Annotated in this window: 54 protein-coding genes and 1 tRNA gene (2 of these 55 running past the window's edge); 24 read left to right on the top strand and 31 right to left on the bottom strand. The window is 66.5% G+C overall.

What is annotated here, in order from left to right; genetic code table 11:
• A protein-coding gene (mpl, locus tag WS89_RS16145; protein WP_059500938.1) for a UDP-N-acetylmuramate:L-alanyl-gamma-D-glutamyl-meso-diaminopimelate ligase crosses the window boundary here: on the bottom strand, nucleotides 1-164 show its beginning. 1,222 nt of this gene lie to the left of the window's left edge; only the first 164 of its 1,386 coding nucleotides appear in the window; it begins with the start codon at nucleotides 162-164; its stop codon lies off the left edge, out of view.
• 245 nt (nucleotides 165-409) lie between these two features.
• Between mpl and WS89_RS16150 the strand changes: the two genes are divergently transcribed.
• The 10 genes from WS89_RS16150 (at nucleotide 410) to WS89_RS16195 (ending at nucleotide 8,669) form a co-directional block, all read left to right on the top strand.
• Nucleotides 410-1,054, top strand: a complete 645-nt coding sequence (locus WS89_RS16150) for a hypothetical protein (protein ID WP_059791984.1) — start codon at nucleotides 410-412, stop codon at nucleotides 1,052-1,054.
• Between the two features lie 7 nt (nucleotides 1,055-1,061).
• Nucleotides 1,062-1,613, top strand: a complete 552-nt coding sequence (locus WS89_RS16155) for a TlpA family protein disulfide reductase (RefSeq protein WP_059791894.1) — start codon at nucleotides 1,062-1,064, stop codon at nucleotides 1,611-1,613.
• Between the two features lie 194 nt (nucleotides 1,614-1,807).
• Nucleotides 1,808-2,260, top strand: a complete 453-nt coding sequence (gene aroQ, locus WS89_RS16160) for a type II 3-dehydroquinate dehydratase (RefSeq protein ID WP_027783493.1) — start codon at nucleotides 1,808-1,810, stop codon at nucleotides 2,258-2,260.
• A 66-nt stretch (nucleotides 2,261-2,326) separates the two neighbouring features.
• On the top strand, nucleotides 2,327-2,803 hold the full coding sequence (gene accB / locus WS89_RS16165) for an acetyl-CoA carboxylase biotin carboxyl carrier protein (protein ID WP_034206358.1): 477 nt from the start codon (nucleotides 2,327-2,329) through the stop codon (nucleotides 2,801-2,803).
• An 84-nt stretch (nucleotides 2,804-2,887) separates the two neighbouring features.
• Nucleotides 2,888-4,255: an acetyl-CoA carboxylase biotin carboxylase subunit gene (accC, locus tag WS89_RS16170; RefSeq protein ID WP_059500935.1), complete on the top strand. Its 1,368-nt coding sequence runs from the start codon at nucleotides 2,888-2,890 to the stop codon at nucleotides 4,253-4,255.
• 2 nt (nucleotides 4,256-4,257) lie between these two features.
• Nucleotides 4,258-5,160: a 50S ribosomal protein L11 methyltransferase gene (prmA, locus tag WS89_RS16175; RefSeq protein WP_059791896.1), complete on the top strand. Its 903-nt coding sequence runs from the start codon at nucleotides 4,258-4,260 to the stop codon at nucleotides 5,158-5,160.
• A gap of 45 nt (nucleotides 5,161-5,205) precedes the next feature.
• Nucleotides 5,206-6,576: a DUF3426 domain-containing protein gene (locus WS89_RS16180; protein WP_059791898.1), complete on the top strand. Its 1,371-nt coding sequence runs from the start codon at nucleotides 5,206-5,208 to the stop codon at nucleotides 6,574-6,576.
• A 71-nt stretch (nucleotides 6,577-6,647) separates the two neighbouring features.
• Nucleotides 6,648-7,151, top strand: coding sequence for a thiol peroxidase (gene tpx, locus WS89_RS16185; protein ID WP_059500932.1), 504 nt, complete (start codon nucleotides 6,648-6,650; stop codon nucleotides 7,149-7,151).
• An 86-nt stretch (nucleotides 7,152-7,237) separates the two neighbouring features.
• On the top strand, nucleotides 7,238-8,176 hold the full coding sequence (locus WS89_RS16190) for a carbohydrate kinase family protein (RefSeq protein WP_059791900.1): 939 nt from the start codon (nucleotides 7,238-7,240) through the stop codon (nucleotides 8,174-8,176).
• Nucleotides 8,177-8,195: 19 nt separating this feature from the next.
• Complete coding sequence (locus WS89_RS16195) at nucleotides 8,196-8,669, top strand: glycine zipper 2TM domain-containing protein (protein ID WP_059791902.1); 474 nt, start codon at nucleotides 8,196-8,198, stop codon at nucleotides 8,667-8,669.
• Between the two features lie 240 nt (nucleotides 8,670-8,909).
• Here WS89_RS16195 and WS89_RS16200 read toward each other — a convergent pair whose 3' ends face one another.
• The 7 genes from WS89_RS16200 to WS89_RS16230 all read right to left on the bottom strand — a co-directional run bounded on the left by WS89_RS16200 (nucleotide 8,910) and on the right by WS89_RS16230 (nucleotide 16,815).
• The gene (locus tag WS89_RS16200; protein ID WP_034206353.1) at nucleotides 8,910-9,542 is read right to left on the bottom strand and encodes a histone H1-like repetitive region-containing protein; all 633 of its coding nucleotides are present in this window, start codon (nucleotides 9,540-9,542) and stop codon (nucleotides 8,910-8,912) included.
• A gap of 28 nt (nucleotides 9,543-9,570) precedes the next feature.
• The gene (locus WS89_RS32520) at nucleotides 9,571-9,897 is read right to left on the bottom strand and encodes a hypothetical protein (protein WP_082741881.1); all 327 of its coding nucleotides are present in this window, start codon (nucleotides 9,895-9,897) and stop codon (nucleotides 9,571-9,573) included.
• 82 nt (nucleotides 9,898-9,979) lie between these two features.
• Complete coding sequence (locus WS89_RS16205; protein WP_059500930.1) at nucleotides 9,980-11,191, bottom strand: ribonucleotide-diphosphate reductase subunit beta; 1,212 nt, start codon at nucleotides 11,189-11,191, stop codon at nucleotides 9,980-9,982.
• 366 nt (nucleotides 11,192-11,557) lie between these two features.
• A complete protein-coding gene (locus WS89_RS16215; protein WP_059500928.1) occupies nucleotides 11,558-14,560 on the bottom strand; it encodes a ribonucleoside-diphosphate reductase subunit alpha in 3,003 nt (1,000 codons plus the stop codon).
• 452 nt (nucleotides 14,561-15,012) lie between these two features.
• Nucleotides 15,013-15,603 carry a 1,6-anhydro-N-acetylmuramyl-L-alanine amidase AmpD gene (gene ampD / locus WS89_RS16220; RefSeq protein WP_059500927.1) on the bottom strand — a complete coding sequence of 197 codons (591 nt, stop codon included), beginning with the start codon at nucleotides 15,601-15,603 and terminating at the stop codon, nucleotides 15,013-15,015.
• The gene (locus WS89_RS16225; protein WP_059791904.1) at nucleotides 15,600-15,908 is read right to left on the bottom strand and encodes a PP0621 family protein; all 309 of its coding nucleotides are present in this window, start codon (nucleotides 15,906-15,908) and stop codon (nucleotides 15,600-15,602) included. The genes ampD and WS89_RS16225 overlap by 4 nt, the downstream gene beginning before the upstream one ends.
• A 13-nt stretch (nucleotides 15,909-15,921) precedes the next feature.
• Nucleotides 15,922-16,815, bottom strand: a complete 894-nt coding sequence (locus WS89_RS16230) for a cytochrome C assembly family protein (RefSeq protein WP_034206348.1) — start codon at nucleotides 16,813-16,815, stop codon at nucleotides 15,922-15,924.
• A gap of 89 nt (nucleotides 16,816-16,904) precedes the next feature.
• Between WS89_RS16230 and ffh the strand changes: the two genes are divergently transcribed.
• Both ffh and WS89_RS16240 read left to right on the top strand, forming a co-directional pair.
• Nucleotides 16,905-18,272 carry a signal recognition particle protein gene (gene ffh, locus WS89_RS16235; RefSeq protein ID WP_059779123.1) on the top strand — a complete coding sequence of 456 codons (1,368 nt, stop codon included), beginning with the start codon at nucleotides 16,905-16,907 and terminating at the stop codon, nucleotides 18,270-18,272.
• A gap of 94 nt (nucleotides 18,273-18,366) precedes the next feature.
• The gene (locus WS89_RS16240) at nucleotides 18,367-18,918 is read left to right on the top strand and encodes a hypoxanthine-guanine phosphoribosyltransferase (protein WP_059500924.1); all 552 of its coding nucleotides are present in this window, start codon (nucleotides 18,367-18,369) and stop codon (nucleotides 18,916-18,918) included.
• A gap of 84 nt (nucleotides 18,919-19,002) precedes the next feature.
• On the opposite strand, the gene WS89_RS16245 is transcribed toward WS89_RS16240, so the two are convergent.
• Both WS89_RS16245 and WS89_RS16250 read right to left on the bottom strand, forming a co-directional pair.
• Nucleotides 19,003-19,611, bottom strand: a complete 609-nt coding sequence (locus WS89_RS16245; RefSeq protein ID WP_059500923.1) for a MarC family protein — start codon at nucleotides 19,609-19,611, stop codon at nucleotides 19,003-19,005.
• 21 nt (nucleotides 19,612-19,632) lie between these two features.
• Nucleotides 19,633-21,369 carry a proline--tRNA ligase gene (locus WS89_RS16250; RefSeq protein WP_059500922.1) on the bottom strand — a complete coding sequence of 579 codons (1,737 nt, stop codon included), beginning with the start codon at nucleotides 21,367-21,369 and terminating at the stop codon, nucleotides 19,633-19,635.
• A 218-nt stretch (nucleotides 21,370-21,587) separates the two neighbouring features.
• On the opposite strand from WS89_RS16250, the gene WS89_RS16255 reads away from it, so the two are divergent.
• Complete coding sequence (locus WS89_RS16255; protein WP_059500921.1) at nucleotides 21,588-22,232, top strand: RNA pyrophosphohydrolase; 645 nt, start codon at nucleotides 21,588-21,590, stop codon at nucleotides 22,230-22,232.
• 13 nt (nucleotides 22,233-22,245) lie between these two features.
• Entirely contained in the window at nucleotides 22,246-22,854 is a 609-nt protein-coding gene (locus tag WS89_RS16260; RefSeq protein ID WP_059791906.1) for a CNP1-like family protein, read from the top strand.
• 94 nt (nucleotides 22,855-22,948) lie between these two features.
• Here the strand turns inward: WS89_RS16260 and proB are convergent, their stop codons facing one another.
• From proB to rplU, 4 genes are all read right to left on the bottom strand, one after another.
• Nucleotides 22,949-24,067 carry a glutamate 5-kinase gene (gene proB, locus WS89_RS16265; RefSeq protein WP_034206343.1) on the bottom strand — a complete coding sequence of 373 codons (1,119 nt, stop codon included), beginning with the start codon at nucleotides 24,065-24,067 and terminating at the stop codon, nucleotides 22,949-22,951.
• 85 nt (nucleotides 24,068-24,152) lie between these two features.
• A complete protein-coding gene (gene obgE, locus WS89_RS16270; RefSeq protein ID WP_059791908.1) occupies nucleotides 24,153-25,265 on the bottom strand; it encodes a GTPase ObgE in 1,113 nt (370 codons plus the stop codon).
• 186 nt (nucleotides 25,266-25,451) lie between these two features.
• Nucleotides 25,452-25,715: a 50S ribosomal protein L27 gene (gene rpmA / locus WS89_RS16275; RefSeq protein WP_006476999.1), complete on the bottom strand. Its 264-nt coding sequence runs from the start codon at nucleotides 25,713-25,715 to the stop codon at nucleotides 25,452-25,454.
• 24 nt (nucleotides 25,716-25,739) lie between these two features.
• Nucleotides 25,740-26,051 carry a 50S ribosomal protein L21 gene (rplU, locus tag WS89_RS16280; RefSeq protein WP_027783472.1) on the bottom strand — a complete coding sequence of 104 codons (312 nt, stop codon included), beginning with the start codon at nucleotides 26,049-26,051 and terminating at the stop codon, nucleotides 25,740-25,742.
• A gap of 211 nt (nucleotides 26,052-26,262) precedes the next feature.
• On the opposite strand from rplU, the gene WS89_RS16285 reads away from it, so the two are divergent.
• The 9 genes from WS89_RS16285 (at nucleotide 26,263) to WS89_RS16325 (ending at nucleotide 34,212) form a co-directional block, all read left to right on the top strand.
• On the top strand, nucleotides 26,263-27,258 hold the full coding sequence (locus tag WS89_RS16285) for a polyprenyl synthetase family protein (RefSeq protein WP_034206340.1): 996 nt from the start codon (nucleotides 26,263-26,265) through the stop codon (nucleotides 27,256-27,258).
• A gap of 148 nt (nucleotides 27,259-27,406) precedes the next feature.
• Nucleotides 27,407-27,483 (top strand) — tRNA-Pro (locus WS89_RS16290).
• 140 nt (nucleotides 27,484-27,623) lie between these two features.
• Complete coding sequence (locus WS89_RS16295) at nucleotides 27,624-28,916, top strand: HlyC/CorC family transporter (protein WP_059500916.1); 1,293 nt, start codon at nucleotides 27,624-27,626, stop codon at nucleotides 28,914-28,916.
• A 149-nt stretch (nucleotides 28,917-29,065) separates the two neighbouring features.
• Complete coding sequence (locus WS89_RS16300) at nucleotides 29,066-30,343, top strand: GspE/PulE family protein (protein WP_059791910.1); 1,278 nt, start codon at nucleotides 29,066-29,068, stop codon at nucleotides 30,341-30,343.
• 2 nt (nucleotides 30,344-30,345) lie between these two features.
• Complete coding sequence (locus WS89_RS16305; protein WP_059791912.1) at nucleotides 30,346-31,551, top strand: type II secretion system F family protein; 1,206 nt, start codon at nucleotides 30,346-30,348, stop codon at nucleotides 31,549-31,551.
• Nucleotides 31,552-31,596: 45 nt separating this feature from the next.
• Complete coding sequence (locus WS89_RS16310; RefSeq protein ID WP_059791915.1) at nucleotides 31,597-32,508, top strand: prepilin peptidase; 912 nt, start codon at nucleotides 31,597-31,599, stop codon at nucleotides 32,506-32,508.
• 1 nt (nucleotide 32,509) lies between these two features.
• Nucleotides 32,510-33,118, top strand: a complete 609-nt coding sequence (coaE, locus tag WS89_RS16315) for a dephospho-CoA kinase (RefSeq protein ID WP_059500912.1) — start codon at nucleotides 32,510-32,512, stop codon at nucleotides 33,116-33,118.
• 109 nt (nucleotides 33,119-33,227) lie between these two features.
• A complete protein-coding gene (zapD, locus tag WS89_RS16320) occupies nucleotides 33,228-33,983 on the top strand; it encodes a cell division protein ZapD (protein WP_027783465.1) in 756 nt (251 codons plus the stop codon).
• Nucleotides 33,984-34,011: 28 nt separating this feature from the next.
• Nucleotides 34,012-34,212 carry a DNA gyrase inhibitor YacG gene (locus WS89_RS16325; protein ID WP_059500911.1) on the top strand — a complete coding sequence of 67 codons (201 nt, stop codon included), beginning with the start codon at nucleotides 34,012-34,014 and terminating at the stop codon, nucleotides 34,210-34,212.
• A 58-nt stretch (nucleotides 34,213-34,270) separates the two neighbouring features.
• On the opposite strand, the gene WS89_RS16330 is transcribed toward WS89_RS16325, so the two are convergent.
• The 4 genes from WS89_RS16330 to secA form a co-directional block, all read right to left on the bottom strand.
• Entirely contained in the window at nucleotides 34,271-34,714 is a 444-nt protein-coding gene (locus WS89_RS16330; protein ID WP_059791917.1) for an NUDIX domain-containing protein, read from the bottom strand.
• Nucleotides 34,711-35,580: an ATP-binding protein gene (locus WS89_RS16335; RefSeq protein ID WP_034206332.1), complete on the bottom strand. Its 870-nt coding sequence runs from the start codon at nucleotides 35,578-35,580 to the stop codon at nucleotides 34,711-34,713. Before WS89_RS16335 ends, WS89_RS16330 begins: the two co-directional genes overlap by 4 nt.
• 19 nt (nucleotides 35,581-35,599) lie before the next feature.
• Nucleotides 35,600-36,841 (bottom strand): bifunctional glutamate N-acetyltransferase/amino-acid acetyltransferase ArgJ, encoded by a 1,242-nt coding sequence (gene argJ, locus WS89_RS16340; protein ID WP_006496770.1) that lies wholly within the window; start codon nucleotides 36,839-36,841, stop codon nucleotides 35,600-35,602.
• Between the two features lie 144 nt (nucleotides 36,842-36,985).
• Entirely contained in the window at nucleotides 36,986-39,784 is a 2,799-nt protein-coding gene (gene secA, locus WS89_RS16345) for a preprotein translocase subunit SecA (protein WP_059791919.1), read from the bottom strand.
• A 257-nt stretch (nucleotides 39,785-40,041) separates the two neighbouring features.
• On the opposite strand from secA, the gene WS89_RS16350 reads away from it, so the two are divergent.
• On the top strand, nucleotides 40,042-40,518 hold the full coding sequence (locus WS89_RS16350; RefSeq protein ID WP_059791921.1) for a DUF721 domain-containing protein: 477 nt from the start codon (nucleotides 40,042-40,044) through the stop codon (nucleotides 40,516-40,518).
• An 81-nt stretch (nucleotides 40,519-40,599) separates the two neighbouring features.
• On the opposite strand, the gene lpxC is transcribed toward WS89_RS16350, so the two are convergent.
• From lpxC to WS89_RS16415, 13 genes are all read right to left on the bottom strand, one after another.
• Nucleotides 40,600-41,517 carry a UDP-3-O-acyl-N-acetylglucosamine deacetylase gene (lpxC, locus tag WS89_RS16355; protein WP_006487145.1) on the bottom strand — a complete coding sequence of 306 codons (918 nt, stop codon included), beginning with the start codon at nucleotides 41,515-41,517 and terminating at the stop codon, nucleotides 40,600-40,602.
• A gap of 240 nt (nucleotides 41,518-41,757) precedes the next feature.
• On the bottom strand, nucleotides 41,758-42,264 hold the full coding sequence (locus tag WS89_RS16360) for a peroxiredoxin (RefSeq protein ID WP_059500906.1): 507 nt from the start codon (nucleotides 42,262-42,264) through the stop codon (nucleotides 41,758-41,760).
• Between the two features lie 188 nt (nucleotides 42,265-42,452).
• Nucleotides 42,453-43,649, bottom strand: coding sequence for a cell division protein FtsZ (ftsZ, locus tag WS89_RS16365; RefSeq protein WP_006477012.1), 1,197 nt, complete (start codon nucleotides 43,647-43,649; stop codon nucleotides 42,453-42,455).
• Nucleotides 43,650-43,761: 112 nt separating this feature from the next.
• The gene (gene ftsA, locus WS89_RS16370; protein ID WP_059500905.1) at nucleotides 43,762-44,994 is read right to left on the bottom strand and encodes a cell division protein FtsA; all 1,233 of its coding nucleotides are present in this window, start codon (nucleotides 44,992-44,994) and stop codon (nucleotides 43,762-43,764) included.
• 26 nt (nucleotides 44,995-45,020) lie between these two features.
• Nucleotides 45,021-45,773: a cell division protein FtsQ/DivIB gene (locus tag WS89_RS16375; protein ID WP_059500904.1), complete on the bottom strand. Its 753-nt coding sequence runs from the start codon at nucleotides 45,771-45,773 to the stop codon at nucleotides 45,021-45,023.
• Nucleotides 45,774-45,792: 19 nt separating this feature from the next.
• Entirely contained in the window at nucleotides 45,793-46,734 is a 942-nt protein-coding gene (locus WS89_RS16380) for a D-alanine--D-alanine ligase (protein ID WP_059500903.1), read from the bottom strand.
• Between the two features lies 1 nt (nucleotide 46,735).
• Nucleotides 46,736-48,133: a UDP-N-acetylmuramate--L-alanine ligase gene (murC, locus tag WS89_RS16385; RefSeq protein WP_059500902.1), complete on the bottom strand. Its 1,398-nt coding sequence runs from the start codon at nucleotides 48,131-48,133 to the stop codon at nucleotides 46,736-46,738.
• Nucleotides 48,130-49,233: an undecaprenyldiphospho-muramoylpentapeptide beta-N-acetylglucosaminyltransferase gene (gene murG / locus WS89_RS16390; RefSeq protein WP_059500901.1), complete on the bottom strand. Its 1,104-nt coding sequence runs from the start codon at nucleotides 49,231-49,233 to the stop codon at nucleotides 48,130-48,132. Before murG ends, murC begins: the two co-directional genes overlap by 4 nt.
• Nucleotides 49,230-50,513, bottom strand: coding sequence for a putative lipid II flippase FtsW (gene ftsW, locus WS89_RS16395; protein ID WP_059500900.1), 1,284 nt, complete (start codon nucleotides 50,511-50,513; stop codon nucleotides 49,230-49,232). The genes murG and ftsW overlap by 4 nt, the downstream gene beginning before the upstream one ends.
• Complete coding sequence (gene murD, locus WS89_RS16400) at nucleotides 50,510-52,021, bottom strand: UDP-N-acetylmuramoyl-L-alanine--D-glutamate ligase (RefSeq protein ID WP_059791924.1); 1,512 nt, start codon at nucleotides 52,019-52,021, stop codon at nucleotides 50,510-50,512. Before murD ends, ftsW begins: the two co-directional genes overlap by 4 nt.
• A 28-nt stretch (nucleotides 52,022-52,049) precedes the next feature.
• On the bottom strand, nucleotides 52,050-53,219 hold the full coding sequence (gene mraY, locus WS89_RS16405; RefSeq protein ID WP_006477019.1) for a phospho-N-acetylmuramoyl-pentapeptide-transferase: 1,170 nt from the start codon (nucleotides 53,217-53,219) through the stop codon (nucleotides 52,050-52,052).
• A 16-nt stretch (nucleotides 53,220-53,235) separates the two neighbouring features.
• On the bottom strand, nucleotides 53,236-54,642 hold the full coding sequence (locus tag WS89_RS16410; protein WP_059791926.1) for a UDP-N-acetylmuramoyl-tripeptide--D-alanyl-D-alanine ligase: 1,407 nt from the start codon (nucleotides 54,640-54,642) through the stop codon (nucleotides 53,236-53,238).
• A protein-coding gene (locus WS89_RS16415) for a UDP-N-acetylmuramoyl-L-alanyl-D-glutamate--2,6-diaminopimelate ligase (RefSeq protein ID WP_059791928.1) crosses the window boundary here: on the bottom strand, nucleotides 54,639-55,613 show its 3' portion. It continues 564 nt past the right edge of the window; only the last 975 of its 1,539 coding nucleotides appear in the window; its start codon lies off the right edge, out of view; it ends in the stop codon at nucleotides 54,639-54,641. The genes WS89_RS16410 and WS89_RS16415 overlap by 4 nt, the downstream gene beginning before the upstream one ends.

Genomic DNA, 55,613 nt, shown 5'->3' on the forward strand with positions numbered 1-55,613 from the left:
GCGCCGTAACCCTCGGTCAGCGCGATGCCCTGCGCCTCGAGCTGCGTGCTCATCGGCGGATAGACGCCCGCGTCGCAACCCGTCACCGTGTGGCCCGCCTCGCGTGCGAGTACGGCGAGACCGCCCATGAAGGTGCCGCAGATGCCAAGAATGTGGATGTGCATAGATGAATGCTTTCGCGCCGCCGGGCGCCGTCGATTCGGAAAGGATGCGTGTGCGGCGCGCCGGCGAGGCCGTGCGGCCGGCGCCCGGCCAACGACCTGGCCGCGACACAAAGAGCAGTATTGTAACTGACGGCTTGCGATGCCCGGCGGCCCGAACGATGCACGCGAACGGTGCCGGCGCCCTCGGGCGGCGGGCCGCGCACCCGTGCTCGGGCGCCGCGACGATCGAGTATGATTGCCGGATCATGTCTCGCAAACCTCTTGTCGACCCGCGGCGCGTCCGCGAGGAAATCGCCCAGTCAGCCGCCCGCCTGATCGCGGAGGATGGCCAGGACTACGCCGGCGCGAAGCGCAAGGCCGCGCGCCAGTTGCTGGGCGATTCGCGCGTTGCAGGCGAATGGCTGCCGGATAACGACCAGATCGAGGAAGAACTGCGCGAGTACCTCGCGCTGTTCCAGAGCGACACGCAGCCGGACGAACTGCGCCGCCTGCGCGAGATCGCGCTCGACTGGATGCGCCGGCTCGCCGAGTTCCATCCTTATGTGACGGGCGCCGTGCTGAACGGCACCGCGAACGCGCATTCGGATATCCATTTGCAGGCATTCACCGACAACCCGAAGGACGTCGCGATCTACCTGCTGAACCAGAACGTCCAGTACGACGTGTCGGAGACGCGGCATTTCGCGGGCCGCGGCGACGTCGAGACGCTCAGTTTCCTGTGGCGCCCGCGACGCGACATGGACGCGATCGGCATCCATCTCGCGCTCTATGCGAGCGACGATCTGCGCGGCGCGGTGAAGGCCGACGCGCGCGGGCGCGTCGCCCGCGCGGATGCCGCCGCGCTGCGCGCGCTCGTCGACGCGAGCCGGGCCCCTTCCGAACCGGAATGATTCAACGATGATGATGAAACGCATGTTGGCGCTCGCGGTGGTCGCGGCCGCCGCCGTCGCCGGCGGGATTGCCGCCGGCCACTGGTTCCGCGGCACGGCCGACGACGGCGTCGCCGTCGCGGCACCGGCCGCCCACGGCAACCCGGTCGACCAGCTGTGGGCGTCGTCGCTCACCGGCATCGACGGCAAGCCGGCCACGCTGGCCGCGTTCAAGGGCCAGAAAGTCGTCGTCAATTTCTGGGCGTCGTGGTGCGGCCCGTGCGTCGAGGAGATGCCCGAGCTCGTGGCGCTGTCGCATCAGTACAAACAGAAAGGCATCCGTTTCGTCGGGATCGGCGTCGATTCCGAGCAGAACGTGAAGAACTTCCTGCAGAAGGTGAAGGTCGACTATCCGGTCTTCGTCAGCGGCTATGCGGGCGCCGATCTGGCCCGAAATTTCGGAAATACCGCCGGTGCGCTGCCGTTTACCGTCGTCATCGACGAAACCGGCAAGGTGCGCGGGACAAAATTGGGACAAATCCAGCCGGCCGAGCTGAAAAAGACGCTCGACGCGCTGTAATCGGCGCGAATGGCGGCCTGCGCGTTGACGGCGATTTGCAGGTCGATCGCCGCAATTTCGCGTGAATTCGCCGATACTGCGCATCGACACCGGTAATTCTTGCAGGGCCCGCGCGCCCGGCCGTTCGGCAAAACTAGACAAATTTCTCTAAATAGCGCTAAAGTTCGCGCAATTCCGCAGAAATAGAAGCGACCATGACACGATTGCTGGTGCTGCACGGCCCCAACCTGAACCTTCTCGGCACCCGGGAACCGGAGGTGTATGGCCGCGTCACGCTCGCGCAGATCGATCAGGCGCTTGCCGCGCGCGCCCGGGAAGCCGGCGCCGAACTGTCGTCGTTCCAGAGCAACCATGAAGGCGCGCTGGTCGACCGCATCCAGGCCGCGCGGGAGGAACAGACCGATTTCATCCTGATCAATCCGGCCGCGTATACGCATACGAGCGTTGCGATCCGGGACGCGATCGCCGGCGTCGGCATCCCGTTCGTCGAGGTTCACTTGTCGAACGTGCATCGCCGCGAAGCGTTCAGGCACCACTCCTACTTTTCCGACCAGGCCGAAGGCGTGATCTGCGGGCTCGGCTGGAAAGGTTATCTGTACGCGCTCGAGTACGCGCTGGACAAGCTGCAAGGCGCGTCGCGCGGCTGATTTCGCGATCTAGATTCAGCGCCGGCCCCTAACCGGCGCTTTCACGTATTGAAAGGGGAATTCCCGATGGATCTTCGTAAGCTGAAAACTCTGATCGACCTCGTTTCCGAATCCGGCATCTCCGAGCTGGAAGTGACGGAAGGCGAAGGCAAGGTGCGCATCGTCAAGAACGCGCCGCCGGTCTACGTGCAGCCGACGGCTGGGTATGCCCCGCAAGTCAGCGCGCCGGCGCCGTCGGCCGCGCTGCCGACCGATGGTGCAGCGGCGGCGCCGGCAGCCGGCGCCCCGGCCGCACCGGCCGCCCCGCAGGGCCACGTCGTGACGTCGCCGATGGTCGGCACGTTCTATCGCGCGCCGTCGCCGGGCGCCGACCCGTTCGTGCAGGCCGGCGACACGGTCAAGGAAGGCCAGACGATCTGCATCATCGAAGCGATGAAGCTGCTCAACGAGATCGAGTCGGACAAGGCCGGCGTGATCAAGGAAATCCTCGTCGAGAACGGCCAGGCCGTCGAATACGGCCAGCCGCTTTTCGTGATCGGCTAAGCCCGCCGCGCGGCCCTGCCGCCGCGCGCCGCCGATGCTCGCCAGGCGCCGCTCGCGCGCCCCTCGAAGAGACGAATACTCGCTATGTTTGAAAAAATCCTCATTGCCAACCGCGGTGAAATCGCGCTGCGCATCCAGCGCGCGTGCCGCGAACTCGGCGTCAAGACGGTGGTCGTCTACTCGGAAGCCGACAAGGAAGCCAAGTACGTGCGCCTCGCGGACGAAGCCGTCTGTATCGGCCCGGCCCCGTCGAACCTGAGCTACCTGAACATGCCGGCGCTGATCAGCGCCGCGGAAGTGACCGATGCCGAGGCGATCCACCCCGGCTACGGCTTCCTGTCGGAGAACGCCGATTTCGCGGAGCGCGTCGAGCAGTCGGGCTTCACGTTCATCGGCCCGCGTCCGGAAACGATCCGCATGATGGGCGACAAGGTCACCGCGAAGCAGACGATGATCAAGACCGGCGTGCCGTGCGTGCCGGGCTCGGAAGGCGCGTTGCCGGAAGATCCGAAGGAGATCGTCAAGATTGCGCGCGCGATCGGCTATCCGGTCATCATCAAGGCGGCGGGCGGCGGCGGCGGGCGCGGGATGCGCGTCGTGCACACCGAGGCCGCGCTCGTCAACGCGGTCAACATGACCCGCGAGGAAGCCGGCCGTGCGTTCGGCAACCCGCAGGTGTACATGGAGAAGTTCCTCGAGAACCCGCGCCACATCGAGATCCAGGTGCTGTCGGACGCGCACAAGAACGCGATCTGGCTCGGCGAGCGCGACTGCTCGATGCAGCGCCGCCACCAGAAGGTGATCGAGGAAGCGCCGGCGCCCGGCATTCCGCGCCGCCTGATCGACCGCATCGGCGACCGCTGCGCGGACGCGTGCAAGAAGATGGGCTACCTCGGCGCGGGCACCTTCGAATTCCTGTACGAAAACGGCGAGTTCTACTTCATCGAGATGAACACGCGCGTGCAGGTCGAGCACCCGGTATCGGAACTCATCACCGGCGTCGACATCGTGCAGGAACAGATCCGCATCGCAGCCGGCGAGAAGCTCGCGCTGCGCCAGCGCGACATCCAGTTCCGCGGGCATGCGATCGAATGCCGGATCAACGCCGAAGATCCGTTCAAGTTCACGCCGTCGCCTGGCCGGATCACGTCGTGGCATACGCCGGGCGGCCCCGGCGTGCGCGTCGACTCGCACGCCTACAATGGCTATTTCGTGCCGCCGAACTACGATTCGATGATCGGCAAGCTGATCACCTACGGCGCGACGCGCGAGCAGGCGATCCGCCGGATGCGCATCGCGCTGTCGGAAATGGTCGTCGAAGGCATCCAGACCAACATCCCGCTGCATCGCGAGCTGATGATCGACTCGAAGTTCGTCGAAGGCGGCACCAGCATCCATTACCTCGAAAACCGGCTCGCGCAGAAGCAGCAGGTCGCACCGGAAGAAGCGTAAGCATGAGTTATCGCGAACTCGTCGTCGAACTGGCCCGCGAGCATGCGGAGGCCCTGTCCGACGCACTGCTCGAGCTCGGCGCGCTGTCGGTGTCCGTCGAAGATGCCGACGCCGACACGCCCGACGAACAGCCGCTCTTCGGCGAGCCGGGCCTCGTGCCCGATCGCACCGCGTGGCAGCACTCGCGCGTGGTCGCGCTGCTGTCGGCCGACCATGAACCGGCCGTGCTGCTCGCGGCGGCCGCGAACGAAATCGGCATCGCCGAGACACCGGCGTTCGTCGTGCGCGACGTCGAGGAGCAGGACTGGGTTCGACTCACGCAATCGCAGTTCGAGCCGATCCCGATCGGCGAACGGATCTGGGTCGTGCCGTCGTGGCACGATGCGCCCGATCCCGATGCGCTCGTCCTCGAGCTCGACCCCGGCCTCGCGTTCGGCACCGGCAGCCACCCCACCACGCGCCTTTGCATGGAGTGGCTCGAACAGTCGGTGAAGCCCGGCCAGTCGGTGCTCGACTACGGCTGCGGCTCGGGCATCCTCGCGATCCTCGCGAAGAAATGCGGGGCGAACCCCGTGATCGGCATCGACATCGATCCGCAGGCGGTCGAATCGGCGCGCCAGAACAGCGAACGCAACCGGGCGGAAGTCACGTACGGGCTGCCCGATGCATGCCCGGACGGCGAATTCGACATCGTCGTCGCGAACATCCTGTCGAATCCGCTGAAGCTGATGGCATCGATGCTCGCGTCGAAGGTCAAGCCGGGCGGCCGCATCGCGCTGTCGGGCGTGCTCGCGCGCCAGGCGGACGAGGTTGCGGCCGTTTATGCGCGCTACGTCGACATCTCGGTCTGGCGCGAACACGAAGGTTGGGTATGCCTCGCCGGAACCCGCCGCGAAAGCCATTAGAATAGCGCTGTCCTTCACTCTGGCCAGCAGGCCGCCCGGCTCGACATGCTCCTTGCGACGCGCTGCCCTCATTGCGAAACCGTCTTCCGGCTGCAGCAGGAACAGCTCTCGCTGCATCAGGGGCTCGTGCGCTGCGGGCATTGTCACGAAGTCTTCAACGCTTCCGAATCGCTCGTTCCCGAGTACGCGCAGCAGCCCGAACCGGCCTTGACGGAACCGGCTGCCGCGCCGCATGACAGCGACGCACGCCAGCAGGCCGCCCCGGTTCGACTGTTCACCGCCGATGCGCCGGCCGGATTGCCGACCGGCACCGATTACAAGTCGGAAGGCTGGGACATGTGGGCGCCGTGGCTCGACGCCGGCGTCGATCCGTCGCTGCAGCACAGCGCCGAAACCGTGCGCACCGAGCCGCTGATACCGCTCGCGCTCCCGTCCACGGAAGCCGGCGTCGTCCACCTGTCGGGTACGCCCGCGCCGTTCGCAACCTCTCCGGCCGAGCTCGATTCATCGGCTGCCGTCGAGCAACCGGCCGAACCGCATTCGCCGCAAACGCGGCACGAACCGCACGAAACCGAAGCAGCCGGGCCCTCGCCCGTCGAGCGCGACCCGCGCGAGCCCCGCTTCGTCGCCCACCGTCCGTCGGAAACGGAAATCGCCGCCGAACCGGCCGAACCCGTCGGCCACGCGCACTTCGCCGTGCCGAACGACGAACGCGCGCCGCGCGAACCGCGCTTTGCGTTCACGCCCGCACCGGCCGTCGCCGAAGCCGAAGCCGCATCGGAATCCGACACTCTCGCCCGACACGACAAGGCCCCGGCCGCAGCGGCAACCGATGAACCGGCCGTCCAACCGGCCGTCCCGTTCCCCGCCGCACCGACCGACGACGATCGTCCGCACTTCGCCGTCACGCGCGAGACGCGCGCGCCGCAGCGACGCGGAATGCTCGGCGGCTTTTTCGGCGGCCTCGTCGCGGCCGCGCTGGTCGGCCTGCTCGTCGTGCAACTGGCGTGGTGGCAGCGCGAAGCGCTGATGATCTACTGGCCCGTCACGCAGAGCTGGTTCCGGCAGGCCTGTGCGCCGCTCGGCTGCACGGTCGCGCCGCCGCGCGCAATCGACGGGCTGCGGCTCGACGCGACCGACCTGCGCCAGCTCGACGGCCCGCGCAAGCTCGAACTGAAGGTGCCGCTGACGAACCGCTACCGCGTCGCGCTCGCGTACCCGTCGCTCGAACTCACGCTGCTCGACGACACCAATCACGTCACCGTGCGCCGCGTGCTCGCGCCGCGCGACTACGTGCGCCCGGGCACGCCGATCGACGCCGGGCTGCCGCCCGGCACGACGCAGACGATGGTCGTCCGCCTCGACACGAACGGCACGCCCGCCTCGAATTTCCGCGTCCAGATCTTCTATCCGTGACGCGCCGCGGCGCGCTTGCGCGCCCGTCTCAACCCGCGCGCCCGAGCGGCGCGCTATTTCGGAGCACGAACATGAGCAAAGTTACGCTGGGTGGCAACCCGATCGATCTCGCCGGCACGTTCCCGGCCGTCGGTGCGCAAGCCGCCGATTTCAAGCTGGTCGGCAAGGACCTCGCCGACCTGTCGCTCGCCAGCTTCGCGGGCAAGCGCAAGGTGCTGAACATCGTGCCGAGCCTCGACACGCCGACCTGCGCGACGTCGACCCGCAAGTTCAACGAAGCCGCGTCGTCGCTCGACAACACGGTGGTGGTGGTCGTGTCCGCCGACCTGCCGTTCGCCGCCACGCGCTTCTGCACGACCGAAGGCCTCGAGAACGTCGTGACGGCATCGACGTTCCGCACCGGCCGCGCGTTCGCAAACGCGTACGGCGTCGACGTGACGAGCGGCCCGCTGAACGGCCTGACCGCACGCGCGGTGGTCGTGCTCGACGCGCAGGACAAGGTGATCCATGCGGAACTCGTCAGCGAAATCAAGGACGAGCCGAACTACGATGCAGCGCTCGCCGCACTGAAGTAAGCTTTCTTCCGCTTTCCCCCTGCCGCGCCGCGCCCTTCGCGCGGCGTTGTCGCGCAGGGCCTCTCATTTCTACAGGAACGCACACCTTGGCTACGCTGATTTGCGGCTCGATCGCCTACGACTCCATCATGACCTTCGAAGGGCGGTTCCGCGAGCACATCCTGCCCGACCAGGTGCACCTCATCAACCTGAGCTTCCTCGTGCCGACGATGCGCCGCGAATTCGGCGGCTGCGCGGGCAACATCGGGTACGCACTGCACCTGCTCGGCGGCGACGCGCGCATCATGGGCACGATGGGCGCGCTGGATGCGCAGCCGTATCTCGACCGGTTCGACGATCTCGGCCTGCGTCGCGACCACGTTCGCGTGCTGCCCGATACGTACACCGCGCAGGCGATGATCACGACCGATCTCGACAACAACCAGATCGCGGCGTTCCACCCCGGCGCGATGATGCAATCGCACCTGAACCACGCGGGCGACGCGCCGGACATCAAGCTCGCGATCGTCGGCCCGGACGGCTTCGACGGGATGGTGCAGCACGTGGAAGAGCTGGCCCAGGCCGGTGTGCCGTTCGTGTTCGATCCGGGCCAGGGCCTGCCGCTGTTCGACGGTGCGACGCTGCGCCGCAGCATTGAACTTGCGACCTATGTTGCGGTCAACGACTACGAGGCCAAGCTGGTGAGCGACAAGACGGGATGGTCCGAAGATGAAATCGCCAGCCGGGTCGACGCCCTCGTCATCACGCGTGGCGAGCACGGCGCGACCATCCGCCACAAGCAGTGTGCGGAACAGATTCCGGTCGTGCCGGCAGAGCGCATCGCCGATCCGACCGGCTGCGGCGACGCCTTCCGGGGTGGCCTGCTGTACGGCATCGAGCAAGGCTTCGACTGGGCAACCACCGGCCGCCTTGCGAGCCTGATGGGCTCGCTCAAGATCGCCCATCAAGGGCCCCAGACTTACGTACTGACGCGCGCCGAAATCGACGCACGCTTCGAGACTGCATTCGGTTACAGTCTCAAATGAATATTGTGGGAGAGCAAAGATGTTGACGAAAAAAACCCTCACGCTTGCGGCCATGCTGACGGCCACGCTGACCCTCGCCGGCTGCTTCACGGCGCCCGGTTCGGCGGATGTCTATAGCGTCGGCCAGGCGCAGCGCGAACAGACGGTCCGCATGGGCACGATCGAAAGCGTCCGTGCGGTGCGCATTCAGTCCGACGGCGGCGGCAGCGCGATCGGCACGCTCGGCGGCGGCGCGCTCGGCGCGGTCGCGGGCAGCGCGATCGGCGGCGGCAAAGGCTCGATCCTGACGGCGATCGCCGGCGGCCTCGTCGGTGCGGTCGCGGGTAACGCGGTCGGCGAAAACCTCAGCACGGCGAACGGTGTCGAAATCACCGTGCGCCTCGACAACGGCGATCTGCGCTCGATCACGCAGGCGGCAAGCGGCGAAGCGTTCCGCGCCGGCGAGCGCGTGCGCCTGCTGTCGAGCGGCGGCGTCACGCGCGTCACGCACTGACGGGTATCCTCAGCACGCGGCGCAAGCCGCAGTCGAACGCATGTGCGAAGCCGCACATGCGTTTTTTTTCGTCCGCCCGTTCTCGTCCGCGCTCGCGTCGGACAGCCCACCGGCGCCCCATCGGCGACCAGACGGACGAAAAAAATCCCGCCACCTGAGCCAGATGGCGGGATTGATTGAGTAGCGCTACTCAACCCACGGACACCACGTGAGTGTCCGGGTGATGCTGCTCAGCCGCGATTACGGACGGCTGCCGGTCGGGAACGGCCATGCCGCTGCCGGGTTGAGCGCGGTCTTCACGCCCGATGCCGGCGCAACCGATGCGGTCGACGCGGTCGTTGCCGGCGCAGCCTTCTTCACGACGGCCTTCTTCGGTGCAGCAGCCTTCTTTGCCGGTGCGGCGGCCTTCTTCGCAGGGGCAGCCTTCTTGGCGGGCGCGGCCTTCTTCGCGGCAGCCTTCTTCGCCGGCGCGGCCTTCTTCGCGGCAGCCTTCTTCGCCGGCGCGGCCTTCTTCGCAGCAGCCTTCTTCGCCGGTGCGGCCTTCTTCGCAGCAACCTTCTTCACCGCGACTTTCTTCGCTGCAACCTTCTTCGCAGCGGCCTTCTTGGCCGGTGCTGCCTTCTTCGCAGCAACCTTCTTCACCGCGACTTTCTTCGCTGCAACCTTCTTCGTTGCGACCTTCTTGGCTGCGACCTTCTTTGCAGCGGCCTTCTTCGCCGGTGCTGCCTTCTTCGCGGCAACCTTCTTCACCGCGACCTTCTTCGCAGCAACCTTCTTCACTGCGGCCTTCTTCGCCGGAGCAGCGGCCTTCTTCGCAACGGTCTTCTTGGCAGCAACTTTCTTAGCAGCCGGTTTCTTCTTGGCAGTAGCCATGTTGTTCTCCTTCAGGTTCAGATGAGAGTCAGTTCAAACTACACCCTTCGTCAAAACCCGCTTCCCGCGGACGCTGTTCAGGACGTGCGCTTCGAAGCGGGCTATTCATCGGCGTACGCAGATACCGCGCGCTTACGCTAATGAATACGGTATGGCGCGCGTGACCCCATGGCCTCGCGCGCCAAATCAAGTCGGTAGCCGGCGCACCTCGCGCCGCTACCCCTAATCGCTTGATCAAGCGGACCGCCACACGGCCGCCCGCTTTTTCCGGAGGGAAGTTTGCCCATCCCACTGAAGGGTTCGCAAAGTGCCTGTCGTATCGTTGGGCCGTTAAGGCACCGGGCATGCTTTGCATCAGGCGTTCTTGCTCCTAAACCTTGGGCCGGGGCCGAGAGGCCACCGGCTGCTCCATCATGTAACGGGTTCGCTGCTGCGGGTCATTCCCAGGACAGCGCGCCCCCCGTCTGATACTCGATCACACGCGTCTCGAAGAAGTTGCGTTCCTTCTTCAGGTCGATCATCTCGCTCATCCACGGGAACGGGTTCTCCTCGTTCGGGAACAGCGGGTCGAGGCCGATCTGCTGGCAACGGCGGTTGCTGATGAAACGCAGATAGCTCTTGAACATCGACGCGTTCAAACCCAGCACGCCGCGGGGCATCGTGTCTTCGGCGTAGCGGTATTCGAGTTCGACAGCCTGCTTGAACAGCTCGCGGATCTCGGCGCGGAATTCCGCGGTCCAGAGATGCGGGTTTTCGAGCTTGATCTGGTTGATCAGGTCGATGCCGAAGTTGCAGTGCATCGACTCGTCGCGCAGGATGTACTGATATTGCTCTGCAGCACCCGTCATCTTGTTCTGGCGGCCGAGTGCGAGGATCTGCGTAAACCCGACATAGAAGAACAGGCCTTCCATGATGCAGGCGAACACGATCAGCGACTTCAGCAGCTTCTGATCCGCTTCGAGCGTGCCGGTCTTGAAGGCCGGGTCCGTCAGCGTATGAATGAACGGGATCAGGAATTCGTCCTTCGCGCGGATCGACGGTACCTCGTGGTACGCGTTGAAGATCTCGCCTTCGTCGAGACCGAGCGATTCGACGATGTATTGGTACGCGTGCGTGTGGATCGCTTCCTCGAACGCCTGGCGCAGCAGGAACTGCCGGCACTCGGGCGCCGTGATGTGGCGATACGTGCCGAGCACGATGTTGTTCGCCGCGAGCGAATCGGCCGTCACGAAGAAGCCGAGGTTGCGCTTCACGATGCGGCGCTCGTCCTCGGTCAGACCGTTCGGGTCCTTCCACAGTGCGATGTCGCGGGACATGTTGATTTCCTGCGGCATCCAGTGGTTCGCGCAACCGGCCAGATATTTTTCCCACGCCCACTTGTACTTGAACGGCACCAGCTGATTGACGTCAGTCTGGCCGTTGATGATGCGCTTGTCGGCGACATTGACCCGCGCTTCCGAACCGCCGGCGGGAACAGCCGATGCTTGCGGCGGCACCGCAAGATCGCCTTCGAAAATGTCGCGGACCTGATGGGCGGCAGGCGTTGCAGCCTGCATTCCGACAGCCATCCCGGCGGAGGTGCGCATCGCGTTTTGCTGCGCTCCGCTCGCGGGGGTTACGGCAGTCTTCTCGTCATCCCAGTTGAGCATAAATTCTCACCATCAATTTAGAACGGTTTGTACCATCTTTTCCTGAGCGATAAAAGGGTTCGCTCACGAAAAATCCTTTTTTCGATTCGCGTTGCGACCTCGATACAACACTTTGAGCAACGCATCGTCGTTCATGCAGTGCGCGATGTGCGTCGCGCTTGTATCGCGAGGTGCGCTCGACGCATCGAACGCCGATCGAAACGCGACGCCGTCGGGGATGTTTCGATCGCTTGTCGCTGCCTGCAACGCAGGTGTCGCGTTACAGATTCCTTATCATTTTTTTAGTTGAGAGCGGCGCACACTTCAACCTCGATCGGTCGTCGTGTGCGCCGCGCCGGCCTGCTTTCTCAGATCAGGCGCACTGCGTTACTGGCACGCTTCGCATTCGTCGAAGCCAGGATCGCCCGGACGCATCGTGCACACCGGACCGTCTGCTTCGACCGGCGCGAGTGCCGGCGCCGCGTTCACCACGCCCGACGACGCATCGCCGCCTGCCGCACCGAAGCCGCCCGCTGCACCTTGCGCGCCGCCGCCCGAGCCGCCGCTGCCTGCACCGCCCGTCGGCACTGCGTTCAGCGCGCCGTGTGCGACCGTCGACTTCTCGACGTGCGTCGCCGCCATCGTGCGGAGGTAGTAGGTCGTCTTCAGGCCGCGCAGCCATGCGAGCTTGTAGACCTCGTCGAGCTTCTTGCCCGATGCGCCGCCCATGTAGATGTTCAGCGACTGTGCCTGGTCGATCCACTTCTGGCGACGCGATGCCGCTTCGACCAGCCACGTCGGGTCGACCTCGAACGCGGTCGCGTAGATCGCGCGCAAATCGGCCGGGATGCGGTCGATGCGCGACAGCATGCCGTCGAAGTACTTCAGGTCGGCGACCATCACTTCGTCCCACAGGCCGCGTTCCTTCAGGTCGCGGACGAGATACTCGTTCACCACCGTGAATTCGCCCGACAGGTTCGACTTCACGTACAGGTTCTGGAAGGTCGGCTCGATACAGGCCGACACGCCGATGATGTTCGAGATCGTCGCCGTCGGCGCGATCGCGACGCAGTTCGAGTTGCGCATGCCGTGCGCGGCGATCCGCGAACGCAGCGTCGTCCAGTCGAGCGATTCCGATGTGTCGACCTCGACGTAGCCGCCGCGCGCTTCCGTCAGCAGCTTCAGCGTGTCCTGCGGGAGGATGCCGCGATCCCACAGCGAGCCGCGGTAGCTCGAGTAGCGGCCGCGCTCTTCGGCCAGCTCGGTCGACGCGTAATACGCGTAGTAGCAGACGGCTTCCATCGAACGGTCGGCGAACTCGACCGCCGCTTCCGACGCGTACGGCGTGCGCAGCAGGTGCAGGCAGTCCTGGAAGCCCATGATGCCCAGGCCCACCGGGCGGTGCTTCAGGTTCGAGTTACGCGCCTTCGGCACCGCGTAGTAGTTGATGTCGATCACGTTGTCGAGCATGCGCATCGCGACGCTGATCGTGCGCTTCAGCTTGTCGTGGTCGAGCGCGTAGCTGCCGTCGGCCTGCTTCACCAGGTGGGCGACGAGGTTCACCGAGCCCAGGTTGCACACCGCGATTTCGGTATCGCTCGTGTTCAGCGTGATTTCCGTGCACAGGTTCGACGAGTGGACGACGCCGACGTGCTGCTGCGGCGAGCGCACGTTGCACGGATCCTTGAACGTGATCCACGGGTGGCCCGTCTCGAACAGCATGCCGAGCATCTTGCGCCACAGCTGCTGCGCCGGGATCTTCTTGAACAGCTTGATCTCGCCGCGTGCGACCTTGTCTTCGTAAGCCGTGTAAGCCGCCTCGAATTCCGCGCCGAACTTGTCGTGCAGATCCGGGCAGGTCGACGGCGAGAACAGCGTCCACTCGCCGCCTTCCATCACGCGCTTCATGAACAGGTCGGGAATCCAGTTCGCCGTGTTCATGTCGTGCGTACGGCGGCGGTCGTCGCCGGTGTTCTTGCGCAGCTCCAGGAACTCCTCGATGTCGAGGTGCCACGATTCGAGGTACGCGCAGACCGCGCCCTTGCGTTTGCCGCCCTGGTTCACCGCGACGGCCGTGTCGTTCACGACCTTCAGGAACGGCACCACGCCTTGCGACTTGCCGTTCGTGCCCTTGATATGCGAGCCGAGTGCGCGCACGCGCGTCCAGTCGTTGCCGAGGCCGCCGGCGAACTTCGACAGCAGCGCGTTTTCCTTCAGCGCTTCATAGATGCCGTCCAGATCGTCCGCAACCGTCGTCAGGTAGCACGACGACAGCTGCGAGCGGTGCGTGCCCGAGTTGAACAGCGTCGGCGTCGAGCTCATGAAGTCGAAGCTCGACAGCACGTTGTAGAACTCGATCGCGCGCGTTTCGCGGTCGATCTCGTTCAGCGACAGGCCCATCGCGACGCGCATGAAGAATGCCTGCGGCATTTCGATGCGGGTGCCTTCGACGTGCAGGAAGTAGCGGTCGTACAGCGTCTGCAGGCCGAGATAGCCGAACTGCAGGTCGCGGTTCGCGTCGAGGGCTTCGCCAAGGCGCTTCAGGTCGAACTGCAGCAGCTTGTCGTCGAGCAGGCCGGCGTCGACGCCGCGCTTCAGGAACTGCGGGAAGTATTCGGCATAGCGGGTCGACATCTCGGCCTGCACGACTTCCTCGCCGAGGATCTCGCGGCGGATCGTGTGCAGCAGGATGCGGGCCGTGACCTGGCTGTATGCCGGATCCTTCTCGATCATCGTACGCGCCGCGAGGATCGCCGAGTCGTAGACCTGGCTCATCGGCACGCCGTCGTACAGGTTCTTCACCGTCTCCGCGACGATCGGGTCAGGGTTAACCGCAGCGCCGAGGCCGTCGCACGCCGACACGATCAGCGCGCGCAGCGCGTTCAGGTCGAGCGGGCGCGTGACGCCGTTGTCGACCACGTTGATGCCGGTGGTCGACTCGCCGCCCGCGGCCGCCGCTTCCTCGCCCGCATGCTGGCGCTCGAGGTGGCGCTTCTCGCGATACAGCACGTACGCACGCGCGACGTTGTGCTCGCCGCCGCGCATCAGCGCGAGTTCGACCTGGTCCTGGATGTCTTCGATATGGAACGTACCGCCGTTCGGGCGGCTGCGCACGAGCGCGCGCACGACGTTGTGCGTCAGTTGTTCGACCTGCTCGCGTACGCGCGCCGATGCCGCGCCCTGCCCGCCATTGACGGCCAGGAAAGCCTTGGTCACCGCGATCGCGATCTTCGACGGTTCGAACGACACGACGCTGCCGTTGCGGCGGATCACCTTGTAGTCGGCGAACGTGGCCTGCGGCGCGAGCGCCTTCGCGCCCTGTTCGGTCCCGCCGAGCGGACGGCTCGAGGCGCTCTCGTACTGGGACGTCGCGTTGTCGGTGGTTTGCATGTGCAAAGCTCCTGGTGTTGGATGGTGCGGAGAGAACCGCGGATTAAAACGAACGCCGCGCCATGCGGTGCGCGAGCGGTAAGAGGCGAACGATGCGCCGGGGAAGCCGGTTCGGTCGATGCGCGACAACCCGGCCGGTCGTGTGCTTCGTCATGTATACCCTGCCCCGTCGATATTCGCTGCGCTGGTCGCGACGCCCGGACCGCCCGGCCTGACGCGCCGCCTTGAGAACCCTGTCCACCGGCGTTGCCCGCCGGCCGGTGCCGCTCGGGTTTTCCCCTGCGACACACACTATATCTAGTGCAGAACTGCTCAACTGGCACCAAGTATAGTGGACATTCGGAGGACGTCCAACCGGATAATTTGCGATAGAGGTCTTGACATCGCTCACGCGCAGACACGGCAAGGCATTGATCGGAGAAAAAACTTTCTCCGATCAAAAAACCCCGCGATCAGTGCTGACGGAAAGGAAAGTATTCGGCGGAAAAACCGGCATCGCTCGCGAAGCGTTGCCAATCGAAGTGCGGGCCCGGGTCGGTCTTGCGGCCCGGCGCGACGTCCGAGTGCCCCGCGAACGCGTCGACCGGGTAGCGCGCGGCGAGCGCGCGGGAGAGCGCGGCGAGCACCGCGTATTGCGCATCGTCGAACGGCACGTCGTCCGCCCCTTCGAGCTCGATGCCGATCGAGAAGTCGTTGCAGCGCGTGCGGCCGAAGAACTCGGACGAGCCCGCGTGCCACGCGCGCTCGTCGCACGACACGAACTGCACGAGCTCGCCGTCGCGGCGGATCAGGAAATGGGCGGACACGCGCACGCCGCGCAGGTGGCTCCGGTAATAGGGGTGCGCATCGCAGTCGAGGCGATTCAGGAACAGCGCCTCGATCGCGTCGCCGCCGAATTCGCCGGGCGGCAGGCTGATGTTGTGGACGACCACGAGCGTCGGCACCGCCCCCGCGGGCCGCATCTCGAAGTTCGGCGACGGCGCATGGCGCGCTTCGCGCACCCAGCCGTTCGCATCGAACGACAACACCGGCGCGTCGCTCATCGGGCGTCGTGACCGTTCACGCGCGCGGCGTGGCGCCGCGCATGCTCGGCGCTGCAGAAGTATTCGCCGCTCGCGGCGACGGCGTCGCCCTTCGGCGCATGCACGCCGCATTCGGCGCAGCGCACCATCGGCTCGGGCAGCGATCGCGCGTCGCCGTTCGGGCGCGCGGCGTCGGCGCCGGGCGCGCCGTCGTAACCGGCGCCGCGGCCGGCGCGCGCCTGCGCCTGTTCCTGCGCATGGCGCAGTTTGCGCGCGAGCCACGAACCCGCGAAGAAGAGGAGGATCAGGAGAAGAATCTGTCGCATCGGAAACCTGCGGTCAAACCACGGAGCGGTGCAGCAGCACCTCGAAAACGAACCGGCTGCCGACATACGCGAGCAGCAACGCGGCGAACGACACGAGCACCCAGCGCGCGGCGCCGCGGCCGCGCCAGCCCGACGTCTTGCGGGCAATCAGCAGGCCGCCGAACATCAGCCACGACAGGATCGCGAACACCGTCTTGTGGTCGAGCCGCAACGCGCGCGCGTCGACCTGCTCGCTGAACAGGATGCCCGACGCGAGCGTCAGCGTCAGCAGCACGAAGCCGGCGCCGATCAGGCGGAACAGCAGCTTCTCGAGCGTGAGCAGCGGCGGCAGCGTTTCGAGCCAGCTCGCGATCCAGCCCGTCGAGCCGTCGCGCCCGCCGCTGCGCAGCGACTGCAGGCGCCGCTCGACCATCAGCATCAGGATCGCGTGCAGCGCGGCGATCGCGAACAGCCCGTATGCGATGTTCGCGATCAGGAAATGCAGCTTGAACAGCGGCGCCGCGGCATAAGGAAGCACCCGCACGCCGCCGAACACGAGCGGCAGCAGCGACGCGCCGCACGCGAGCGGCAACACCAGCAGGCGCAGGCTGTCGAGCGGGAAAAAGAAACTCTCGATCCAGTAGATGCCGGCGCCGAGCCAGAACATCGCGGACAGCGCGAACGCGAAGCCGAACACCATCGCGTCGTTCGGGAAGATCGTCATGTGGAGCAGCACGCCGTGCGCGACCAGCGCGGCGAACAGCAGCGCGCGGCCGGCCCCGCTCATCCCGGACGCGGCGGACGCGGGGACCGGCACGGCCGGCACGCTCGCGACGAGCGGCGTCGCACCCTGGCGGTGCGCGCGCCAGCCGGCGACGGCGAGGCCGCCGTACAGGAATGCGGTGAGGGCATACAGTACAATATCCATGTTCGAAGTTTACACTAGGCCCCCTTCCCGCGACGGCTCCGTTTGTTCGGTTCCGCCGCGCCTTCGGGCCCCACTGTCCATCGCTCCCCATGCTCGACAATCTCACTCAACGGATGGCGCGCGTCGTCAAGACGCTGCGCGGCGAGGCCCGGCTCACCGAGGCGAACACGCAGGAGATGCTCCGCGAGGTGCGTCTTGCGCTGCTGGAAGCCGACGTGTCGCTGCCGGTCGTCCGCGAATTCATCGCCAAGGTCAAGGAAAAGGCGCTCGGCGAAGAAGTGATCAGCAGCCTGTCGCCGGGCCAGGCGCTCGTCGGCGTGGTCCAGAAGGAACTGACCGCCGTGATCGGCGGCGACTACGAAGGCAAGGCCGCCGAGCTGAACCTCGCGGTCACGCCGCCCGCCGTGATCCTGATGGCCGGCCTGCAGGGCGCGGGCAAGACCACGACCGCCGGCAAGCTCGCGAAGCTGCTGCGCGAGAAGTACAAGAAGAAGGTGCTGACCGTGTCGTGCGACGTGTATCGCCCGGCCGCGATCATGCAGCTGAAAACGGTGAGCGAACAGGTCGGCGCCGACTTCTTCCCGTCCACGCCGGACCAGAAGCCCGTCGACATCGCGCTCGCGGCCGTCGACTGGGCGAAGCGCCACTACCACGACGTGCTGATCGTCGACACGGCCGGCCGTCTCGGCATCGACGAAGCGATGATGCAGGAAATCGCCGCGCTGCACGGTGCGCTGAAGCCGGCCGAAACGCTGTTCGTCGTCGACGCGATGCTCGGCCAGGACGCGGTCAACACCGCGAAGGCGTTCAACGACACGCTGCCGCTCACCGGCGTCGTGCTGACCAAGCTCGACGGCGACTCGCGCGGCGGCGCCGCGCTGTCGGTGCGCCACATCACGGGCAAGCCGATCAAGTTCGTCGGCGTCGCCGAGAAGCTCGACGGCCTCGAGGTGTTCCACCCCGACCGGATGGCGAACCGGATCCTCGGCATGGGCGACATCCTCGCGCTCGTCGAGGAAGCGCAGCGCGGCGTCGATGTCCAGGCCGCGCAGAAGCTCGCCGACAAGGTCAAGAAGGGCGGCGACTTCGACCTGAACGATTTCCGCGCGCAGATCTCGCAGATGAAGAACATGGGCGGCCTGTCGTCGCTGATGGACAAACTCCCCGCGCAGTTCCAGCAGGCGGCGGCCGGCGCCGACATGGGCCAGGCCGAGAAGTCGATCCGCCGGATGGAAGGCATCATCAGCTCGATGACGCCCGCCGAGCGCGCGAAACCCGAAATCATCAAGGCGACGCGCAAGCGTCGCATTGCAGCCGGCGCGGGCGTGCCGGTGCAGGAAGTCAACCGGATGCTGAACCAGTACGACCAGATGCGTACGATGATGAAGAAGCTGAAGGGCGGCAACATGCAGAAGATGATGCGCGGCCTGAAGGGCATGATGCCCGGCATGCGCTGATTTCGCCCGTCGGCCGGCGCGCGGGTTTTTGCCGTAGCGCGCGCCTGCCGTTCTGCTTCATCCTTATTTGTATACCGACTGCCCGCCAGAACACATGAACCGCGAAGAAGCCCTCCACATTTTCGACCACTCCGAAGAGATCGTCTCGGCCGACGCCGTCAACGCGTCGATCTCGAAGATGGCCGACGCGATCCGCGCCGAGATCGGCGACGCGTTCCCGCTCGTTCTCTCGGTGATGGGCGGCGCCGCGGTGTTTACCGGGATGCTGCTGCCGCATCTCGATTTCCCGCTCGAATTCGACTACATCCACCTGACCCGCTACCGCAACACGACGCAGGGCAGCCCGGAGATGCACTGGCGCGTCGCGCCGCGCGAGTCGGTGAAGGACCGCATCGTGCTCGTGCTCGACGACATCCTCGACGAAGGCGAGACGATGGCAGCGATCCGCGACCGCATCCTCGACATGGGCGCGCAGCGCTTCATGTCGGCCGTGCTGTGCGAGAAGACGCTCGCGAAGGCGAAACCGCTGCACCCCGACTTCTGCGGCTTCTCGGTGCCGGACCGCTACGTGTTCGGCTGCGGGATGGACGCCAAGGGCTACTGGCGCAACCTGCCGACGATCCGCGCGCTGACCGCGGACGTCTGATCGCCGCCCCGCCGGCTATATAAATAGAAAGCGGCGCTCCGGTTTCCCGGAGCGCCGCTTTTTTCGTCGACCGCACCGCCCGCGCTACGGCTGCAACTGGTGCACGAACGCTCGAATGCCTGCCAGCAGCATCTCGACCGAGATCGCGACGAGCACGAGGCCCATCAGACGCTCGAACGCGGCGACGGTCCGCTCGCCGAGCCAACCCTGAATCCTTTCGGCCAGCACCAGCGTGATCGCGCAGACGACCATCGTGACCGTCAGCGCACCGACCCACTCGAACATCTTCCCGGGCGCCTGCGACGTCAGCAGCATCACCGTCGCGAGCGCGGACGGCCCGGCCAGCGCCGGAATCGCGAGCGGCACGATGAACGGCTCGCCGCCCGCGCGCGGATCGCTGCCGAGCGCGCCGTCCGGATGCGGGAAGATCATCCGCAGCGCGATCAGGAACAGCACGATCCCGCCGCCGAGCCGCAGCGACAGGTCGGTGAGGCTCATCATCCGCAGGAAGCGATCGCCGACCAGCATGAAGAACAGCAGGATCACGAACGCGATTCCCACTTCCCGCAGGATCAGCTTCACGCGCCGCTCGCGCGGCACGTCGCGCATCGCCGTGATGAACAGCGGGATATTGCCGAGCGGATCCGTAATCAGCACGAGGAGCACGGTGGCCGACAGGAACGTGTATTCCATCGTGTCCCCCGGTCGCCGCGCTTAGTGCGCGAGCGCGGCGCGGATCTTCTCCGCGACCGTCGCCGCGGCCGTGTCGGCCGGCAGCAGCGTCGCTTCGGTGTCGCGGCGGCCCTGGTACTCGATCTTGCCTTCCTTCAGGCCGCGCTCGCCGATCACGAGACGATGCGGCACGCCGATCAGCTCCCAGTCGGCGAACATCACGCCCGGGCGTTCGCCGCGATCGTCGAGGATCACGTCGATGCCGGCCGCGACGAGTTCCGCGTACAGCTTGTCGGCCGTCTCGCGCACCATGTCGCTGCGGTCATAGCCCATCGGGCACAGCACGACCTCGAACGGCGCGATCGACTCGGGCCAGACGATGCCGCGATCGTCGAAGTTCTGCTCGATCGCCGCGCCGAGAATACGCGTGATGCCGACGCCGTAGCAGCCCATCAGCATCGGCTGCGGCTTGCCCGACTCGTCGAGGAACGTCGCACCCATCGCTTCCGAGTACTTGGTGCCGAGCTGGAACACGTGGCCGACTTCGATGCCGCGGCAGATGTCGATCGCACCCTTGCCGTCCGGCGACGGGTCGCCCTTCTTCACGTTGCGCACGTCGGCGACTTCGGGCTCCGGCAGGTCGCGGCCCCAGTTCACGCCGGCGATGTGATAGTCGACCTCGTTCGCGCCGACGACGAAGTCGCTCATGTTCGCGACCGTGCGGTCCGCGATCACCTTCACCGGCTTCTTCGTGCCGACCGGGCCGAGGTAGCCCGGCGGCGTGCCGAACCACTCGACGATTTCCTGCTCGGTCGCGAAGCGGTGGTTCTTCAGGCCCGGCAGCTTCGACACCTTGATCTCGTTCAGGTCGTGATCGCCGCGCAGCATCACGAGCCAGATGGTCGGCTCGGCGCCTTCGTTGTCGGTCGCGAGCACGATCGACTTGATCGTGCGCTCGAGCGGGATGCCCAGCAATTCGGCGACGGCCTCGCACTTCGCCTTGCCGGGCGTCGCGACCTTTTCCATCGCTTCGGCCGGCGCCGCGCGCTCGGCAATCAGCGGCAGCGCTTCGGCCGCCTCGACGTTCGCCGCGAATTCGGACGTCGGGCAGTACGCGATCGCGTCCTCGCCGGTATCGGCGATCACGTGGAATTCGTGCGAGAAGTTGCCGCCGATCGAGCCGCTGTCGGCCGCGACCGCCCGGAACTCGAGGCCGAGGCGCGTAAAGATGCGCACGTACGCGTCATACATCTTGCGGTACGACTCGTTCAGGCCCGCCGCATCCTTGTCGAACGAATACGCGTCCTTCATGATGAATTCGCGGCCGCGCATCACGCCGAAGCGCGGACGGATCTCGTCGCGGAACTTCGTCTGGATCTGGTAGAAATTCACCGGCATCTGCCGGTAGCTCTTGATCTGGTTGCGCGCGATGTCGGTGACGACTTCCTCGTGCGTCGGCCCGATCACGAAATCGTTGTCCTTGCGGTCCTTGAAGCGCAGCAACTCGGGGCCGTACTGCTCCCAGCGGCCCGACTCCTGCCACAGCTCGGCCGGCTGCACGGCCGGCATCAGCAGCTCGATGGCGCCCGCCCGGTTCATTTCCTCGCGCACGATCGCCTCGACCTTGCGAATCGAACGCAGGCCGACCGGCAGGTAGTTGTAGATGCCGCCGGCGACGCGGCGGATCATGCCGGCGCGGACCATCAGCTTGTGGCTGACGATCTCTGCGTCGGCGGGTGCCTCTTTCAGGGTGCCGATAAAGAAACGGGAAGCTTTCATGCGGACGGTTCCAAAAACGGCGCCCCCAGGCGGGGCGCCCGAAAAAGTTTCAAGGTGAAAAAGCTGCGCGCCGTGAACAGCAATGGCGCAGATGACGTAGCAGACTAATCAGGGACAATTCAGCCGGTGTGCCCCGTGCGGATTCGCTCCGTCACGGTGCGCAGCGCCCGTTATCTGTTTATAATCAAAGCAATTTTAAAGGATTCGAAGGTGGTTGTATGCTGGATCGTGAAGGCTTTCGCCCGAACGTCGGCATCATCCTCTTGAACGCGCGCAACGAGGTGTTTTGGGGCAAGCGGCTCCGCGAGCATTCCTGGCAGTTTCCTCAAGGTGGGATCAAGTACGGCGAGACCCCCATGCAGGCGATGTACCGGGAACTGCACGAGGAAACGGGCCTGCATCCGGAACACGTCAAGATAATCGGCCGCACCCGCGACTGGTTGCGTTACGAGGTGCCTGACAAGTTCATCAAACGCGAAGTACGCGGTCATTACCGCGGCCAGAAGCAGATCTGGTTCCTGCTCCGAATGGTCGGACGCGATTGCGACATTTGCTTGCGCGCGACCGACCACCCGGAGTTCGATGCGTGGCGCTGGAACGAGTATTGGGTGCCGCTCGATGCGGTGATCGAGTTCAAGCGGGATGTCTATCAGTTGGCGCTGACGGAACTGTCGCGCTTCCTGCGCCGCCCGGCGCAGCGAGCCGAGAAGCCGCGCGGGCCGCGTGTGTCGCGCTATCCGCGCGTCATTGGCGCACCGGCCCAGACGCTGACGATTGTCGACACATCGGTGGTCTGTTCGGAGATCGAAGTGGAGGCGAGCTCGCTCGACGAGATGCCGCCCCGCGTGATCGTCGGCAAATGACGAGTTGGACTGCATGACCGGGCGCGACCTTGGTGTCGCGCCCTTTTTTTACGAGGAATGCATATTGAAAGCGATTGCTCTCGCGCTCGCATCGATCGCCGCGGTGGCCGCCCTGGCCGGCTGCGCGAACTCGAAAGCGCCGTCCAACAAGGATGACAGCGAGTTCGTGTACCTGCTCGACCGTCAGGGGACCTGGAAGGAAAACGCCGTCGACACGCTGCCGCCGCTGCCGCAAACGGGCGACCTGCTGCCGTTCAACGTGTCGCAGAACACGCCGCTGAAGTTCTTCGTCGATGCGAAGTCGCTCGACGTCGGCAGCGACGGCGTCGTGCGCTACGCAGTCGTCGTCACGAGCCCAGCCGGTGCGCGCAACGTGAACTACGAAGGCATCCGCTGCGACACCTACGAATGGCGCCAGTACGCCGGCCTGAACTCGGACCACGACGGCTGGGATCGCACGGTCGAAAACGACTGGCGGCGCATCGAGAACGGCGAGCTGAACGCCTACCACTCCGCCCTCTACCAGGACTACTTCTGTTCGAACAAGATGCCGCAGGGCTCGACCCGGCAGATTCTCGAAAACATCCGGTTCCACCGCACCGCGATGACGCAGTTGCGCTGACGGCATGCGATGCGGGTTGCCCGCATCGTCCCGCGCATGAAAAAGCCCGCATCGCGCGGGCTTTTTCACTTGAACGACGGAACCCGGCCGGCGATCACACCAGCACGAGGTTGTCGCGATGAATCAGTTCGGGTTCCAGCATATAGCCGAGCACCGTCTCGATCTCGCCGCTCGGCTTGCGGTGAATCAGCTTCGTTTCCGCGCTGCTGTAGTTCGTGAGCCCGCGCGCCACCTCGCGCCCGTCCGGGCCGACACACGCGATCACCTCGCCGCGCGCGAACGCGCCCTGCACGTCGGTCACGCCAATCGGCAGCAGGCTCTTGCCGCCGGCCGTCAGCTTCTCGACCGCCCCCGCGTCGATCACGACATGGCCGCGCACCTGCAGATGGTCGGCCATCCATTGCTTGCGCGCCGCCATCCGCGCGGTCCGTGCGATCAGTTGCGTGCCGATCGCCTCGCCGGCCGCCAGACGCACGAGCACGTCGGCCTCCCGGCCGCTCGCGATCACGGTATTCGCGCCGCTGTGCGCCGCACGCTTTGCCGCGAGGATCTTCGTCAGCATCCCGCCGCGACCGAGACTCGAGCCGGCCCCGCCCGCCATCGCCTCGAGCTCCGGCGCGCCCGCATTGGCCTCGCCGACGAGCGTCGCATTCGGGTCCTTGCGCGGATCGGCCGTGAACAGCCCGGACTGGTCGGTGAGGATGATCAGCGCATCGCCTTCGATCAGGTTCGCGACGAGCGCGCCGAGCGTGTCGTTGTCGCCGAACTTGATTTCGTCGGTGACGACCGTGTCGTTTTCGTTGATGATCGGCACGACGCCGAGCCGCAGCAGCGTGAGCAACGTCGATCGCGCATTCAGATAGCGCTCGCGATCCGCCAGATCGGCGTGCGTGAGCAGGATCTGCGCAGTACGGATGCCATGCTCGGTGAAGCGGCTTTCGTAGACTTGCGCGAGCCCCATCTGGCCGACCGCGGCGGCGGCCTGCAGCTCGTCGATTTCCCGCGGCCGCTTGCTCCAGCCGAGCCGTTGCATGCCTTCGGCAATCGCGCCCGAACTGACGAGCACGACTTCCTTACCCTGCGCACGCAGCGCAGCGATCTGAGCCGCCCAGCGGCCGATCGCAGCATGATCGAGCCCCTTGCCGTCGTTGGTCACGAGGCTGGAGCCCACCTTCACCACCAATCGCTTCGAATCCGCGATGATCGAACGCATCCTGCACTGTCTCCTGTATCTGATGCCTGCCCGGCCGGGCGCGATTGAACGCCAACGCCGGGCGGCACGCCCGGCGCGTTACCGTTCAGGCGGCGTCGTCCGGCGCCGAACCGCCCTTCGCCGGCGGCGCATCGCGGAAACGCACGTCCGCCGCGAGATCCTCCGCCTCCGCCGCGCGATGCGCGTCCGAATGTTCGGAGAGATAGTCGTAGATCGCGTAGCACAGCGCTTCGCAGCCCTGGCCCGTCAGCGCCGAGATCTCGAACACGGGGCCGTCCCAGCCGAAGCGGTCGAGGAAATCCGCGACGCGCGCCTCGCGCTCGTCTTCCGGCACCATGTCCAGCTTGTTGAGCACGAGCCAGCGCGGCTTCTCGTAGAGGGCCTCGTCGTACTTGCGCAGCTCGCCGACGATCGCCGTCGCTTCCGCGACCGGATCGACGCTTTCGTCGAACGGCGCGAGATCGACCAGATGCAGCAGCACGCCGGTACGCTGCAGGTGGCGCAGGAATTGATGCCCGAGGCCCGCGCCTTCGGCCGCCCCCTCGATCAGCCCCGGGATGTCGGCGATCACGAAGCTCTTGCTCGGGCCGACACGCACCACGCCGAGATTCGGCGCGAGCGTCGTGAACGGGTAATCGGCGATCTTCGGCTTTGCGTTCGACACCGACGAGATGAAGGTCGACTTGCCCGCGTTCGGCATGCCGAGCAGGCCGACGTCGGCGAGCACTTTCAGCTCGAGCTTCAGCATGCGCCGCTCGCCCGGCTTGCCGTCCGTCTTCTGGCGCGGCGCGCGGTTCGTACTCGACTTGAAATGCAGGTTGCCGAGGCCGCCGGCACCGCCCTGCGCGAGCATCACCCGCTGGTCGTGCTCGGTCAGATCGGCGATCAGCTCGCCCGTCTCCATGTCGCTGATGATCGTGCCGACCGGCATGCGCAGCGTGACATCGTCGCCGCCCTTGCCGTAGCAATCCGAGCCGCGACCGTTTTCGCCGTTGCGCGCGAGGTGCTTCTTCGCGTAACGGTAGTCGATCAGCGTGTTGATGTTGCGGTCGGCGATCGCGTAAACGCTGCCGCCCCGGCCGCCGTCGCCACCGTCCGGCCCGCCGAACGGGACGAATTTCTCACGGCGCATCGACGCGCTGCCATCGCCTCCGTCGCCGGCGATGACTTCGATTCGTGCTTCGTCAATGAACTTCATTCGTCACTCCGCCCAGTATTTCCGCTATTGTGCCGCGCGCCGGCGCGCTTGAACAATCTGCCGTTCGGCCGATCGCACGCCGGTTGCGCGAGGGTCGCCGGCACGCACATGCGCCCGGCGACCCAATAAAAAAGGCCCCGCGAAGACTGCGGGGCCTTTCGGCTACGAAGCCCGTGGGTGCCTGACTTAGGCAGCCGCCGGGACGACGATGACCAGATGCTTCTTGTCCGCGCCCTTCGTCGCGAACTTGACGTGACCGTCGACCAGCGCGAACAGGGTGTGATCCTTGCCCATGCCGACGTTCTCGCCAGCGTGCATGCGCGTACCGCGCTGACGCACGATGATGCCGCCGGCATTGATCGCCTGGCCGCCGTACACTTTCACGCCGAGACGTTTCGACTCGGAGTCGCGGCCGTTCCGGGAAGAGCCGCCTGCCTTTTTGTGTGCCATCTGATTGCTCCTTTACCGAGGCGCTTACGCGTTGATCGCGTCGATGCGCAGCTCGGTGTAGTTCTGGCGGTGGCCGCCGTGCTTTTGGTAGTGCTTCCGGCGACGCATCTTGAAGATGGTGACCTTGGCATGACGACCGTGCGACACAACGGTGGCCTTGACGGAAGCCCCACTGACCAGCGGCGCACCGAACTTAATCGATTCGCCTTCGCCCACTGCGAGAACCTGGTCGAGCGTGATTTCAGCGTCAATGTCAGCCGGTATCTGTTCTACTTTGAGTTTTTCGCCAACGGCAACCTTGTACTGCTTGCCGCCGGTTTTTATGACCGCGTACATTGAGAACCTCACTCTGGATCCAATTTTTCCGCACACCACGCGCGGAAAACACGTGATTATACATGGGGTTAGCACCCAAGTCAAAGCCGATCGACGATTGCCGCGCGCGGGCCTCGGCCGGACGGCCAAAAATCGCGCTGCCGGTACGTCTGACAGACCGGCATATCGCGGATTCGACTTATAATCCGCGGCATCACCCAATTCCATCATCATGTCGTCGTCCACCGCCTCCCCCACCCTCAGCGCCGCCCACCTGCTCGCCCCGATCACCAGCGACATGGAGCAGGTGAATCGCGTTATCCGGCAAAGCCTCGCGTCCGACGTGCTGCTGATCAACCAGATCGCCGAGTACATCATCGGCGCGGGCGGCAAGCGGCTGCGTCCGGCGCTGCTGCTGCTCGTCGCCGGCGCGCTCGGCGAAACGTCGCACCAGCGGCACGTGCTGGCCGCCGTCGTCGAGTTCATCCACACGGCCACGCTGCTGCACGACGACGTCGTCGACGAATCCGAACTGCGCCGCGGCCGCCAGACCGCCAATGCGCTGTTCGGCAACGCGGCGAGCGTGCTGGTGGGCGATTACCTCTACTCGCGCTCGTTCGAGATGATGGTCGGCGTCGGCAAGATGCGCGTGATGGAGATCCTGTCCGAAGCGACGACGATCATTTCGGAAGGTGAGGTGCTGCAACTCCTCAACATGCACGATGCGGACGTCGACGAAGCGCGCTACATGCAGGTGATCCGGTACAAGACGGCGAAGCTGTTCGAGGCGTCGGCCCGTCTGGGCGCCGTGCTCGCAGGCGCCGATGCGCCGACCGAGGCCGCCGCAGCCGAATACGGCCGCCGGATCGGCACCGCGTTCCAGATCATGGACGACTGGCTCGACTATGCAGGCACCGCCGAGGCGATGGGCAAGAATGCCGGCGACGATCTCCGCGAAGGCAAGCCGACGCTGCCGCTCATCTACCTGATCGAGCGCGGCACGCCCGAACAGTCGGCACTCGCACGCGAGGCGATCGAACAGGGCGGCACCGATCGCTTCGACACGATTTTCGAAGCGATCACGCGCTCGGGCGCGCTCGATCACACGCTCGAATGCGCGCGTCAGGAAGCGCAGGCGGCAGCAGCGGCGATTGCCGCGTTCCCCGATTCGATCTACAAGGAAAGCTTGCTCGGGTTGTGCTCATACTCGACGTCGCGACAATCGTAAACACGCGGCGTTCGGGGAGCGATGCCTTGTCCCGAAAAATTTCTTCATCCAAGTATTCCCTTTTAGAAAAAACATCGTTATAGTTACGTTCTTGCTTGAGACGACGCAGCGATCTTCATGAAGACGGCGAAGTCCGAAGAGCAAAAATCGGGGTGTAGCTTAGCCTGGTAGAGCGCTACGTTCGGGACGTAGAGGCCGGAGGTTCGAATCCTCTCACCCCGACCAGATTTAAAAAAACCGTGCACCGCGTGCACGGTTTTTTTTCGTCCGGCAGCCGCAGGCTCCCGTATCGCGCGCGACACATCGCGGTCGCCGGCCTCTGCTATATTTCCCCCATCCCTGTCCTTCACTGCTCTTTCCAACGCGTGGACCAAATTCCCTTATGGGCGCAAATCGGCGCCGTCTTCCTGCTTCTCCTCTGTTCCAGCTTCTTTTCCATTTCCGAGACCGCGATGATGGCGCTCAATCGCCATCGGCTGAAGCATCTCGCCGGCCAGGGCGTACTCGGCGCGAAAACCACGCAGGGGCTGCTCACGCGCACTGACTTGCTGCTCAGCGTGATCCTGATCGGCAACAACCTGTTCAACACGATCATCCCCGTCCTCACGACCTCGCTCGCGCTCCATACGTTCGGCCGCAACAACCTCGCGCTGTCGATCGCGACCGGCGTCGTCGCATTCCTGATCATCGTGTTCGCGGAAATCGCGCCGAAGATCGTCGGCGCGACGTTCCCCGAACGCATCGCGCTGCCCGCGAGCCTCGTGATCGCCCCGCTGATGCGCGTGTTCAAGCCGGTCGTCTGGTTCGTCAATGCGCTCGCGAACGGCGTGCTGTGGGTGCTGCGCATCAACACGAAGAAGGGCCGCGACCAGCGGATGTCGGCCGACGAGCTGCGGGCCATCGTGCTCGAATCGAGCAGTTTCATGCCGACCAAGCACCGCAGCATCCTGCTCAATCTGTTCGACCTCGAGAACATCACGGTCGACGACGTGATGGTGCCGCGCCGCCAGATCGAGTCGCTCAACTTCTACGCGCCGCTCGACGACATCCTGCATCAGCTCGAAACCTGCTATCACAACCGGCTGGTGGTCTACGAAGGCGACATCGACAAGGTGCTCGGCGTGCTGCACGTGCGCAAGACGCTCACCGCGCTGCACAACCAGGATTTCGACCGCGAGACGCTGCGCACGCTGCTCACCGAACCGTACTACGTGCCGTCGGGCACGCCGGTGGTCCAGCAGCTCCAGTTCTTCCAGGAAACCCGGCATCGCACCGCGCTCGTCGTCAACGAATACGGCGAACTCGAAGGGCTCGTCACGCCCGAGGACATCATCGAGGAACTGATCGGCGAATTCACGACGTCGATGCCGCGCAGCGAACGCGCGGGCGGCTGGGACGAGAACGGCGAATGCATCGTCTCGGCCAGCATGCCGCTGCGCGAACTGAACCGCTGGCTGCACCTGAAACTGCCGACCGACGGGCCGAAGACGCTGAACGGACTGGTACTCGAGATCCTCGAGGAAATTCCGGAAGACGACGTGTGCTTGAAAATCGGCGACGTGATGCTCGAAGTGATGCGCAGCGACGATCAGGCCGTACGTACCGTCAAGCTGTTCAAGCCGCGCGGCACACGTACCGGACGCGGCGCCGCGCGCTAGGGCCTGTTCACGCTAATAACGGGCTTGCGAACGTGCCTTTCCGCCATTAGCGCGAACAGGCCCTGGCCGAACGGCCGACTGCCGGCGCCGCACGCGACGCGCGATCATCTGCGCATCACGGTCAACAGGCGGCCAGCGTGCCGGCTCACATGCATTTCCCTTCCTCCGGGGCGCCGCTGCGCACGCAGTCGTCGCCCGCGCATTCCGACGCTCCGCCCGCCGCCGCGCCCCCGGCACTCGATGCGGCCCAGCTCGACGACGCCCCCGCCGTACGCCTGCTGACGGACACGCTGCATGCGGCGCGCGTGCGCGACGCATCGGATATCCACGTCGAGCCGTTCGAAGCCGGCTGGCGCATCCGTCTGCGCGTCGACGGCGTGCTGCATGAACTGGCGCGACCGCCGCTGCACCTGCGCGACGCGCTCGTCACGCGGATCAAGGTGCTCTCGCGCATGGACATCGCCGAGCGGCGGCTTCCCCAGGACGGCCGGCTGCGCATCGCGATCGACGGCGGCACGCGCGGCGACTACCGCGTCAGCTCGCTGCCCACGCTGTTCGGCGAAAAGCTCGTGCTGCGGCGGCTCGAAACGCTGCCGCCCGATCTCACGCTTGCCAACCTCGGCTTCGACGCGCGGCAGGCGGCCGCGATGGAGGCCGCGATCCGCGCGCCGCATGGCCTCGTGCTCGTCACGGGCCCGACCGGCAGCGGCAAGACGCTGTCGCTCTACTGCGCGCTGCAGATGCTCGATCGCGACGCGCGCAACGTCTGCACGGTCGAGGATCCTGCCGAGATCCAGCTCGACGGAATCAATCAGGTCGGGGTCGCCGACAAGGCGGGGCTCACGTTCGCGACGGCGCTGCGCGCGCTGTTGCGGCAGGATCCGGACGTCATCATGGTCGGCGAGATTCGCGATGCGGAGACGGCCGATGTCGCGATCAAGGCCGCGCAGACCGGCCATCTCGTGCTGTCGACGCTGCACACGAACGACGCGCCGGCCGCCGTCGCGCGGCTGCTCGACATCGGCGTCGCGCCGTACAACCTCGCCGCCGCGCTGCACCTCGTCACCGCGCAGCGTCTCGTCCGGCGCCTGTGCGTCGCCTGCCGCGTGCATTCGGACGCATCGGTGCGCGCGCTGCGGGAAGCCGGGTGCGACCCGGCGGCGCTGGCAGCCGGATGGCGGCCGTTCGTCGCGCGCGGCTGTGCCGCCTGTCACGGGATCGGCTATCGCGGCCGCATCGGCCTGCATCAGACGATGCCGGTATCGCCCCGGCTGGCCGAGCGCATCGTCGCGCGGGCGAGCGTCGGCGAACTCGCGCAGTGCGTGGCGACCGAAGGCGTGCGCACCCTGCGCGACGCGGCATTCGCGCGCGTCATGGACGGCACGACGAGTATCGCGGAAGCCGTCGCCGCCACACCCGTAGCGTGAACATGCGCACGCCGCCGCGCGAAACCCGCTTTGCATGGCGCGGCCGCCATCGCGACGGCTCGCCGCGCCGCGGGATCGTCATCGCCTTTGACGCCGCGGCCGCGCGCGCCACGCTCGCGCGCGACGGCATCGCGGTACTGTCGCTCGACGTCCGCGGGCCGGCCCGTCCGCCTGCGGCGGCCGCGCGCGACATCACGCGCTTCACGCGCCAGCTCGCGAGCCTGCTGCAAGCCGGCCTGCCGCTTGCACCGTCGCTCGAGATGCTCGCGCGCACCCGCACGCGCGACGGCGTGCCGCGCATCGCCGCGGGGCTCGCGCGCGAAATCGTCGGCGGCCGGCGCTTCGCCGATGCGCTCGCACGCTATCCATCGCAGTTCGGCACGCTGTATCGCCAGTTGATCGAGGTCGGTGAAGCGTCCGGTTCGCTCGGCATCGTGCTGACACGGCTCGCGGAACACCGCGAGCGTGCCGATGCGCAATGGCGCAAGCTGCGCGCGGCACTCGCGTATCCGGCCGCCGTGATCCTGTTCGCGCTCGCGATCTCGGCGGCATTGATGGTGTGGGTCGTGCCGACCTTCCGGCAGATCTTCGACGGTTTCGGCGCCGCCCTGCCCGCACCGACCCGCGCACTGCTCGCGCTGTCCTCCGCGCTGTCGGCGTGGGGCGGTGTGCTTCTGGCCGGCGCGGCCGCCACGGGGATTGCCGCGCAGCACGCGCTTCGGCGCTCGGCCTCGCTGCGTCATGCGCTCGCGCGGCGCCTGCTGCGCGCCCCGCTCGCGGGCAGCGCGCTGGAGCGGTTCGCGGCCGCACGCTGGTGCCGCTCGCTGGCGACCCTGCTCGGCGCCGGCGTGCCGCTCGCCGATGCATTCGCCACGCTCGAGCGCACGGCCGGCCATCCGGTGTTCGCGCACGCCACCGCGCACATCGCCGCACGCGTATTGCGCGGCGTGCGTCTGGCCGATGCGATGCATTCGGCCGGCTGCTTTCCGGACGACGTCGTGCAACCGATCGCCGTCGCCGAGGAATCCGGTGCGCTCGACACGATGCTGGCCGACATCGCCGCGTCGTGCGAACGTCAGCTCGACGCGCGCCTCGATGCGCTCGCGGCGCTCGGCGAACCGTTGATCGTGATCGTCCTGGGCGCCCTCGTCGGCGGCCTCGTGATCGCGATGTACCTGCCGATCCTTCAACTCGGCAACGTGGTGTAGCATCGCAACCGATTCTGTCGCCTTTTTGTCCGAACCTCGAGCCTCATGACGCCAGCGCCCCTGTCCGCCGTTTCCGATTCGCCCGAGAGCACGCTGCTCGCGCTGGCGATGCTGCCGCCCGCGCTGCAGTATGCGTTCGCGGTCGTCATCGGCCTTTGCATCGGCAGCTTCCTGAACGTGGTCGTGCACCGGTTACCCGTGATGATGCAGCGCGCGTGGCAGGCCGAGATCGCAGAAGCGACGGGCGCCGCGAGCGTCCCGCCCGACGACGGTTATCCGCCGCGCTACGATCTGTGGCGCCCGCGTAGCGCCTGCCCGCACTGCGGCCACGTATTGCGCGCGTGGGAAAACATCCCGCTCGTCAGCTACCTGATGCTGCGCGGGCGCTGCCGGTGCTGCGGCCATGCGATCGGCGTCCGCTATGTGCTCGTCGAACTCGCGTGCGCGCTGCTCGCCGCCGCCTCGCTCGCGGCGTTCGGCCCGACCGTCGCCGCGCTTGCCGCGTTCGCATTGTGCGCGGCGCTGCTCGCGATGAGCGCGATCGATATCCGGACCGGCTACCTGCCCGACTCGATGACGCTGCCGCTGCTGTGGGCCGGGCTCGTCATGAACCTCGGCGGCACCTTCACGTCGCTGCGCTCGGCCGTGATCGGCGCAATGGCCGGCTACCTGTTCCTGTGGTCGATCTACTGGTTGTTCAAATGGCTGCGCGGCATCGAGGGCATCGGTTTCGGCGACCTGAAGCTGCTTGCCGCGCTCGGCGCGTGGATGGGCTGGGCCGCACTGCCGCAGGTCGTGCTGTTCGCAGCGGTGACCGGTGCGATCGTCGGACTCGTCGCGACCTGGCGCGGCCGCATGCGCTTCGAGGAGCCGATTCCGTTCGGCCCGTTCCTCGCGGCCGGCGGCGTCGCCACGTTGTTTTTCGGCACCCCTTTCTATGCGGCGCTCGGAGGCTGACATGTTTTCCGTAGGACTCACGGGCGGTATCGGCAGCGGCAAGACGACCGTCGCCGACCTGTTCGGCGCCCGTGGCGCATCGCTCGTCGATACCGACCTGATTGCCCATCGCATCACCGCACCGGGCGGCCTCGCGATGCCGGCGATCGAGCAAGCTTTCGGCCGCGACTTCGTGGCCGCCGACGGCTCGCTCGATCGCGCGAGGATGCGCACGCTGATCTTCAGCGACGACGACGCGCGCCGGCGCCTCGAAGCGATCACGCATCCGCTGATCCGCGCGGAGACCGATCGCGAGGCGCACGAAGCACAGGGCCCGTACGTGATGTTCGTCGTGCCGCTGCTCGTCGAATCGGGCACCTGGAAGGCGCGCAGCGATCGCGTGCTCGTCGTCGACTGCCCGGTCGAAACGCAAATTGCGCGCGTGATGCGGCGCAACGGTTTCACGCGCGAACAAGTCGAAGCGATCATCGCGCGACAGGCGACGCGCGAAGCGCGCCTCGCGGCGGCCGACGACGTGATCGTCAACGACGCGGTCACGCCCGCCGCGCTCGCCGCGCAGGTCGATGCACTGCACCAACGTTATGTCGGATTCGCGGCCGCCGCGCACTGAGCGTCGCGCGCGATCGTGATGGTGTACGAAATTGGTGCGTTGCTAGGGTAGAGAGGGGGCATTAGAATGTCCTTCATTGTTTCAATCCCTACCGACGAGGCGAGCGCGCTTGATTCTTTACGAGTATCCGTTCAACGAGCGAATTCGCACGCTGTTGCGTCTCGAAGATCTGTTCGAGCGCTTCGCGTTCTTTTTGGCTCAGGAGGACCCGCGTGAACACCACGTCGCGTTGACGACGCTGTTCGAAATCGCCGAGGTAACGGGCCGCGCGGACCTGAAATCGGATCTGATGAAGGAGCTCGAACGTCAACGCCAGACGCTCGCCCCCTTTCGCGGCAATCCGGGCATCGAGCAGAACGCGCTCGAGGCCGTGCTCGGCGAAATCGAGCAGACGCTCGCGAATCTCGCGCAGATGCAGGGCAAGACCGGCCAGCACCTCGTCGACAACGAGTGGCTCGCCAGCATCCGCAGCCGCGCGGTGATTCCGGGCGGGACGTGCAAGTTCGACCTGCCGTCGTACTACGCGTGGCAGCAATGGCCCGCTGAGCAGCGGCGCCAGGATATCGCGAAGTGGATCCTGCCGATGCTGCCGTTGCGCGATGCCGCAGCGATCGTGCTGCGGCTCGCGCGCGAATCGGGTCAGGCGTCGAAGGTCATGGCGATGCAAGGCAGCTACCAGCAGATGCTGTCCGGCCGCACCTACCAGCTGATGCAGGTCCGGGTGCCGCCGGAGCTGCGCGTGATTCCCGAAGCGAGTGCCAACAAATACATGTTGTGGGTGCGGTTCACCATGCAGGACGGCGACGTGCGGCCGCGCGCGGTGGACATCGACGTGCCGTTCCATCTGACACTGTGCAATCTGTAACGGCCGCGTGCCGGATCGATGCTTTCGTATGACTACCGTCGTGAAATGTCCGTCGTGCGGCGCCGAAGTGCGCTGGACGCCTGAAAATCAGTTCCGCCCGTTCTGTTCGGCCCGCTGCAAGCAGCTCGACCTCGGCGCATGGGCCGCGGAAAAGTACCGGATCGGGGGCGCCTCCGACGAGGGCCCGTCGTCGGAAGAGGACGGCGCCGACGGCCGTCGCGACAGCTGACCGGCACCACGCCGGCCGCCGGCGATATGGCCCGCCTTTCTGGCAGGCCGCCTCGGCGTCAATGCGACGCCGCTTCCTTCTCGAGCAGTTCCAGCACCGGCAGCGCTGCCGGCAACAGCGGCGCGACTTCGACCGGCAGTTGCTGCCACACGAACGCCTGCCCTTCCTTGCTGTGCGGCTCGCCCGTCCAGCCCGTCACCTTGCAGAAATAGAGCCGCACGTACGCGTGCGGATAATCGTGCTCGAGCGTGTGCCAGCGGTGGCTGGCCGTGACTTCGATGCCGAGTTCCTCGTGCAGCTCGCGCGCAAGCGCGTCCTCGACGCTTTCGCCGGCCTCCAGCTTGCCGCCCGGAAACTCCCAGTAACCTTCATACGGCTTGCCCTGCAGGCGTTGCGCGAGCAGATAACGACCGTTCGGCTGTACCATCACGCCGACCGCGACTTCCGTCACCTTGCGGCCGTCCGGCGCCCGCACGGCGCCCTGTGCCAGGTCCGCGCTCATGCCTGCTCCTTGCGGCCCGACCAGTCGCGCGCGAACTGCCATGCGACACGGCCCGAGCGCGAACCGCGCTCGAGCGCCCACACCAGCGCGTCGCCGCGCGCCGTCTCGATCTCCGCATCCGGGCAGCCGAAGTGACGCAGCCAGTGCGCGACGATGTCGAGGTAGTCGTCCTGCTTGAACGGATAGAAGCTGACCCACAGACCGAAGCGCTCCGACAGCGAGATCTTCTCCTCGACGACTTCGCCGGGGTGAATCTCGCCGTCCGGCAGATGCTTGTACGACTCGTTGTCGCTCATGTACTCGGGCAGCAAATGGCGGCGGTTCGACGTCGCGTAGATCAGCACGTTGTCCGATTGCGCGGCGATCGACCCGTCGAGCGCGACCTTCAGCGCCTTGTAGCCCGATTCGCCGTCCTCGAACGACAGGTCGTCGCAGAACACGATGAACCGCTCCGGACGCTGCGAAATCAGGTCGACGATGTCGCCGAGATCGTGCAGGTCGTCCTTGTCGACTTCGATCAGGCGCAGCCCGTCGTTCGCGTACGCGTTCAGGCACGCCTTGATCAGCGACGACTTGCCGGTACCGCGTGCGCCGGTCAGCAGCACGTTGTTGGCCGGCTTGCGCTGCACGAACTGCCGCGTGTTCTGGTCGATCAGCGCTTTCTGGCGATCGATGTTGTGCAGATCGTCGAGCGTGATCGACGACACGGCCGGCACCGGCTGCAGGTAACCGCGCCCTTGGCGCTTGCGCCAGCGGAACGCGTGGGCCGCGTTCCAGTCGATGGCCGCCGGTGCGGGCGGCAGCATCCCTTCGAGACGGCCGAGCAGCGCTTCCGCGCGCGTCAGAAACTGTTCAAGCTTGTCCATGTCGTTCGAGCGCTCCCGATCAGGAGCGGTAATCCGCGTTGATGCTCACGTAATCGTGCGACAGGTCGCACGTCCAGACGGTGGCCTGTGCATCGCCGCGGCCGAGCAGCACGCGGATCGTGATCTCGCTCTGCTTCATCACCCGCTGGCCGTCCTCTTCCTGGTAGGCCGGATTGCGGCCGCCTGCCTTCGCGACGAGCACGTCGTCGAGATAGAGATCGATCTTGCCGACGTCGAGATCCGCGACGCCCGCATAGCCGATCGCCGCGAGAATCCGGCCGAGGTTGGGGTCGGATGCATAGAAGGCCGTCTTCACGAGCGGCGAATGGCCGATCGCGTACGCGATCTGGCGGCATTCGGCGACGCTCTTGCCGCCTTCGACCTGCACCGTCATGAATTTCGTCGCGCCTTCGCCGTCGCGCACGATCAGCTGCGACAGCACCTGTGCGACTTCCGTCACCGCGTCGCGCAGCGCCGCATAGGCAGGCGAATCGGTCGACGTGATCGCGGGCAGCGTGCTCTTGCCCGACGCGATCAGGATGAACGAGTCGTTCGTCGACGTGTCGCCGTCGATCGTGATGCAGTTGAACGAGCGGTCGGCCACTTCCTTCACGAGCGTGTCGAGCACCGGCTGCGCGACGTTCGCATCGAACGCGAGGAAGCCGAGCATCGTCGCCATGTTCGGCTTGATCATGCCCGCGCCCTTGCTGATGCCCGTCAGCGTGACCGTGTGGCCGTCGATCGTCACCTGGCGCGACGTCGCCTTCGGCAGCGTGTCGGTCGTCATGATCGCCTGCGCGGCGTCGAACCAGTTCGCGGCCTTGCGGTTCGCGAGCGCGGCCGGCAGGCCGGCCTTCAGGCGGTCGATCGGCAGCGGCTCGAGAATCACGCCGGTCGAGAACGGCAGCACCTGCGCCGGCTCGATGCCTGCGAGACGAGCGAGTTCCGTGCAGGTCTCGCGGGCGTTCACGAGGCCCGGCTCGCCGGTGCCCGCATTCGCATTGCCCGTATTCACGACCAGCGCGCGGATGCCCGCGCCGCCGGCCCGTACCTTCGCCAGATGCTCGCGGCAGACGGTGACCGGCGCCGCGCAGAAACGGTTTTCGGTGAACACGCCCGCGACCGTCGCGCCTTCGTCGACGGAGATGACCAGCACGTCCTTGCGATTCGGCTTGCGGATGTTCGCTTCCGCCCAGCCGAGCGTGACGCCGGCGACGGGATGCAGTTGGGCGGGATCGATCGACGGAAAATTGACAGCCATGGGGCACACCTGCCGGATGGAAAATGCCGGCACGTGCCGGCATCGATTGGAAGAACCGGCGGCCGCACGCGCGGGCCGCCGCAACTCACATCACTGACTCGAAGCCACGAACGACGCGGCACGCGTGACGCGCGCCGCCGCCGATCATGACAACTTCCCGTGACATTGCTTGTACTTCTTGCCGCTGCCGCACGGGCACGGGTCGTTGCGGCCGACCTTCGGCATTTCGCCGCCGGGGCCGCTGTGCGTCATCGCGCTGCCGACCATGTCGGCCGTCGCGGTGGCCGCCGCGGCTGCCGTGACGTTCGCCACCGGCGCGCCGGCGTCCGCGTAGTCGGCGTGCTGGTATTCGACGTTCTCGAGATGACCGCCGCGCTCCTCGATCTGCTCGGCAGCCTCCTCGAGCTGCTCCGGCGACTGGATCTGCACGTTCATCACGATGCGCGTGACTTCCTGCTTGATCGCGTCGAGCATCGCGGCGAACAGCTCGAACGCCTCGCGCTTGTATTCCTGCTTCGGGTTCTTCTGCGCATAGCCGCGCAGGTGAATACCCTGGCGCAGGTGGTCGAGTGCCGCGAGGTGTTCGCGCCACAGGCGGTCGACCGTCTGCAGCATCACCGAACGCTCGAACGCGCTGAACGATTCGCGGCCGACCATCGCGACCTTCGCCTCGTACTGCTCGTCGGCGGCCGTCATCACCGCGTCGAGAATCTCCTCGGCCGTGATCGACGACGACTCGTTCACCATTTCCTGGATCGCGAGGTCGAGCTGCCAGTCGTTGCGCAACGCTTCCTCGAGCTCGGGCACGTCCCACTGCTCTTCGATGCTGCCTTCCGGTACGAACTGGCGGACGACTTCGGCGATCACGCCGTGACGCATCGCGGTGATCGTCTCGGTGATGTCGTGCGCCTCGAGCAATTCGTTGCGCTGCTGGTAGATCACCTTGCGCTGATCGTTCGACACGTCGTCGTATTCGAGCAGTTGCTTGCGGATGTCGAAGTTGCGCGCTTCGACCTTGCGCTGCGCCGATTCGATCGACCGCGTGACGATGCCCGCTTCGATCGCCTCGCCTTCCGGCATCTTCAGGCGATCCATGATCGAGCGCACGCGGTCGCCCGCGAAGATGCGCAGCAGCGGATCGTCGAGCGACAGGTAGAAGCGTGACGAGCCCGGATCGCCCTGGCGGCCCGCACGGCCGCGCAACTGGTTGTCGATCCGGCGCGATTCGTGGCGCTCGGTGCCGATGATGTGCAGGCCGCCCGCGGCCTTCACCTGCTCGTGCAGCGTTTCCCACTCGTCGTGCAGCTTCTGGATGCGGCGCGCCTTTTCGTCGGCCGGGATCGCGTCGTCGGCCTCGATGAATGCGGCCTGCTTCTCGACGTTGCCGCCGAGCACGATGTCGGTACCGCGGCCGGCCATGTTGGTCGCGATCGTCACGCGGTTCGGACGACCGGCTTCCGCGACGATCGCCGCTTCACGCTCGTGCTGCTTCGCGTTCAGCACTTCGTGCGGCAGCCCGGCCTGCTTCAGCAGGTGCGACAGCAGTTCGGAGTTCTCGATCGACGTCGTGCCGACCAGCACCGGCTGGCCGCGCTCGTAGCAGTCGCGGATGTCGCGGATCACCGCGTCGTAGCGCTCCTTGGCCGTCTTGTAGATCTGGTCCTGCTTGTCGATCCGCTTCGGCGGGCGGTTGGTCGGGATCACGACCGTCTCGAGGCCGTAGATCTCGTTGAATTCGTACGCCTCGGTGTCCGCGGTACCGGTCATGCCGGCCAGCTTCGCGTACATCCGGAAGTAGTTCTGGAACGTGATCGACGCGAGCGTCTGGTTCTCGCTCTGGATCTTCACGTGCTCCTTCGCCTCGACGGCCTGGTGCAGCCCGTCGGACCAGCGGCGGCCCGCCATCAGGCGGCCCGTGAATTCGTCGACGATGACCACTTCGCCGTTCTGCACGACGTAGTGCTGATCCTTGTGGAACAGCGTGTGGGCGCGCAGCGCAGCGTACACGTGGTGCATCAGCGTGATGTTCTGCGGCGCGTACAGGCTCTCGCCCTCGCCGATCAGGCCCCATTCGGCGAGCAGGCGCTCGGCCTTCTCGTGGCCCGATTCCGTCAGGAACACCTGGCGCGCCTTCTCGTCGAGCGTGTAGTCGCCCGGCTTCTCGACGCCCGTGCCGTCGGCCTTCTCTTCGCCGATCTGGCGCTCGAGCAGCGGCGGCAGTGCGTTCATCCGCACGTACAGTTCGGTGTGATCCTCGGCCTGGCCCGAAATGATCAGCGGCGTCCGTGCTTCGTCGATCAGGATCGAGTCCACTTCGTCGACGACCGCGAAGTTCAGCGCCCGCTGCACGCGCGCGTCGGTCTCGTAGACCATGTTGTCGCGCAGGTAGTCGAAGCCGAATTCGTTGTTCGTGCCGTACGTGATGTCCGCCGCGTAGGCCTGCTGCTTCTGTTCGTGCTCCATGCCGGACAGGTTGATGCCGACCGACAGACCGAGGAAATTGTAGAGCCGCGCCATCCATTCGGCGTCGCGCTGCGCGAGGTAGTCGTTGACGGTCACGACGTGCACTCCGCGGCCGGCCAGCGCATTCAGGTACACGGGCAGCGTCGCGACGAGCGTCTTGCCCTCGCCCGTGCGCATTTCCGCGATCTTGCCGTAGTGAAGCACCATGCCGCCGATCATCTGCACGTCGAAGTGCCGCATCTTCAGCACGCGGCGGCTCGCCTCGCGACAGACCGCGAAGGCCTCGGGCAACAGCTTGTCGAGCGACTCGCCGGCCGCGACCCGCTGGCGGAACTCGTCCGTCTTGCCGCGCAACTGGTCGTCCGTCAGCTTCTCGATCTGCGTTTCGAGCGCATTGATCGTCGCGACGGTCTTTTGGTATTGCTTGACGAGCCGCTGGTTGCGGCTGCCAAAAATTTTCTGGAGAAAACCGGTTGTCATCGGATCGGATCCTGCGTCGCAGCACCGGCGCCCGGCGCGTGTTGCGCGCCCCGGCGCCCGAGCCTCGGCGGCTTAGCGAATTAGTGGACTCAAACGTCGAATTTTAGCACGCGGGGACGCATGCGCCTGCGTCCCGGCCGGACGGGGCACTGCGGGCCCAAGCCGGGCGGACACGGGCGAAAGCTGCCCGTGCGCAGGCCGGCACGGGTACAATCGGCTGCAACGTCCGCGCGCGTACGCGCTCGAAGAATGCCTCGATGAACCGATTTTCCAAGCGTTTCGGCCCGCTCGCCGCCTATCGCCCGCAACCCGTGTCGGAAGTGCTCGGTCGGACCGATGCATTCGCGGCGCTGCGCGCCGGCGTCGAGCAGATCGCGTCGCTGCAGCGCGACCTCGGCGCGTGCCTGCCCGACTATCTCGCGAATCACGTCGAACCGGGTTTCATCAAGGACGGCACCCTGACCCTCTTTGCCGCGCACAATGCGCTGGCCGCACGGCTGCGGCAGGTCGAAATGCGGCTGCTCGGCGATCTCCAGAAGCGCGGCTGGCCGGTGACGACGCTGCGCGTGCGCGTGCGGCCGAAGGACGCGCCGACGCCGCCGCCCGTGAAGCAGGCGCGGATGACGTCGACCGGCGCCGCCGCGCTGCGCGATCTCGCCGACCATCTCGAACCGTCGCCGCTGCAGGCCGCGCTCGCGCGGATGGCGGCACGGCATGGCGCGAAGCCGCGTTGACCGCACCGGCCGCAGGCAGCCGCCAGCCGAAAAAAAAGCGACCCGATGGGTCGCTTTTTTATTGCTTGCGCCGAACGCCGGTCACGCGAAAGCCGTCTGCGCGTCGAATGCAAACCCTTTCGGCGCAGCCTGCGGATCGTCGAACGTCACGATCTCGTACGCGTCTTCGTGTGCGAGCAACTCGCGCAGCAACGCGTTGTTCAGGCCGTGGCCCGACTTGTACGCGGTGTACGAAGCCAGCAGCGGGTGGCCGATCACGTACAGGTCGCCAATCGCGTCGAGCATCTTGTGCTTCACGAACTCGTCGTCGTAGCGCAGCCCGTCGTTGTTCAGGATCCGGTACTCGTCGAGCACGATCGCATTGTCCATGCTGCCGCCGCGCGCCAGGCCGATCTCGCGCAGCATCTCTGCTTCGTGCGCGAAACCGAACGTGCGCGCACGCGCGATCTCGCGCACGTACGACGTGGTCGCGAAATCGACTTCGAGCTCCTGGCCCGTCTTGTCGACGGCCGGGTGGCGGAAATCGATCGAGAACTTCAGCTTGAAGCCGAAATACGGATCGAGACGCGCGAACTTGTCGCCATCGCGGATTTCGACCGGCTTCTTCACCTTGATGAAGCGCTTCGGCGCGTTCTGCTCCTCGATGCCGGCGGACTGGATCAGGAACACGAACGTGGCCGCACTGCCGTCCATGATCGGGATTTCCTCGGCCGTCACGTCGACATACAGATTGTCGATGCCAAGGCCCGCACACGCGGACATCAGGTGCTCGACCGTCGACACGCGCACGCCATCCTTCTGCAACACCGACGCGAGTCGCGTGTCGCCGATCGACATCGCCGATGCGGGAATGTCGACCGGCGTCGGCAGGTCGACGCGTGAAAAGACGATGCCCGTGCCGGGCGCGGCGGGACGGAGCGTCAACTCGATCTTGCGGCCCGAGTGGACACCGATACCCACGGTCTTCACGATGGATTTGATGGTGCGCTGCTTCAACATGGTCTTCTTCGTCTTGATTGAAGATATCAATCAGGAGTTATATTCGATAGGCGGGATTATAGCGTAATTCCCTATTCGACGCTGTCCGAAACTGCGTATCAATCTGTTTCGACAGTTTACCCGCGCCGATACGGGACGGGCCGATGCCCGGAACGGAGGCGTTTCCGGTCATCAGCCCGTGTTACAACTGCCCTGAGGCCGGCGAGCAGCGTTGCCGGAAGGCAACGGCGCACCGCACGATCAGGACGTCAACGTCGCGAGAACACTCGCCGCATCGCTCACTTCGAACTTGCCCGGCGCCTCGACGGCCAGCGTCTTGACCACACCGCCGTCAATCACCATCGCGTAGCGCAGGGAACGAATTCCCATGCCACGCGCGGACAAATCCTGCGTCAGCCCCAGCGCATGAGTGAAAGCCGCGCTGCCGTCCGCCATCATGCGCACCTTGCCCGCGGTGTGCAGATCACGTCCCCATGCGCCCATCACGAATGCGTCGTTGACGGACACGCACCAGATCTCGTCGATCCCCGCCGCGCGCAATTGCTCGGCGTGCTCGACGTAGCCCGGCACATGCTGCGCCGAGCAGGTCGGCGTGAACGCGCCCGGCAATCCGAAGATCACCACCCGCTTTCCCGCAACCTGGTCGCGCACGCTGTAGGCGTTCGGCCCCAGCGTGCACCCTTCGCGCGCGTCGTCGACGAACTCGAACAATTGCGCGTCGGGCAGCGCGTCGCCCACTTGAATCATGGCTGGTCCCTCATAGCGATACGGTTTTTCAGCGTGTTGCGGACAGCACGGCCCGTCCCGCCCCGCTCGAGCGGAGAGGGCACCTTTCCCGGCCCGGCGTCGCATCCGACGCGGCCTGTCGTGGTCCGTAGCATCCGTCACGCCGGCGATACCGCGGCGGTGTCGCCGCGGCTTCGCCTGTGTTTGCGTCAGTCAGCCTGCTTGCGCAGGAAAGCCGGAATGTCGTACGTGTCGACACCCTTCTCCTGCAGCGCCTGCACGTGCGATGCCGCGGTTTCGCGCGAATTGCGCCACACCGCCGGCGTGTCGAGCGCGCCGTAGTCGGCCGTGCTGACGTGATGCGGCTGCGCATAGCCGTGCGACACCGCGCTGACCGGCTGGTTGTCCGTACCCGTGCGCAGCAGCGTCATCGGAGCCGACTGCTGCTTCTTCGCCGCACGGCCCAGACCCGTCGCCACGACCGTCACGCGCAGTGCATCGCCCATCGCGTCGTCGTACACCGCACCGAAGATCACCGTCGCATCTTCCGCCGCGTAGCTCTTGATCGTGTTCATCACTTCGCGCGTTTCCGACAGGCGCAGCGAACGGCTCGACGTGATGTTGACCAGCACGCCGCGCGCGCCCGACAGATCGACGCCTTCGAGCAGCGGGCTCGCCACGGCCTGTTCCGCCGCGAGGCGTGCGCGATCGACGCCGGCGACCGTCGCCGTGCCCATCATCGCCTTGCCCTGCTCGCCCATCACCGTCTTCACGTCTTCGAAGTCGACGTTCACGAGGCCGTCGACGTTGATGATTTCCGCGATACCTGCCACCGCGTTGTTCAACACGTCGTCCGCGCACTGGAAGCACTTGTCCATCTCGGCGTCGTCGCCCATCACGTCGAACAGCTTGTCGTTCAGGACGACGATCAGCGAGTCGACGTGATCCTCCAGTTGCTGCGAGCCTGCTTCGGCGACGCGCATGCGCTTGCCGCCTTCGAACTCGAACGGCTTGCTGACGACACCGACCGTCAGAATGCCCATCTCCTTCGCGATCTGCGCGACCACCGGTGCCGCGCCCGTGCCCGTGCCACCGCCCATGCCGGCCGTGATGAACACCATGTGCGCGCCGCGCAGTGCGTCGGCGATGCGCTCACGCGCTTCTTCCGCTGCCGCACGACCCATTTCCGGCTTCGCACCGGCGCCAAGCCCCGTGTTGCCAAGCTGGATCACCGACGATGCGCGCGAACGCGACAGCGCTTGGGCGTCCGTGTTCATCACGATGAAGTCGACGCCCTGCACGCCGCGGTTGATCATGTGCTGGACGGCATTGCCGCCAGCGCCGCCAACGCCGACCACCTTGATGATGGTGCCGTTGGTTTCGGTTTCCAGCATTTCGAATTCCATTGTTGCCTCCGTCAAGAGAATGACTGCTACTCGGCCGTTATTCGGCAGGAGATCGGGCAACCCCCTGTCGCGCGCCAGCCGCCGGCACCAGCGCGAATTTCGATTCGGTTTGTCAGAAGTTGCTCAGGAACCATTCCTTCATCCGCGAGAACACTTGCCCCGCGTTGCCGGACTGCACGGCGACCTTGCGGCCGCGCATGCGCTGAGCACTGCCTTCGACGAGCAGCCCCATCGCCGTCGAGTAGCGCGGATTGCGCACGACGTCGGCGAGGCCGCCTGCATATTCCGGCGCGCCGATGCGCACCGGTTTCAGGAAAATGTCCTCGCCGAGTTCGACCATGCCCGGCATCATCGACGCGCCGCCGGTAATGACCACGCCGGAGCTCAGGAGTTCTTCGTAACCCGACTCGCGCACGACCTGCTGCACGAGCGAGAACAGTTCCTCGACGCGCGGCTCGATCACGGCCGCGAGCGCCTGACGCGACAGCGTGCGCGGGCCGCGTTCGCCGAGGCCGGGCACTTCCACCATTTCGTCCGGATCGGCGAGCGCCTGCTTCGCGATCCCGTAGCCGACCTTGATGTCTTCCGCATCCGGCGTCGGCGTGCGCAGCGCCATCGCGATGTCGCTCGTGATCTGGTCGCCGGCGATCGGAATCACCGCCGTGTGGCGGATCGCGCCTTCGGCGAAGATCGCGATGTCCGTCGTGCCGCCGCCGATGTCGACCAGCACCACGCCGAGATCCTTCTCGTCTTCGGTCAGCACCGCGAGCGACGACGCGAGCGGCTGCAGGATCAGGTCGTTCACTTCCAGCCCGCAGCGGCGCACGCACTTGACGATGTTCTGCGCGGCGCTCACCGCGCCCGTCACGATGTGCACCTTCACTTCCAGCCGGATGCCGCTCATCCCGATCGGCTCGCGCACGTCTTCCTGGCCGTCGATGATGAATTCCTGCGTGAGGATGTGCAGCACCTGCTGATCGGTCGGGATGTTGATCGCCTTCGCGGTCTCGATCACGCGCGCGACGTCCGTCTGCGTGACTTCCTTGTCCTTGATCGCGACCATCCCGCTCGAGTTGAAGCTGCGGATGTGGCTGCCCGCGATCCCCGTGAACACGTTGGTGATCTTGCAGTCGGCCATCAGCTCGGCTTCCTCGAGCGCGCGCTGGATCGACTGCACGGTGGCCTCGATGTTCACCACCACGCCTTTCTTCAGACCCTTCGACTCGCTCTGGCCGAGACCGATCACCTCGTAGTGGCCCTCGCCCTTCAGCTCGGCGACGATGGCCACCACCTTCGACGTGCCGATGTCGAGGGAAACCAGCAGATCCTTGTAGTCTTTGCTCATAAAGTGCTCTTGCGTGTGATCTCTCGTTACTTCTTGCGCTTGTCGGTATCGGTCAGGAACCGCATGCCCGCCGCGCGAATCGCGAATCCGTTCGGATAACGCAGATCCGCGTACTCGATGTCGTTGCCCCAACGCTCCGTGACGGCCGGCCACGCGGCCACCAGACGCTGGCTCCGGTCATGCAGCGTGTCGCTGTTGCGCTCCTTGCCCAGCTCGACCTGCATGCCGTTCGACAGCTTCACCGTCCACGCGTACCGCGCCGACAGCGTCACCTCTTCCGGCGCCGCCTTCAGCGGCGCAAACCATTTCCCGAAGTCGCGATACCGCGCGACGACTTCCTTCGCACTGCCTTCCGGGCCGTCGAACGCCGGCAGTTCCTGCTCCAGCTCGCCCTGGTTCGCGGTGAACAGCTCGCCGTCCACGCTCACGAGCTGATCGCTGCCCCAGGTCCCGAGCGGTTTGTACTCCTCGAGCGTGACAGCCAGCGCATTCGGCCACACCCGACGCACGCTCGCGTGACGCACCCACGGCATCTGCTCGAACGCGGCGCGCGCCGTGTCGAGATCGACCGTGAAGAAATTGCCCTTCAGCCGTCCAACCACGCCCGCGCGCACCGTCGGCGAATTGATGTGCTCGGTGTCGCCGTCGATCCGGATTTCCCGCAGCGCGAACGTCGGGCGCTGGATCAGCCAGTAGCAGCCGGCCGCCGCCAACACGAGCAGCAGCAGCGCATACAGCGCGCTGGCGGCAAGGTTGAGTTGGCGAACGTTGTTCCACATACGTCGTTCCGTTCCTGCGTCAGTCGTTGAGCGTGAGCGACAGCACCTTCACGACCAGCTCCGAATAGCCGATGCCGACCGCGCGCGCGGCCTTCGGCGGCAGCGAGTGGTCGGTCATCCCGGGGGCCGTGTTCACTTCCAGGAAATACGCATTGCCGGCCGCGTCGAGCATGAAATCCGCTCGGCCCCAGTCGGTGCAACCGAGCACGTCGAACGCACGGCGCGCGATGCGCTTCAGCTCCGCTTCCTGTTGCGCCGGCAGGCCGCACGGGATCAGGTACTGCGTATCGTCGGCAACGTACTTCGCGTGGTAGTCGTAGAACTCGCCGGCCGGCACGATCTTGATCAGCGGCAGATCGAGATCGCCGGCGATGCACGCGGTGTATTCGCCGCCGCCTTCGATGCTCTTCTCGACGATCACGATCTTGTCGTGCGTCGCGGCTTCCTCGAGCGCGGCCGGCAGCGCGTCCGCCGTCTTCACCTTCAGCACCGCGACACTCGAGCCTTCGCTCGCCGGCTTCACGAACAGCGGCAGGCCGAGCTTCGCGACGATGTCGGTCGCGCGCGCGGCCAGGTCGTCGCCGCGCATCACCGTCTCGAACGGCGGCGTCGGCACGCCCGTCTGCTGCCACACGAGCTTCGTGCGGAACTTGTCGAGGCCGAGCGCCGAGCCGAGCACGCCGCTGCCCGTGTAGCGAATGCCGTAGAAATCGAGTGCGCCCTGAATCTGGCCGTTCTCGCCGTAGCCGCCATGCAGCGCATTGAACGCGCGCACGAAGCCTTCGTCCTTCAGTGCCGACAGCGGCCGCTCGGCCGGGTCGAACGGATGCGCGTCGACGCCAGCGTCGCGCAGGCCCTGCAGCACGAGGCGGCCCGAGGTGAGCGACACCTCGCGCTCGGCGGATTCGCCACCGAACAACACCGCCACCTTGCCGAAACGTTTCGGATCGATCCCGCTCATGTCATGCCTTCTGTTGAATGTGTTGCGCGAGCTTCGCCGGCACGCCGCCGATCGAACCCGCGCCCATCGTGATCACCACGTCGCCGTTCTGCGCGACCTTCGCCAAAGCCTCCGGCACGTCGTCGACCGTCGCGACGAACACCGGGTCGACCTTTCCCGCCGCGCGCAGTGCACGCGACAGCGCGTCGCCGCTGGCCGTCGGAATCGCGGCCTCGCCGGCCGCATAGACTTCCGTCAGCACCAGCGCATCGACCGTCGACAGCACGTTGACGAAATCGTCAAAACAGTCGCGCGTGCGCGTGTAGCGGTGCGGCTGGAACGCCAGCACGAGGCGGCGGCCCGGGAACGCGCCGCGCGCGGCCGCGATCGTCGCCGCCATCTCGACCGGGTGGTGACCGTAATCGTCGATCAGCGTGTACTGGCCGCCGTCCGCGCTCGGCACTTCGCCGTAACGCTGGAAGCGCCGGCCGACACCGTTGAATTCCGCCAGCGCCCGCTGGATCGCGTCGTCCGCCACACCGAGGTCGGTCGCGATCGCGATCGCCGCGAGCGCGTTCTGCACGTTGTGCAGGCCCGGCATGTTCAGCACGACCGCGAGCGGCGCGCGACCTTCGCGGATCACCGTGAAATGCATCCGGCCGTCGCGCGCGTCGATGTCTTCCGCGCGCACCTGCGCGTCCGGCGACAGGCCGTAGCGCACGACCGGCTTCGAGATGAACGGGATGATCTGCCGCACGTTCGGATCGTCGACGCACACGACCGCGCTGCCGTAGAACGGCAGGCGCTGCGTGAATTCGATGAACGCCTGCTTGAGCCGCGCGAAATCGTGGCCGTAGGTGTCCATGTGGTCGGCGTCGATGTTCGTGATGACTTCGATCACCGGATAGAGGTTCAGGAACGACGCATCCGACTCGTCGGCCTCGGCGACGATGAAATCGCCCGTGCCGAGCCGCGCGTTCGCGCCGGCGCTGATCAGCCGGCCGCCGATCACGAAGGTCGGGTCCAGCCCGCCCGCCGCGAGCACGCTCGCGACGAGGCTCGTCGTCGTGGTCTTGCCGTGCGTGCCGGCGATCGCGATCCCCTGCTTCAGGCGCATCAGCTCCGCGAGCATCACCGCGCGTTGCACGATCGGCACGCGCTTCGCGCGCGCGGCCAGCACTTCGGGGTTGTCCGAGCGCACGGCCGTCGACACGACGACCGCGTTCGCGCCCTCGATGTTCGCCGCATCGTGGCCGATCGCGATCCGCGCGCCCAGCGCCTCGAGACGATCGGTCACCGCATTGCGCGACAGGTCCGAGCCGCTGACCGCGTAGCCGAGGTTGACGAGCACTTCGGCGATGCCGCTCATGCCCGCGCCGCCGATCCCGACGAAATGAATGTGTTTGACGATGTGTTTCATTGCAGTTGTTCCAGGTTCGCGCCGGCCGCCTTCGCGCAGACGCGCGCGACTTCGTCGGTGGCCTCGGGCTTCGCGAGCGCGCGCGAACGTTCCGCCATGGCCGCGAGTGATGCCCGCGACTGGCCGCGCAGCCAGTCGGCGAGCAGTTCCGCCGACAGGTCGCGTTGTTGCACCAGCACGGCCGCGCCCGCATCGGCGAGGAACGCGGCGTTGGTCGTCTGATGATCGTCGACCGCGTACGGGAACGGCACGAACAGCGCCGCCACGCCCACCGCCGCGATCTCCGACACCGTCATCGCGCCCGACCGGCAGATCACCAGATCCGCTGCCGCATACGCGGCCGCCATGTCGTCGATGAACGGCACGAGCCGCACGTCTTCGCCGGCCGCGAAACCGGCCGCTTCGTAATTCGCCTTCAATGCGTCGATGTGCTTCACGCCGGCCTGGTGCACGACGCGCGGCCGCTCGCCCGGCGTCAGCCGCGCCAGCGCGCGCGGCACGACTTCGTTCAGCGCGGCCGCCCCGAGGCTGCCGCCGACCACCAGCACGTTGAGCGGGCCGCTGCGCGACGCATAGCGTGCCTGGGGCGATTCGATGTGCGCAAGTTCCGCGCGAATCGGGTTACCCGTCCATTCCGCGTGCGGCAGCGCGCCGGGGAACGCAACGAGCACGCGCTTCGCGAGTTTCGCGAGCACCTTGTTGGTCAGGCCCGCGATCGAATTCTGCTCATGCAGCACGAGCGGGCGCCCCGACAACGCGGTCATCACGCCCGCCGGGAACGTGATGTAGCCACCCATCCCGAGCACGACGTCCGGTCGCACGCGGCGCAGCGCGCCGAGGCTCTGCCAGCATGCACGCAGCAGGTTGACCGGCAGCGTCAGCTTGGTCTTCAGGCCCTTGCCGCGCAGCCCGCCGAACCGCACGTACTCCATCGGAATACCGTGCTTCGGCACGAGCGTCGCTTCCATCCCGGCCGGGTTGCCGAGCCATACGACGCGCCAGCCCGCCGCCTCCATCCGGTGCGCGACCGCGAGCCCGGGGAACACGTGGCCCCCGGTGCCGCCTGCCATCACCATCAGCGTGCGTTGCGACGCGGTCATACCTTCCCTCCCCGCATCAGTACGCGATTTTCGTAATCGACCCGCAGCAGCACCGCGAGCGCGACGCAGTTCAGCAGGATGCCCGAACCGCCGTAGCTCACGAGCGGCAGCGTCAAGCCCTTCGTCGGCAGCAGCCCGAGGTTCACGCCCATGTTGATGAACGTCTGCGCGCCGAACCAGATGCCGATGCCCTTCGCCATCAGGCCCGCGAACGTGCGATCGAGCGCGAGCGCCTGACGGCCGATCTCGAACGCGCGACGCACGATCCAGTAGAACAGCAGGATCACGACCAGCACGCCGACGAAGCCGAGCTCCTCGCCGATCACCGCGAGGATGAAGTCGGTATGCGCTTCCGGCAGGTAATTCAGCTTCTCGACGCTGCCGCCGAGGCCGACGCCGAACCATTCGCCGCGCCCGAACGCGATCAGCGAGTGCGTGAGCTGGTAGGCCTTGCCCTGCGCGTAGCGCTCGTCCCACGGATCGAGGTACGCGAAGATCCGCTCGCGACGCCACGGCGACAGCCACACGAGCATCGTGAACGTGCCGACCGCCGTCGCGACGAGGCCGCCGAACAGTTTGCCGTTCACGCCGCCGAGGAACAGCACGCCCATCGCGATCGCGGCGACCACCATGAACGCGCCCATGTCGGGCTCGAGCAGCAGCAGCGCGCCGACCAGGCCGACCGCGAACGCCATCGGCAGGAAGCCCTTCGCGAAGCTCTGCATGTATTCCTGCTTGCGCACCGTGTAGTTCGCCGCGTAGATCGTCACCGCGAGCTTCATGATTTCCGACGGCTGCATGTTGGTGATGCCGAGCGGAATCCAGCGGCGCGCACCGTTCACACCCTTGCCGACGTGCGGGATCAGCACGATCACGAGGCCGACGAGCGCGATCAGGAAAAGATGCGGCGCGTACTTGTCCCAGGTCGACACCGGCACGCGGAACGCGATCACCGCCGCGACGAACGCGACGGCGAGCGACACGCAGTGACGCATCAGGAACGCGTAATCGTGATACGACGCGTATTTCGGCGAATCGGGCATCGCGATCGACGCCGAATACACCATCACGACGCCGAGCCCGAGCAGCGCGATCGCGACCCACAGCAGCGAATAGTCGAAATCGAGCATCCGCGAACGGCTCGGGCGCACGCCGTTGACGACGCTCGCGAGGCCGCCCGTCGCGGCGCGCGTGGCCGATGCGACGCGGCCGCCCGCGGCATTGCCGCCGGTGTCGCGCCGGTCGTTGAAACGGGAGACGAGGCGATCGGACCAGCTCATGGCGTCGCTCCTTTGTCGATGGCGATTTCGTCGACCGCCGCGCGGAACACTTCCGCGCGATGGGCGTAGTTCCGGAACATGTCGAGGCTCGCGCACGCGGGCGACAGCAGCACCGCGTCGCCCGGCTCGGCCAGATCGGCCGCCGCGCGCACCGCGCCTTCGAGCGTCGCGTGGTCGGCGAGCGGCACACCCGTTTCGGCGAGCGTGTCGCGGATCGCCGGCGCGTCGCGGCCGATCAGCATTACCGCGCGGCACCAGCGCGCGACCGGCGCGACCAGCGGCGCGAAATCCTGCCCCTTGCCGTCGCCGCCCGCGATCAGCACGATCTTCTGTGCGAGCCCGTCGAGCGCGGCCACCGTCGCGCCGACGTTCGTGCCCTTGCTGTCGTCGACGTAATCCACGTCGTCGATCGTCGCGATCACTTCGACGCGATGCGCTTCGCCGCGGTATTCGCGCAGCGCGTGCAGCAGCGGCGCGGCCGGCAGGTCGATCGCACGCGCGAGCGCGAACGCGGCCAGCGCGTTCGCCGCGTTGTGCAGCCCGCGGATGCGCAGCGCGTCGGCCGGCATCAGGCGCTTCTGCGCGATGTCAGGCGTATGCGCGGCGTCGCGCTTGCGCCGGCGCGTCGTCGCCGCTTCATCCGGCGCGTCGCGATCGACGGCTTCCACCAGCCATGCGATACCGTTGTCGCGCAACAGCCCGTAGTCGCCGTCCTGCGTCGGTTCGTTCAGGCCGAACGTAACCGTGCGCGGCGCGTCGGCCGCGCCGGCTGCCGGCGCGAACTTCATCACGGCCGCGTCGTCGCGGTTCAGCACGCGCGTCGTCGTCGCGCCGAAGATCCGGCCCTTTGCCTGCGCGTACGCGTCGAAGCTGCCGTGCCAGTCGAGGTGGTCCTGCGTGATGTTGAGGATCGCGGCGGCATCGGGCGCAAACGTGCGCGCGGTCTCGAGCTGGAAGCTCGACAGTTCGAGCACCCATACGTCGGGCAGCGCGGTGTCGTCGATCGCGCTCGCGAGCCGGTCGAGCATCGCCGGGCTGATGTTGCCCGCGACGGCGACCTTCTTGCCCGAGCGCTGGCACAGCAGGCCCGTGAGGCTCGTCGTCGTGGTCTTGCCATTGGTGCCGGTAATCGCGAGCACCTTCGGCTGGTAGCCGCTCGTGCCGAGCGCGCGCAGCGCCTGCGCGAAGAACTCCAGCTCGCCCCACACCGCGATACCGCGCTCGTTCGCGGCCGCGACCAGCGCCGCGAGTGCCGGCTCCAGCGGCGACAGCCCGGGGCTCAGCCCGACGAGCTCGATGCCGCCGTCGAGCAGCGCGGGCGTGAACGCGCCGCCGACGAATTCCGCATCGATGCCTTCGGCCTGCAGCGCGGCAAGGTTCGGCGGCGCCTCGCGGGTATCGGCAATGCGCAGCCGGCACCCGTGCCTCGCGCACCATCGCGCGATCGCGAGACCCGATTCCCCGAGCCCCAGTACGAGCACCATCGGCCGTTGCCGATCTCCAAACATCTCGCCAGACATCCTTGTTACCTTTCCTTTACCGCAGCTTGAGGGTGGTCAGACCGAACAGGCACAGCATCAGCGTGATGATCCAGAAACGCACGACCACCTGCGTTTCCTTCCAGCCGGACAATTCGAAGTGGTGATGCAGCGGCGCCATCTTGAGCAGCCGCCGCCCTTCGCCGTAACGCTTCTTCGTGTACTTGAACCACGACACCTGCAGCATCACCGACAGCGTTTCCGCGACGAAGATGCCGCCCATGATGAACAGCACGATTTCCTGGCGCACGATCACCGCGACCGTGCCGAGCGCGCCGCCCAGCGCCAGCGCGCCGACGTCGCCCATGAACACCTGCGCGGGGTGCGTGTTGTACCAGAGGAACGCGAGCCCGGCCCCGCCCATCGCGGAACAGAAGATCAGCAGCTCGCCCGCGCCCGGAATGTGCGGGAACAGCAGATATTTTGAATAGACCGCGCTGCCCATCACGTACGCGAACACACCGAGCGACGCGCCGACCAGCACGACCGGCATGATCACGAGGCCGTCGAGGCCGTCGGTCAGGTTCACCGCGTTGCTCGCGCCGACGATCACGAAGTAGGTCAGCACGATGAAGCCCCAGACGCCGAGCGGGTAGCTGATCGACTTCAGGAACGGCAGCATCAGGTCGGCGCGCGCCGGCAGCCCCATCGACAGGCCGCTCCTCACCCACGCCATGAACAGGTCGAACACGCGCACGTTGTTCGCCTCGGACACGCTGAACGCGAGGTAGACGGCCGCGAACAGCCCGATCACCGATTGCCAGAAATACTTCTCGCGCGACGACATCCCGCGCGGGTCCTTGTGGACGACCTTGCGGTAATCGTCGACCCAGCCGATCACGCCGAAACCGAACGTGACGAGCATCACGATCCAGATGAAACGGTTCGTCAGGTCGCCCCACAGCAGCGTCGCGACCGCGATGCCGATCAGGATCAGCACGCCGCCCATCGTCGGCGTGCCGGACTTGACGAGGTGGGTCTGCGGGCCGTCCTTGCGCACGGCCTGCCCGACCTTCATTTGCGTCAGCTTGCGGATCACCCACGGTCCGCACACGAGCCCGATCCCGAGCGCGGTGATGGTGGCCATCACCGCACGGAACGTGAGGTACGTGAACAAGCGCAAAAAGCTTGCGTCTCCTTGCAGCCATTGCGCCAGCGCCAGCAGCATGCTTCCTTCCTTCTACTCAGTGTGCGGCGGGCACGGTGCCCGCCGCGGGTTGGTTCGTCAGCGCGTCGACCACGCGCTCCATCTTCATGTACCGCGAGCCCTTCACGAGCACCGTCGCCTGGGCGCCGTAACCGGCTGCGAGCAGCGCCGCCACGAGCGCGTCGACGTCGCCGAAATGGCGCGCCGTGGCGCCGTATGCGGTGCACGCGTCGCGCGATGCGTCGCCGAGCGCGAACAGCGCATCGATTCCGCGTTCGCGCGCGTACGCACCGATTTCGCGGTGGAATGCCGGCCCTTCGTCGCCGACTTCGCCCATGTCGCCGATCACCAGCACGCGCGGCGCCGGATGCGCGGCGAGCATATCGATCGCGGCACGCATCGAATCGGGGTTCGCGTTGTACGTATCGTCGACGACGGTTGCGCCCGCAAGGCTGCCGACGCTCGCCTGCCTCACCTGCAGCCGGCCCTTGACCGGTTCGAACGATTCGAGGCCCTGCCGGATCGCCGACAGCTCGACGCCGGCGCCGAGCGCCGCGGCCGTCGCGGCCAGCGCGTTACGCGCGTTGTGCTCGCCGAGCGCACGCAGCCGCACCGTGACCGCGCCGACCGGCGTGTCGATCGCGAGTTCGCCGCTGTGCACGCGCCCGACGACCTGCGCGTCGCTCTGGCGTTCGGCGTCGTGCAACGCGAAATCGAGGATCCGGTTGCCGGTCGCCGCGACGCGCCAGATGCCCGCGTACGCATCGTCGGCCGGGAACACCGCGACGCCGTCCGGCGGCAGCGCGTGGATCACGGCCGCGTGTTCGAGCGCGACGGCCTCGACCGTCGCCATGAATTCCTGATGCTCGCGCTGCGCGTTGTTGACGAGCGCGACCGTCGGCGCGGTAAGGCGCGCGAGAACTTCGGTTTCGCCCGGATGGTTCATCCCGATCTCGATCACCGCGAGACGATGCGCGGCCGACAGGCGCAGCAGCGTCAGCGGCAGGCCGACGTCGTTGTTCAGGTTGCCGGCCGTCGCGAGCCGCGCGTCGGCGCCGACCGCCGCCGCGAAGATCGACGCGATCATTTCCTTGACGGTCGTCTTGCCGTTGCTGCCCGTCACCGCGACGAGCGGCAGCGGGAATCGCATCCGCCAGCCGTGCGCGAGCGCGCCGAGCGCGGCGCGCGTTTCGCCGCCTTCGATCAGCGGCATCGCGATGCCCGCCGGCGCATGCGCGACGAGCGCCGCGGCGGCCCCGCGCGCGGCGACGTCGCCGAGGAAGTCGTGTGCGTCGAAACGCTCGCCCTTCAGCGCGACGAACAGGTCGCCCGGGCCGACCGTGCGGCTGTCGGTCGACACGCGGTCGAACGTGACGCCCGCGTCGCCGCGGACGGTGGCGCCGGGAATCAGGCGGGCGGCTTCGCCGAGACTGAGCATCGTCATTCGGCGCCTCCCTTGCCGTGCGTCGCGCGCGCTGCGAGCGCGAGCCGCGCGTGATCCTGATCGGAGAACGCGCGCTTCTTGCCCATGATTTCCTGCGTGGCCTCGTGGCCCTTGCCGGCCAGCACGACGACATCCTCGCGTGCGGCGCCGCGCACCGCCTGCAGGATCGCGCTCGCGCGATCCTCGATACGGCGTGCGCGATCGGGCACGGTCATGCCCGCGACGACCTGGTCGATGATGTGCTGCGGATCTTCGCTGCGCGGGTTGTCGCTCGTGACGACGACTTCGTCGGCGAGCCGCTCCGCGATCGCGCCCATCAGCGGACGCTTCGTCGCATCGCGATCGCCGCCGCAGCCGAACATGCAGACGAGCCGGCCGCCGCGCGCCGCGGCGATCGGGCGCAGCGCGTCGAGCGTCTTTTCGAGCGCGTCGGGCGTATGCGCATAGTCGATCACGACGAGCGGTTCGTCGTTCTGCAGCCGCCCGCCAAGCCGCTGCATCCGGCCGTTGACCGACTCGAGCCGCTCGATCTCGGCGAGGGCCGCCGCAAACGGCACGTCGGCCGCGAGCAGCGAGCCGAGCACGGCGAGCAGGTTGCTGACGTTGAACGTGCCGAGGGTGCCGACCTCGACGTCCGCTTCGCCCCACGACGAACGCAGGCGGAATGCGGTACCCGTCGCGGTCGCGCGCACGTCGAGCGCGACCAGTTCGCGATCGGCGTCGGGCGCCTGCACATCGCCGATCCCGTACGCGATCGTGCGCACGCGGCCGGCCAGCTTCTCGAGCAGGCGGCGGCCGGCTGCGTCGTCGCGATTGATCACCGCCGCGCGCAGGCCACGCCATGCGAACAGCTTCGCCTTCGCGGCCTCGTACGCGTCGAACGTGCCGTGATAGTCGAGGTGATCCTGCGTGAGGTTCGTAAACACCGCGATGTCGAACGCCGTTCCGTTCACGCGCCCCTGGTGCAGCGC

Origin of the sequence: Burkholderia sp. MSMB1072, from assembly GCF_001524725.1 — a bacterium.
Classification (GTDB): Bacteria; Pseudomonadota; Gammaproteobacteria; order Burkholderiales; family Burkholderiaceae; genus Burkholderia.

What these genes read in the sequence shown, in the direction of transcription:
- WS89_RS16150 (WP_059791984.1), top strand. Translation starts at nt 410, where the DNA reads ATGTCTCGCAAACCTCTTGTCGACCCGCGGCGCGTCCGCGAGGAAATC.
- WS89_RS16155 (WP_059791894.1), top strand. Translation starts at nt 1,062, where the DNA reads ATGATGATGAAACGCATGTTGGCGCTCGCGGTGGTCGCGGCCGCCGCC.
- aroQ (WP_027783493.1), top strand. Translation starts at nt 1,808, where the DNA reads ATGACACGATTGCTGGTGCTGCACGGCCCCAACCTGAACCTTCTCGGC.
- accB (WP_034206358.1), top strand. Translation starts at nt 2,327, where the DNA reads ATGGATCTTCGTAAGCTGAAAACTCTGATCGACCTCGTTTCCGAATCC.
- accC (WP_059500935.1), top strand. Translation starts at nt 2,888, where the DNA reads ATGTTTGAAAAAATCCTCATTGCCAACCGCGGTGAAATCGCGCTGCGC.
- prmA (WP_059791896.1), top strand. Translation starts at nt 4,258, where the DNA reads ATGAGTTATCGCGAACTCGTCGTCGAACTGGCCCGCGAGCATGCGGAG.
- WS89_RS16180 (WP_059791898.1), top strand. Translation starts at nt 5,206, where the DNA reads ATGCTCCTTGCGACGCGCTGCCCTCATTGCGAAACCGTCTTCCGGCTG.
- tpx (WP_059500932.1), top strand. Translation starts at nt 6,648, where the DNA reads ATGAGCAAAGTTACGCTGGGTGGCAACCCGATCGATCTCGCCGGCACG.
- WS89_RS16195 (WP_059791902.1), top strand. Translation starts at nt 8,196, where the DNA reads ATGTTGACGAAAAAAACCCTCACGCTTGCGGCCATGCTGACGGCCACG.
- WS89_RS16200 (WP_034206353.1), bottom strand. Translation starts at nt 9,542, where the DNA reads ATGGCTACTGCCAAGAAGAAACCGGCTGCTAAGAAAGTTGCTGCCAAG.
- WS89_RS32520 (WP_082741881.1), bottom strand. Translation starts at nt 9,897, where the DNA reads ATGCAAAGCATGCCCGGTGCCTTAACGGCCCAACGATACGACAGGCAC.
- WS89_RS16205 (WP_059500930.1), bottom strand. Translation starts at nt 11,191, where the DNA reads ATGCTCAACTGGGATGACGAGAAGACTGCCGTAACCCCCGCGAGCGGA.
- WS89_RS16215 (WP_059500928.1), bottom strand. Translation starts at nt 14,560, where the DNA reads ATGCAAACCACCGACAACGCGACGTCCCAGTACGAGAGCGCCTCGAGC.
- ampD (WP_059500927.1), bottom strand. Translation starts at nt 15,603, where the DNA reads ATGAGCGACGCGCCGGTGTTGTCGTTCGATGCGAACGGCTGGGTGCGC.
- WS89_RS16225 (WP_059791904.1), bottom strand. Translation starts at nt 15,908, where the DNA reads ATGCGACAGATTCTTCTCCTGATCCTCCTCTTCTTCGCGGGTTCGTGG.
- WS89_RS16230 (WP_034206348.1), bottom strand. Translation starts at nt 16,815, where the DNA reads ATGGATATTGTACTGTATGCCCTCACCGCATTCCTGTACGGCGGCCTC.
- ffh (WP_059779123.1), top strand. Translation starts at nt 16,905, where the DNA reads ATGCTCGACAATCTCACTCAACGGATGGCGCGCGTCGTCAAGACGCTG.
- WS89_RS16240 (WP_059500924.1), top strand. Translation starts at nt 18,367, where the DNA reads ATGAACCGCGAAGAAGCCCTCCACATTTTCGACCACTCCGAAGAGATC.
- WS89_RS16245 (WP_059500923.1), bottom strand. Translation starts at nt 19,611, where the DNA reads ATGGAATACACGTTCCTGTCGGCCACCGTGCTCCTCGTGCTGATTACG.
- WS89_RS16250 (WP_059500922.1), bottom strand. Translation starts at nt 21,369, where the DNA reads ATGAAAGCTTCCCGTTTCTTTATCGGCACCCTGAAAGAGGCACCCGCC.
- WS89_RS16255 (WP_059500921.1), top strand. Translation starts at nt 21,588, where the DNA reads ATGCTGGATCGTGAAGGCTTTCGCCCGAACGTCGGCATCATCCTCTTG.
- WS89_RS16260 (WP_059791906.1), top strand. Translation starts at nt 22,246, where the DNA reads ATGACCGGGCGCGACCTTGGTGTCGCGCCCTTTTTTTACGAGGAATGC.
- proB (WP_034206343.1), bottom strand. Translation starts at nt 24,067, where the DNA reads ATGCGTTCGATCATCGCGGATTCGAAGCGATTGGTGGTGAAGGTGGGC.
- obgE (WP_059791908.1), bottom strand. Translation starts at nt 25,265, where the DNA reads ATGAAGTTCATTGACGAAGCACGAATCGAAGTCATCGCCGGCGACGGA.
- rpmA (WP_006476999.1), bottom strand. Translation starts at nt 25,715, where the DNA reads ATGGCACACAAAAAGGCAGGCGGCTCTTCCCGGAACGGCCGCGACTCC.
- rplU (WP_027783472.1), bottom strand. Translation starts at nt 26,051, where the DNA reads ATGTACGCGGTCATAAAAACCGGCGGCAAGCAGTACAAGGTTGCCGTT.
- WS89_RS16285 (WP_034206340.1), top strand. Translation starts at nt 26,263, where the DNA reads ATGTCGTCGTCCACCGCCTCCCCCACCCTCAGCGCCGCCCACCTGCTC.
- WS89_RS16300 (WP_059791910.1), top strand. Translation starts at nt 29,066, where the DNA reads ATGCATTTCCCTTCCTCCGGGGCGCCGCTGCGCACGCAGTCGTCGCCC.
- WS89_RS16305 (WP_059791912.1), top strand. Translation starts at nt 30,346, where the DNA reads ATGCGCACGCCGCCGCGCGAAACCCGCTTTGCATGGCGCGGCCGCCAT.
- WS89_RS16310 (WP_059791915.1), top strand. Translation starts at nt 31,597, where the DNA reads ATGACGCCAGCGCCCCTGTCCGCCGTTTCCGATTCGCCCGAGAGCACG.
- coaE (WP_059500912.1), top strand. Translation starts at nt 32,510, where the DNA reads ATGTTTTCCGTAGGACTCACGGGCGGTATCGGCAGCGGCAAGACGACC.
- WS89_RS16325 (WP_059500911.1), top strand. Translation starts at nt 34,012, where the DNA reads ATGACTACCGTCGTGAAATGTCCGTCGTGCGGCGCCGAAGTGCGCTGG.
- WS89_RS16330 (WP_059791917.1), bottom strand. Translation starts at nt 34,714, where the DNA reads ATGAGCGCGGACCTGGCACAGGGCGCCGTGCGGGCGCCGGACGGCCGC.
- WS89_RS16335 (WP_034206332.1), bottom strand. Translation starts at nt 35,580, where the DNA reads ATGGACAAGCTTGAACAGTTTCTGACGCGCGCGGAAGCGCTGCTCGGC.
- argJ (WP_006496770.1), bottom strand. Translation starts at nt 36,841, where the DNA reads ATGGCTGTCAATTTTCCGTCGATCGATCCCGCCCAACTGCATCCCGTC.
- secA (WP_059791919.1), bottom strand. Translation starts at nt 39,784, where the DNA reads ATGACAACCGGTTTTCTCCAGAAAATTTTTGGCAGCCGCAACCAGCGG.
- WS89_RS16350 (WP_059791921.1), top strand. Translation starts at nt 40,042, where the DNA reads ATGAACCGATTTTCCAAGCGTTTCGGCCCGCTCGCCGCCTATCGCCCG.
- lpxC (WP_006487145.1), bottom strand. Translation starts at nt 41,517, where the DNA reads ATGTTGAAGCAGCGCACCATCAAATCCATCGTGAAGACCGTGGGTATC.
- WS89_RS16360 (WP_059500906.1), bottom strand. Translation starts at nt 42,264, where the DNA reads ATGATTCAAGTGGGCGACGCGCTGCCCGACGCGCAATTGTTCGAGTTC.
- ftsZ (WP_006477012.1), bottom strand. Translation starts at nt 43,649, where the DNA reads ATGGAATTCGAAATGCTGGAAACCGAAACCAACGGCACCATCATCAAG.
- ftsA (WP_059500905.1), bottom strand. Translation starts at nt 44,994, where the DNA reads ATGAGCAAAGACTACAAGGATCTGCTGGTTTCCCTCGACATCGGCACG.
- WS89_RS16375 (WP_059500904.1), bottom strand. Translation starts at nt 45,773, where the DNA reads ATGTGGAACAACGTTCGCCAACTCAACCTTGCCGCCAGCGCGCTGTAT.
- WS89_RS16380 (WP_059500903.1), bottom strand. Translation starts at nt 46,734, where the DNA reads ATGAGCGGGATCGATCCGAAACGTTTCGGCAAGGTGGCGGTGTTGTTC.
- murC (WP_059500902.1), bottom strand. Translation starts at nt 48,133, where the DNA reads ATGAAACACATCGTCAAACACATTCATTTCGTCGGGATCGGCGGCGCG.
- murG (WP_059500901.1), bottom strand. Translation starts at nt 49,233, where the DNA reads ATGACCGCGTCGCAACGCACGCTGATGGTGATGGCAGGCGGCACCGGG.
- ftsW (WP_059500900.1), bottom strand. Translation starts at nt 50,513, where the DNA reads ATGAGCTGGTCCGATCGCCTCGTCTCCCGTTTCAACGACCGGCGCGAC.
- murD (WP_059791924.1), bottom strand. Translation starts at nt 52,021, where the DNA reads ATGTTTGGAGATCGGCAACGGCCGATGGTGCTCGTACTGGGGCTCGGG.
- mraY (WP_006477019.1), bottom strand. Translation starts at nt 53,219, where the DNA reads ATGCTGCTGGCGCTGGCGCAATGGCTGCAAGGAGACGCAAGCTTTTTG.
- WS89_RS16410 (WP_059791926.1), bottom strand. Translation starts at nt 54,642, where the DNA reads ATGACGATGCTCAGTCTCGGCGAAGCCGCCCGCCTGATTCCCGGCGCC.